This window comes from Cryobacterium serini (genome assembly GCF_004404025.1).
GTDB classification, from domain to species: Bacteria; Actinomycetota; Actinomycetes; order Actinomycetales; family Microbacteriaceae; genus Cryobacterium; species Cryobacterium serini.
The window spans coordinates 342,808-400,478 of sequence record NZ_SOHN01000009.1 but is presented as its reverse complement, the minus strand read 5'-3'; the positions used below and the strand labels follow the sequence as shown (position 1 = coordinate 400,478).

Here is a 57,671-nt window from a genome sequence, read left to right as displayed (position 1 = left end):
GCCAGGCCAAACAATGGATAGCCGAACGCTGGCACGCACAGGGCGAGCGAGACGCATCCGGTCAACGTCAGCGACGCCCAGAGCAGGGCACGCCCGGGATGGGTGCCGCGCAGGGACAATCGCGCAAGTTCGAGGCGTTCCCCGGCGATGGTAAGCACGAGGAAGGCGCTGAACGCCGGTATCAGGTGGGCAACCGGAACGTTGGCGAGCCAGAGAATCGCCGCGACGAGCAGGTTGACGCCGCCGAGGAACTGAATCGCAATGGCCGTCATCGCCTGACGGCGCCAGATGCTGCGGTAGATCAGCAGCAGGCCGAGCGCGCCGACCGCGATTGCGGTGCGTCCGATCCAGATCGGCAGCGGCGCCAGCACGAGCAGGCTGCCAAGGCCGAGCAGGGCCGGCGCAAAGAAGGCCCACCACATCTTGATCGCGACGGCCCGTTCGAGCACGATCAGGGTTCCGACAAAGCCAAAAACCATGAGCGCGCCGTGCGATGCGGCCAGGCGGTCGGCGAGCGGCGGCACGTCGAAGCCGAGCAGGGCCGCCGCGGCATACAGCCCGAGCAGCAGCGACACCCCCGCCGGAGCCAGAAACAAAAAACGGATGCCCGAACGATCAATCACGGCTCGGCGGCACTTTGGCCGGAGCTGGAATGGAGCGGGTGCAGTCACTGTCTGTTCCGGTGCAGATACAGTGCCGGTGTCGAACGGGGACGACTCGGGGGGACGCACCTGCCCAGTTTACCGAGCCTTATATGCTCGATGCGGACTGCGTCGCCCCCGGCTGTTATGCCAGGGCCGACCGCAGGGTGTCGAGACCAACGCCGCCGAGGTCGAGGGCACGACGATGAAATTCCTTGACCCTGAACTTCGCTCCCTCGCGAGCGGCACACTCGTCGCGAAGCTGCTCCCAGATGCGCTGGCCGACCTTGTACGACGGCGCCTGGCCCGGCCAGCCGAGGTAGCGGTTCACCTCGAACTTCACGAAACTCTCATTCATGTTGACGTTCTGACCGAGGAATTGGAAGGCATAGTCCGAAGTCCACGGGCCCGAACCGTCTGGCCGGGTCTTGCCGAGGTGCACGCCGATGTCAAGAACGACGCGAGCGGCGCGCATCCGCTGGCCGTCAAGCATGCCGAAACGGTCTGCCGGGTCGTCGAGGTAGCCGAGTTGTTCCATCAGTCGTTCGGCGTAGAGCGCCCAGCCCTCGGCGTGCCCGGAGGTGCCGGCCAGCTGTCGGCGCCAGGTGTTGAGCTTGGCCCGGTTATAGACGGCCTGGCCGATCTGCAGGTGGTGGCCGGGCACACCCTCGTGATAGACGGTGGTGAGCTCGCGCCAGGTGTCGAATTCGGTCACACCGACGGGTACTGACCACCACATGCGTCCGGGCCTGGAGAAATCATCGGTGGGGCCGGTGTAGTAGATGCCGCCTTCCTGGGTGGGCGCGATCATGCACTCGATGGTCTTGATCGCGTCGGGAATGTCGAACTGGGTTTCGGCGAGGTCAGCGACGGCTTTGTCGCTGGTTTTCTGCATCCATTCCTGTAAGGCCTGCGTGCCGTGCAGTTTACGTTTCGGGTCAGTGTCGAGGTAGGCGATGGCTTCGAGTACGCCCGCGCCTGGTTTGATCTGGTCGGCGATCTTTTCTTGCTCTTCCACCATACGAGCGAGTTCTTCGATGCCCCATTCGTAGGTTTCGTCGAGATCCACCGTCGCGCCCAAGAAACGACGAGAGGCGAGGGTGTACAGATCCCGACCGATTGCGTCGTTTTCGGTGGCTTTGCCCTCAAGTTCTGTGCTGAAGAAGGTGGCCAGTTTGTCGTAGGCGGTCGCGGAGAGGCGTGCGCCCACACCGAGGTCCGTGACCAGGGATGCTGGCAGTGTGCCCTCGTCCGTCGTTGCGTTCGCGGTGAACTCGGCGAAGAACCCGTCGCTGGCAGCGTGGCGCTTCGCCTGGGCGAGCACCTCCCGCACCTGCCGGCGAGCCGGCGTCACGCCGCGTTCGATGCCGAGGCGAAGGGTGTCGATATAGCCGTCGATGGCTGCGGGCAGGTTGCCGAGCCTCGACGAAATGTTGGCCCAGTCGTCAACGGTCTTGGTCGGCATAAGGTCGAAGATCTCGCGAATCTCCTGCGCCGGTGAGGCAATGACGTTGAGGTCGCGCAGCTGCAACTCGGCGTCGGCGCTTTCCACAGTGAGCGCCAACTCGCTGCGCAGGTCGGTCTGGGTGACTTCATCGACGCTGTCACCCGGGTGAGCGGCATCCAACTGGGCAATGGTCTTCTTCGCCTCGGCGATGAATCGTTCGTGGCCGGCCGGGGAATAATCGCCGTAGCGACCGTCCCCCTCGGTGCGGCCGATGTAGGTACCCACCGTGGGGTCGAGGTCGACGAGGGTGTCCACCCACTCTTCAGCGATCTGGTCGATGGCCGTTGGCGTGCGCTGGATGTCGTGTGTCATGCCCCGAGCCTAGGACACGGGTGTTGCGTCTGGGCCCCCCAATTGGGGAAAGTGGCCGGTCAACCCGCAACGAACTAGTGGGCGGCTGCGTCCCAGTTGGGTCCGCGACCGACCTGCACCGTCAGCGGAACGAGCAGGTCGGCGGCGGACTCCATGTTGTGGGTGACGACCTGGCGCAGGGCGTCCCACTCCCCCGGTGCGACGTCGAAAATCAACTCGTCGTGTACCTGGAGGAGCATGCGGGAATCCATCGACGCATCCGCCAGATCCGCGGCGATACCGTTCATGGCGATTTTCATGATGTCGGCCGCCGAACCCTGAATCGGAGCGTTGAGAGCCGCGCGTTCCGCGTTGTCGCGCAGCACTCGTTTCGGGCTGGCCAGATCAGGGAACGGCCGGCGCCGCCCGTAGATGGTCTCGGTGTAGCCGTCAACCTTGGCTTGCTCGACAACGTTACGCAGGTAGTCCCGCACCGCTCCGAACCGTTCGAAGTAGTCGGTCATGAGCTGCTTGGCTTCTTTGGTGTCGATGCGCAGCTGCCTGGACAGGCCGAAGGCACTCAGGCCGTAGGCGAGCCCGTAGCTCATCGCCTTGACCTTGCTGCGCATCTCACCGGACACATCGGCGGGGTCGACACCGAAAATGCGCGAACCGACGAAACGGTGCAGGTCTTCTCCCGCGTTGAAGGCTTCGATCAGCCCCGCGTCCTCGGAGAGATGCGCCATGATGCGCATCTCGATCTGCGAATAGTCCGCAGTGAGCAGGCTTTCGCTACCGACGCCGGCTTGGAAAGCGGCACGAATGCGCCGACCCTCCTCGGTGCGCACGGGGATGTTCTGCAGGTTGGGATCGTTCGAGGAGATCCGGCCGGTCGTGGTACCGATCTGCACGTACGTCGTGTGGATGCGGCCGGTCGTGTCGATGGCCTTGTCGAGGGTTTCGACGATCTGGCGCAGCTTGGTAGCGTCGCGATGCTTTAGCAGCAGATCGAGGAACGGATGCGGGTTGCTCGCCTGAAGGTCGGCCAGGGCGCCGGCATCCGTTGAAAAACCAGTCTTGTTGGCGCGCGTCTTCGGCATCTGAAGCTGCTCGAACAGCACGTCTTGCAGTTGCTTGGGTGAACCGAGGTTGACCTCGCGCCCGATCTCGGCGTAGGCCGCCGCGGCGAGACTCGCCGTGCTGACGCCGAGCTCGGCTGATAGTTCGGCGAGTTGCTCGTGTGAGACGCTGACGCCGGCGAGTTCCATGTCGGCCAGGGCCAGCAGGGTCGGCAGCTCGATCTCCAGCAGCAGTTTGAGAGAGCCGGGATCGAGCGCGGTTTCGACGGCGGCGAACACCCGCAGGGTATACCAGGCGTGGGCGGGGGCGCCAGCCTGCTGGGTCTCGTCGGGCACGAGCTGGTTGGGATCGGCCACCGGCAGTACTTCGTCGAGGTACCGTGACACAAGGTCGGCCAGGGACTTGTCCGGACCGCCCGGGCGGACAAGCCAGGCGCCGACCAGCGTGTCGAAGGCCAGGCCGGCGAAAGCCAGGCCGCTTTTGCGCAGGGCCTTCACCTGGTGTTTGGCGTCGTTCATGATCTTCAGGGCATCGCTCGCCAGCCAGGCTTCGAGCGGGGCGTAGTCTTTGCGACCCTGCTGCCACGGCAGGTTGATGGTTTCGGTCGGGGTGGCCAGGCCGAAACCGATCGCCTTGCCGTCCTGCACCTCGACGGTGAGTCCGAGTCCCGCCGGGTGGGCCGCCGTTGCCCGGTCGAGCCAGGACTGCAGCTCCTCGTCCAGCAGGTCCTGCGCGACAGGCGACTGCACCGCTGGAAGCTCGTCGATGGCGGCAACGAGAGCGGAGCCTTCCGCCGCCGGGTCTTCACCGGCAAGCTTGAGCACCCGGTCGAGTAGCGTCTTAAACTCGAGACGAGTGAAGATGTCGCGCACGGCATCCGTGTCCATGGCCCCGCGTTCCAGGGCGGCAACAGCCACGGGCAGCTCCAGGTCGGTGACCAGGCGGTTGAGACGGCGGTTGCGAATCGCGTTCTCTTTCTGCTCGCGCAGGTTGTTGCCAACGACGCCCTTGATCTCGTCGGCGTGTTCGAGGATGCCGTCGAGGCTGCCGTAGAGGCCGAGCCACTTGACGGCCGTCTTCTCGCCAACCTTACTGATGCCGATGAGATTGTCACTGGTTTCGCCGACGAGTGCGGCGACGTCGGGATACTGCTCCGGTTCGATGCCGTAGCGCTCGCGCACCCGGGCCGGGTCGTAGCGGGTGAGCGCCGACACGCCCTGACTGGAGGGGTAGAGCAGGGTGACGGTCTCGTTGACGAGCTGGATCGCATCCCGGTCGCCGGAGACGACCAGTACGTTGTAGCCGGCGTCGGTACCCTGCACCGACAGGGTCGCCAGAATATCGTCGGCCTCGAAGTCTTCCTTGGTGATGGTCGTGATGTTCATCGCGGCGAGGGCTTCCTGCAGCAGCGGAATCTGGCCGAGGAACTCCGTGGGCGTCGCATTACGCGTGCCCTTGTACTCGGGGTATTCCCTGGTGCGAAAGGACGCGCGCGAAATGTCGAAGGCGACGGCGAGGTGGGTCGGCTTCTCATTGCGCAGCAGGCTGAGCAGCATCGACAGAAAGCCGTGGATGGCGTTCGTATGCTGCCCGGCACGGGTCTGGAAGCTGTCCACTGGCAGGGCGAAGAACGCCCGGAATGCCAGGGAGTGGCCGTCGATGATCATCAGGGTAGGCTTTTCGGAGTCCAACACTCCCCTAGCCTACAAGTGTCTTCCCGCGTGGGCTTCCCGACCAAAGGTGATCATGTTCAATACGACTGACGACGCACTCGCCTGGGTTCAGCAGCGCGGCTGCGGGGATCTCGCCGACAAGATGGGGCTGGAGTTCACCGAGTTCACCATTGACCGGGCTGTGGCACGGATGCCCGTGGCGGGCAACACGCAGCCGGCCATGCTCATGCACGGCGGCGCCTACGTCGTGCTCGGTGAGTCGCTCGGCTCGATGGCCGCGAACCTGCATGCCGGACCGGGAAAACTCGCCGTCGGTATCGAAATCAACGCCTCGCACAATCGCTCGGCAACGTCCGGCTACGTCACGGGGGTGTGCACCCCGATTCATCTTGGCCGCACGCTCACCACCCACGAGATCGTCGTCACCGATGATGCCGGCCGGCGCTGCTCGACGATTCGCATCACGAACATCATCAAAGACCTGCCGCCGTCAGCCTAGATCTTGGCCCGGGTCTGGCTCAACCAGGCTGATGAACGCACTGAGTTCGGCGAGGCCAGCGGGCGTCACCGGCAGGTGCGCCGTCAGCGACGGTGAATAGACCAGGTACGCGGCCCATTTGGCCCGCGAAATAGCGACGTTCAGCCGGTTCTTCAAAATGAGGAAGGCCAGGCCGCGCGGCACGTCGTCGGCCGAACTGGCCGCGAGCGTGACGATCGCGACGGCCGCCTCCTGACCCTGAAACTTATCGACCGTGCCCACCCTCACGTTGAAATAGCCGGCAGCGGCCAGTGCCGCGTGCACCAGGGCCAACTGGGCGTTGTAGGGCGTCACGACGATCACGTCGGCTTCGCCCAATGGATCCTCGCTGCGGCACTCGGTCGGGTCGGTCCAGGGCCGGCCGAGGACATTACGAACGAGGGCCACGACGGCATCTCCCTCTTCGACTGATGAAATGGCATTGCCGGTGTGCTCGACCGGAACGGCGTGCAACCCGGGCGTGACACCAGCGAGGAACCTGGTCGAAGTGATCGGATTGGCACGCAGGAGTCCGCCGTAGGAGAGTCGGGAGACCGGAGCTGCCACCGCCGGATGCATGCGGCGACTCTCGGCGAGAAAATATCCTCGCGTCGCTGCGAGCACGTCGTGGCCGGCCGCGACCCAGCCGAGCGCTGACTGGTCGATCGGCTCGGGGTGCGTGCCCTGACTCACCTGCGGCAGTTGCTGCGGGTCGCCCAGCAACAACAGGTTCTTTGCGCCGACGCTCGCCGCAATGGTCGAGGCGAGCGAAAACTGGCCGGCCTCGTCGACGACGAGCAGGTCAAGGCTGTGCCGAGGCACACGAGCAGGATTACTGAAGTCCCAGGCAGTGCCGCCGACGACGAATCCGGAGTTGGCGTGGTCGAGTGCAAAGAGCAGCTGGCCGTCTTTGGGCAGCACCGTGTACCCGGCTTGCGCCGGGTCAGCCCCCGTTTTGGCCGCCTTTCCGACCAGGGCAGGATCGAGCCCGGCCGTGACGATAGCGCCGAGCAGATTCTCCACGACGGCGTGGGATTGGGCGACGACACCAATCTTCCAGCCGTACTGCTGCACGAGCGCCGTGATCACGTGGGCGCCGAGGTAGGTTTTGCCGGTGCCGGGTGGCCCCTGGATCGCAAGGTACGACCCGTCGAGGTCACGAAGACTTGCCAAGACCGCGTCTATGGTCTCTCCATCGACCGCGACGGCCGCCAGGCCTCCTGTACGGGTGCGCGGCGGGGTGCGACGCAAAATGTCGACCATCGGGTCGCGCGGCCAGGTTGGCTGGGCGTCAACGATCGCCCGAGCCCACTCATCGATGGCGGGTTTCTGTTGGAGCGGTCGAGGCGGGGCGGCCGGTGTGAGTGCGCTCGGTCGGTGGTCGTAGCGGGCGACATCTTTGAGCAGGGTCTCTTCGACCAGGATTCCGCCGTCGTCGGCGACCTCGAGCACTTTTACGGCTCGGTGGGTGCGAGCCCCCGCCGAGGTGTCGGGGTTGGCGAAAGGCCCGGGGTAGTCGTAGAGCAGGTAGGGCCCGGCCTGGTCACCCGGTTTGATGCTGCTGCCCGGTGCCAGACGCCCCCGAAGCCACAGGTGGCGACGATCGACGCGCTGCTGGCCCTCGCGAAACCAGTCACGGTCGACGTCAACGCGGTCGACTATGAGCACGTCGCGGGTGTCTTGCCATTCGTCGATGGGGTATTCGAGCCTAGAATAGTGTCCCCACCAGAAACTTTTCTGTTCCCGGCGGTGGTAGTCGATCGCGGCGGCAGCGAAGGCCGCCGCGGTCTGGTCAGCGCTGCGCGACATGTGGCCAGCCGTCGCCGCGATGGCGAGCAGGGCGTCGCGCACCGGCGACGGCTCGAGCGTGTCGGCATCCGCTTCAGGCTCCGTGCCGGCAAAACGGATGCCCGCTGCGCGGGCGAGGGCGAGCAGCCAGTCGCGCAGGCGCAACGTCGACACGCAGTCGTAGCGGTTGTAGTCGGCGATGGAATCCAGCATGCGCTGCGCTACGGCCCGGTCGCCGTGCGCGTGCAGCTCTCGAGCGCCGGCATATTCGGTAATCGAATCCGCCGCGTTAGTGACCTCGCCGCCCCGCAGTTCGGCGCCCATGTAGAGCGGTTCGAGCTTCTTGATCGAGTATGAACGGGACCCGACACGCATGGTCTTGCGCACGAGCGGGTACAGGTCGACCAGCACGTTCTCGCGCAGCAGCTGGTCGATCTGCTCTTCGCCGACGCCGTGCCGGGCGGCGAGGCTGAGCAGGTGGGTGCGCTCGTAGGCGGCGTAATGATAGACGTGCATACCCGGAAACTCGGTGCGACGCTTGTCGACGTAGGCCAGGAAGTCAACGAGAGCCTGCTTCTCGTCACGCCAAGAGTGCGCCCAGAAAGCGCGAAAGCATTCATCGACGTCGACCAGGCCGAACAGGTAGTCCAGTCCCCACTGCGTGGTCGCACCCTCGGTGCCACTGTCTTCTGTGTAGAGCGGGTCACCTTCAAAGTCGAAGAAGATGTCCCCGGGGTTAGGCTCGGGCAGCGCGGCCAGTGCACCGGGATTCAACACATCGACTGGCGGGGCCGTACCCGCCACCGCCTGGAGCTGCAGCCGCGCCTGTTGGCGCAAGGCGGCGAGCGTGACATCGGCCATGCCGTCAATACCACCGTTGGATACTGCCAGCTCCGCAACGGTGCAGATGCCACCGGACACCAGGCGCGCGCGCTGCGTCAGCCGCATTCCGGCTACGAGGAACAGGTCGCGGTGTCTGTGCACCTCTACCTCACAGGTGGCACAGCGACCACACACGGTGTAGCGCGGGTCTCCCCACCTGACGAAAGCAGTATCGCCGAGCCGTTCCGTGATGATCTGCACGAGACGCTGTTTGCGCTTGCGGTACACCGGGCGAATGTCTGCCAGCTGGTGCACGCTGACGGAGCCATCGCCGAGCAACAGCTCGACGGTCTCAGCCGACTCGACCCCAATGCGTTCAAGTTGTTCGGCGTAAGCGGCCAGCTGCAACAGGGCGGCAACCCGGGCGTGCCGGGCAAGTTTTGTGTCTTGCACCAGCCAGGTTTCATCACTTCGCCGCACGATGAAGTCGGCGAATCCGAGGAAGGCGATGGGGCCATCTCTGTTCGGTGGGCCAAAATCGGGATCGAAGAAGGTTGCCTGAAAAATCACGTCGGCGTGCCCGGCGAAGGCCAGCCGCGTGTTGTCGGCTGCTGCTTCGAGGTCGGGCCGCGATATGCGCTCTGGCCGGGCAATCTCCACGACCGAATAGTTTTGCCGGTAGCGTTCGAGCACCCGATGTTCGTGCTCGTCGCCAAGCCGGGACGTGCGTTCGAGCATGGCATCAACCGGTTCCGGCACGCTGTCAATGCGGCCCAGTTTCGCGTCGATACGGCGCAGGAACGCAAACTCGCAAACGGATGCCGCACTCAGGTCACTCGCACTGGTTACCACGCTCTCACCCAGTAGGAACATGCGCCCGCCCTTCGTCTATTTCGAGACTAACGGGCACCACCGACACGCGGTCCATAAGGAGCCGCGCCGGTGCAGACCGCTGGATCGCAAAACGGCCCGGCAGAATTTGCCGGGCCGTTCTCTGCGCAAACTGCGATTACTTCTTGGCGCTGAGCTGTTCGATGATCGCCTGAGACACGTCGTGCATGGTGAGGCGACGGTCCATCGACGCTTTTTGGATCCAGCGGAAGGCCTCCGGCTCAGTCAGGCCCATCTTCTCGTTGAGCAGGCCCTTAGCCCGATCGACGAGCTTTCGGGTTTCGAACCGCTCGACCAAGTCGGCAACCTCGGCTTCGAGGGTGATGATCTGGCTGTAGCGCGAGAGGGCGATCTCGATTGCAGGTAACAGGTCGTTGGGGGTGAAGGGCTTGACGACATACGCCAGAGCGCCGGCTTCGGTGGCGCGCTCGACCAGTTCCTTCTGGCTGAACGCTGTGAGCAGCACAACGGGTGCAATGTGTTCTTTGGAGAGGCGTTCGGCTGCGCTGATGCCGTCGAGCTGGGGCATCTTGACGTCCATGATGACCAGGTCGGGGCGGAGTTCCCGTGCCAAGGCGACCGCAGTTTCTCCGTCACCGGCTTCGCCGACGACTTCAAAGCCGTTGTCGCGCAGAATCTCGACGATGTCGAGGCGGATGAGGGATTCATCCTCAGCGACGACAACGCGGCGCGGAGGGGTGGGGGTGCTGTCTTGGTCGGTCACGGGTAAAAGCCTACGGTATTCTGATCTAGTAGTTGTAAGCCGGTGTGGCGGAATGGCAGACGCGGAGCACTCAAAATGCTTTGTTCGCAAGGACGTGTGGGTTCGAGTCCCACCACCGGTACAAATTTTCATCTGTTAAATCCCTGGTCAAACAAGTTTTATTTTTTTTACAGCGACTTCAATAACAGCCGTGCCACAGATTCATGGTGAACGAGTCGTCGATATCGACCAAAGCCCCGCTCCGTAGAAATCACGGCGCGGGGCTTTGGTCTCAAGCGTTAATTCTTGACGTACGCCGGCGCGACCTCGTTGTGGGCGTCGCCCACGCGGTGCACGCGAATGTCGTTCGTCGAACCGACGATTCCGGGAGGGGAACCGGAGATGACGACGACCTTGTCACCGATTTGCGCGAGTCCCTGGCCAATGAGGATGTCATCCACCTGGCCGAACATCGCGTCGGTGTGGGTCACCGGGTCCACCAGGTAGGTCTGGATGCCCCAGGTGAGGGCGAGGCGACGACGGATGCCCGCCTCCGGGGTGAACGCCAGCATCGGAATTTTTGACCGCAGACGCGACATACGGCGGGCAGAGTCGCCGGACTCGGTGAAGATACAGAGAAACTTCGCGTCGACGAATTCGGCGACCTCGATGGCGGCCAGTGTGATGGCACCGCCCTGCGTGCGCGGCTTGTTGGTCAGCTTGCCGATGCGCTCGAGTCCGTGCACCTCGGTGGACTCCACAATGCGGGCCATCGTCTGCACCGTGACAACAGGGTATTCTCCGACGCTGGTCTCACCACTGAGCATGACGGCATCCGCACCGTCGAGCACGGCGTTGGCGACGTCACTGGTCTCGGCCCGGGTGGGTACCGGGCTGAGGATCATGGATTCGAGCATCTGCGTGGCCACGATGACCGGCTTCGCCATGCGACGAGCGATCTCAACAGCCTGCTTTTGCACGATCGGCACGGCCTCGAGCGGCAGCTCGACGCCGAGGTCGCCGCGAGCTACCATGATCGCGTCGAAGGCGTCAACGATCTCTTCGAGGTTGTCGACCGCCTGCGGCTTCTCGATCTTGGCGATCACCGGAACCCGGCGACCTTCTTCGGCCATGATCTCGTGCACGCGCACGATGTCGTCGGCGCTGCGTACAAAGGACAGCGCGATCAGGTCAGCCCCGAGGCGGAGGCCCCAGCGCAGGTCGGCTTCGTCCTTCTCCGACAGGGCGGGAACGTTGACGGCCACGCCGGGCAGGTTGATGCCTTTGTTGTTGGAGACCGGGCCGGCGACGATCACCCTGGTCGTGACGACGACGCCATCCGTTTCGACGACCTGCACCTTGACCTTGCCATCGTCGATAAGCAGAAAATCGCCGGGGTGCACATCGTGCGGCAGTCCCTTGAACGTGGTGCCGGATAGTTCTTTGGTACCCAGTACGTCTTCGGTGGTGATCTTGAAAATGTCGCCGACGGCGAGGTCATACGGGCCGCCCTCGAATTTGCCCAGGCGAATTTTCGGACCCTGCAGGTCAACCATGACGGCGACGGCACGGCCGGAATCGTTGGCGGCCTTGCGCACATTGGCGTAAACGCTCTCGTGCACCTGATAGTTGCCGTGGCTCAGGTTCATGCGACACACGTCGACACCCGCGTCGATGAGGGCCCTGATCTGCTCGTAACTGGCAGCTGCCGGCCCAAGGGTGGCGACGATTTTTGCGCGTCTCATTCTGGTGAATCTCCGATTTCCGCGCTATTCAGGCGCATTTCGACGTGGTGCAGGAAGGCTGGTGGATTAGAGGGCGAACGAGCGGTCCGTGGGCTTGACGGGAGACGGCAGTTGCGTCTGTCCTTCCAGAAACGCATCGACCGAAGCGGCGGCGGCGCGTCCCTCGGCAATGGCCCAGACAATCAGCGACTGGCCACGACCGGCGTCGCCGGCGACGAAGACACCCTCCTGGCTGGTCTGGTAGTTTTCGTCCCGCTCAACGTTGCCGCGCTCATCGAAGGGAACCTTCAGCTGGTGGCCGAGGTCGTCTTGTTCCGGACCGGTGAAGCCCATCGCAAGCAACACCAGGTCTGCCGGAATCTCCCGCTCCGAACCGGCCTTGGGAACGCGGCGTCCGTCAAGGTACTCGGTCTCGGCGATACGAATGGCTCGTACCTCGCCGAAGTCGTTGGTGAGAAATTCGACCGTTGACGCGAGGTACTGGCGGGTGCCGCCCTCTTCGTGCGCGCTGGAAACCTCGAACAGGGTCGGCGATATCGGCCAGGGCTGGCTTTCCGGGCGGGTCGTGCCCGGCTGCTTGCCGATCGCCAGGTTGGTGACGGATGCTGCCAGCTGGCGATGCGCGGTGCCGATGCAGTCGGCACCGGTGTCACCACCGCCGAGTACAACGACGTGCTTGCCCTCTGCGTCGATGCGCGCTTCGATGCTTCCGCCGGCGCCGATCTTGTTCTGCTGAACCAGGTACTCCATGGCGAAGTGCACTCCGGGCAGATCGCGCCCCGGAATCGGCAGGTCACGCGGCACCATCGCGCCGGTCGCCACCACAACAGCGTCGTAGCGCGCACGCAGGTCGTCCCACGTGATATCCACGCCGATGTTGACGTTGGCACGAAAGCGCGTGCCTTCGGCCGTCATCTGGGCGAGGCGTAGTTCGAGGTGCTTCTTCTCCATTTTGAAGTCGGGAATGCCGTAGCGCAGCAGCCCGCCAATGCGATCGTCGCGTTCGAACACGGCGACGGTGTGGCCAGCGCGGGTAAGTTGCTGGGCGGCAGCCAGCCCGGCCGGTCCGGAGCCGACGACCGCGACGGTCTTACCGGTCAGGCGTCCGGGTGGCTGCGGCTGCACCCAGCCCTTCGCGAAGGCCTGGTCGATAATCGACACCTCGACCTGCTTGATCGTGACGGCGGGCTGGTTGATGCCGAGCACGCACGATGATTCACACGGGGCAGGGCAGAGCCGACCGGTGAATTCGGGAAAGTTGTTCGTCGCGTGCAGGCGTTCGATGGCCGCTCGACCTTCGTCGCGCCAGACCAGATCGTTCCACTCGGGAATAAGGTTGCCGAGCGGGCAGCCCTGGTGGCAGAACGGTACGCCGCAGTCCATGCAGCGGCCGGCCTGCCGTTTGAGCACGGCACTGTCACCCTGCTCGTAGACCTCTTTCCAGTCCATCAAGCGGATGGCCACCGGCCGGCGAGCCGGAAGCTCACGTTCCGTGGTCTTCAGGAATCCCTTCGGATCAGCCATTGGTTACCTCCAGAATTCGATTCCAGACAACGAGTCCGTCGGGATCGAGTCCCTCATCGACGGCCGTTTGTCGGGTCTCCAGTACGGCCGCGTAGTCGCGCGGCAATACCTTGACAAATGTATTCATGGTTTCTTCCAGGTTGTCGAGCATTCGCTTGGCCAGCGCAGAGTCGGTCTGGTCCCGGTGTTGTTCGAGCAGGTCGCGCACGATCTCACGGTCGACGCTTTCGAGCGCCAGCAGGCGCAACTCCCCCGAGGTCAGTGCGTCACGATTGACCCGTTCGGCGGTGAGCCCGTAGACGTAGGCCGTTCCGCCGCTCATTCCGGCTCCGAGATTGCGCCCGGTCTCACCGAGGATGACGGCCAGGCCGCCGGTCATGTACTCCAGGGCATGGTCGCCCACGCCTTCCACGACTGCGATCGCACCGGAGTTGCGCACCAGAAATCGTTCGCCGACAATGCCGCGAATGAACAGGCTGCCCTGGGTCGCCCCGTAACCGATGACGTTCCCGGCGATGACGTTGTCTTCGGCCGGAAATTGGCTGGTTCGATCGGGGCGAACGATGATCTGCCCGCCCGACAGCCCCTTACCGACGTAATCGTTGGAATCGCCTTCCAGCCGCAGGGTGATGCCGCTCGGCAGGAACGCTCCGAATGACTGCCCGGCAGACCCGGTCAGGGTGACCTCGATCGAGCCCGCCGGCAGGCCGTTTTCGCCATGCCGCAGGGTGACCTGGTTGCCGAGCATGGTTCCGACGGCGCGCTCAGTGTTGCGGATCGGCAGGTCGATGCTGATCGTGCCTCCGTGCTCGAGCACGCTCTGGCTGCGACGAATCAGCTCGTTGTCGAAGTGCTTCTCCAGTTCATGCTCCTGGGCGCGGGCCCACTTGCGCGGTTCGCTCTCGGAAAAGTCCGGACCGCTGAGAATGGGTGAGAGGTCAAGCCCCTGCGCCTTCCAGTGAGTCACCGCGCGGTTCACGTTGAGCACTTCACGATGGCCGATGGCTTCGTCAAGACTGCGGAATCCGAGCTCGGCCAGGTACTCGCGTACCTCCTGCGCGATGAACTCGAAGAAGTTCACCACGTGGTCGGCCTGACCGGCGAAGCGTTTGCGCAACTCCGGGTTCTGGGTAGCAACGCCGACCGGGCAGGTGTCGAGATGACAGACGCGCATCATGATGCAGCCAGAGACGACGAGCGGCGCGGTGGCGAAACCAAATTCCTCGGCGCCGAGCAGGGCACCGACGAGCACGTCACGCCCGGTCTTCAGCTGGCCGTCAACCTGCACGACCACCCGGTCGCGCATGCCGTTCAGCATGAGCGTCTGCTGGGTCTCCGCGAGACCGAGTTCCCACGGCGTACCTGCGTGCTTGAGCGAGTTGACCGGGCTCGCGCCCGTTCCGCCGTCGTGGCCGCTGATCAGAATCACGTCGGAGAGGGCCTTGGCGACACCGGCCGCGACGGCTCCGATCCCCGACTGGCTGACCAGTTTGGTGTGGATGCGGGCCTTCGGGTTGGCCCGTTTCAGGTCGAAGATGAGCTGCTTGAGGTCTTCGATCGAGTAGATGTCGTGGTGCGGTGGCGGCGAGATGAGACCGACGCCGGCAGTGGCATGCCTGGTGCGGGCAATCCACGGGTACACCTTGGTGGGAGGCAGCTGGCCGCCTTCGCCGGGTTTGGCACCCTGGGCAAGTTTGATCTGGATGTCCTCGGCGTGGGTCAGGTACATGCTCGTGACACCGAATCGACCGGACGCAACCTGCTTCACCGCGCTGCGCCTCGTCGGGTCGAGCAGACGGTCGATGTCTTCGCCGCCCTCGCCGGTATTGGACTTACCGCCGAGGCGGTTCATGGCAATCGCGAGGGTCTCGTGCGCTTCCTGGGAAATGGAGCCGTAGCTCATCGCGCCGGTGGAGAACCGCTTGACGATCTGGGAGACCGATTCGACCTCGTCGAGGGGCACCGGACGACGCTGGCCAGGGCTCAGCGTGAACATGCCCCGCAGGGTCATCAGGGATTCGGCTTGATCGTCGACCATTTTCGTATATTCGCGGAAGATGTCGTAGCGCCGGGTACGGGTGGCGTGCTGCAGACGGAAGATGGTCTCCGGGTTGAACAGGTGCGGGGCACCATCGCGGCGCCACTGGTATTCGCCGCCGGTCGCGAGGCGCTCGTGGGCGGTCACGGCGGCGTCCATCGGATAGGCGGATGCGTGCCGCGCCAGGTTTTCGACACCGATCACGTCGATGCCGACGCCGCCGAGCTTGCTCGTGGTGCCGGTGAAGTACTGATCCACGAACGACTGGGCGAGGCCGACGGCTTCGAAGGCCTGGGCACCGGCATAGGACGACACGGTGGAGATGCCCATCTTGGACATGATTTTGAGCACGCCCTTGCCGAGGGCCTTGATGACGTTGCGCACCGCCTTCTCGGGCGTGACGTTGGTGATGATGCCGCTGCGCACAAGGTCTTCGCAGGTCTCCATGGCCAGGTACGGGTTGACGGCGGAAGCGCCGTACCCAATGAGCAGGGCCACATGGTGCACTTCGCGTACGTCGCCGGCCTCGACCACGATTCCGACCTTCATGCGGTTCTCGGTGCGAATGAGGTGGTGATGCACGGCCGCGATCATGAGCAGCGAAGGGATGGGTGCGAGATCCTTGTTGGAATCGCGGTCACTCAGCACGATGAACAGCGCGCCGGCCTCTATGGCGTGGTCGACCTCGACGCAGATGGCGGCGAGGCGCTTCGAGAGCGCGTCTGGACCTTCTTCGACGCGGTAGAGACCACGAATGGTCGTTGTGGTGCGGCTGCCGATGGCGGGGTCGATGTGCTGGATCTTCGCCAGTTCGTCGTTATCGATGACCGGGAAGTCCAAAATCACCTGGCGGGCGTGCTCCGGACCGGCGGAGAGCAGGTTGCGCTCCGGCCCGAGAGCGAGCTTGAGGCTCGTGACGACTTCTTCGCGAATCGAGTCGAGCGGGGGGTTGGTGACCTGTGCGAACTGCTGGGTGAAGTAGTCGAACATGAGACGCGGACGGTCGCTGAGCACGGCGATGGGGGTGTCGCTACCCATGGCGCCCAGCGGTTCGGCGCCGGTTCTGGCCATCGGGGCGAGCAGAATGCGCACCTCTTCTTCGGTGTAGCCGAAGGTGCGCTGACGACGCACTACCGAGGCCGGCGGGTGCACGATGTGCTCTCGCTCCGGAAGATCCTTGAGGTTGATGCGCCCCTTCTCGAGCCAGTCTCCCCACGGTTCGCTCGCGGACAGTTCTGCCTTGATCTCCCGGTCGTCGATGATGCGGCCGGCCTTGGTGTCGACCAAGAACATCTGGCCGGGGCGCAGGCGGCCCTTCCGCACGACCCGGGCCGGATCGATGCCGAGCACGCCGATCTCGCTCGCGAGCACGACGAGGCCGTCGTCGGTGACGAGGTAGCGTCCGGGGCGCAGTCCGTTGCGGTCGAGCGTTGCGCCGACGAGGGAACCGTCGGTGAAAACGATCGCGGCGGGGCCGTCCCACGGTTCCATGAGCATGGAGTGGTATTCGTAGAAGTCGCGACGTTCGTCGTCGAGGTCGGTCTGGTTTTCCCAGGCTTCCGGCACCATCATCATGATGGCGTGCGGCAGTGATCGTCCCGACAGGCTGAGCAGTTCGACGACCTCATCGAAGGAGGCCGAGTCACTCGCACCCGGGGTGACGATCGGCAGCAGCGGTGCGACGTCACCGAGCAGCTCGGACTCGAGTTGGGACTGGCGCGCGCGCATCCAGTTGCGGTTGCCCTGCACCGTGTTGATCTCGCCGTTGTGAGCGATCATGCGGAACGGCTGCGCGAGCGGCCAGGAAGGAAACGTGTTCGTTGAGTAGCGCGAGTGCACCAAGGCCAGCGTCGAGGCGAAGCGTTCGTCGGACAGGTCCGGGTAGAACGGTTCGAGTTGCAGGGTCGTGACCATACCCTTATAGACGAGTGTGCGGCAGGACAGCGACACGAAGTAGATCTCGAGTTCGCGTTCGGCACGCTTGCGCAGTCGATAGGTCTGACGATCGAGTGCGATGTCGGCAAACGGCTCGCCCGACTCGGTGGTGCGGGTGCTCTGCACAAACAGCTGCTGGATCGCCGGCATGTTCGCGCGGGCCTGGATGCCGAGGTCTTCAGGGTGCACCGGGACCTCGCGCCACCCGATGATGGTGAGGCTTTCTTCGTCGGCGATGAGACTGATGGCACGTTTGATGGCGGTGCGAGCGGTTGGGTCGGTCGGTAAAAAGACGTTTCCGACGGCGTAGTGCCCGACCGGGGGAAGAGCGAACTCTGTGACGGCGCGCAGAAAAGCATCCGGTATTTGGGTGATGATACCGGCGCCGTCACCGGTGCCGGCATCGGAGCCAACCGCACCACGGTGTTCCAGGTTGCGTAGGGCATCGAGGGCCTGGGTGATGATGTCGTGTCCGGCGGTGCCCCGCAAGGTCGCTACCATGGCCAGGCCGCACGCGTCGCGCTCGGCCGCCGGGTCGTACAAACCGGATGCTTCGGGCATGTTGCTGAAGCGGGAGTAGAGAGGTTTCTGCGCCATTGAGACCGTCCTCACGAGATGACTGGCAGGAAGGGACGACGCTGGCCCGAAGGAGAAGTGCGAAAAACTGTAACCGTCGCCCTGTTCGGGTCAAGCCCATCAGCTGGCGACGCTACGTGTGTGTCAGCTGGGATGCAGCGACGTGACTCTACAGACGCGAAGCGCTCGTGCTTGTGGCTGGAGCTTCGGGTGATTCGGTGCGTTCATCGGCATCATCGCTCTGATTCGCGGAGCTTTGATCAAGATCATCCGAATCACTGTCCTCCGATTCTACCCCAGCGTCCGACCCGATCCATTCCCGGCCGGGCGAATACGGGCTGGGCTCAAGTCCAGGGTGGCGCTGGCGCTGTACGAGAATGATAATCAGGCCCAGAGCGATGGCAGCAACGGCCGCCCAGACATTGGTACGGATTCCGAAGTAGATTTCGCTCGGGTCGATGCGGATCGACTCAAAAAAGCTGCGCCCTAGTCCGTACCAGATGAGGTAGGCACCCAGCGTCTGGCCGAAACGGAGCCGGAATTTGCGTTCCAGATAGAGGATGACGGCAACGCCGAGCAGGTTCCAGATGATTTCGTAAAGGAAAGTCGGGTGGAACAGTGTGTCGGCCGGCAGCCCAACCGGGAAAGCAGGATTGGTCGGCTCGATTTCGAGGCCCCATGGCAGAGTCGTGGGCAGCCCGAACAATTCTCGGTTGAACCAGTTGCCGAGCCGACCGGTGGCCTGGGCGACGAGCAGGGCGGGTGCGACGGCGTCGGCGAAGGTCCAGAAGCGGATGCCGGCCATCCGGCAGCCGATGTAGGCACCAACTGCGCCGCCGATCAGCGACCCGAAGATGGCGTTGCCGCCCTCCCAGATGTAGAGCGTGCGGAGTAGGTCAGCGCCCTCAAAGAAGTAGTCTCCCGGGTGGGTGAGCACGTGGTAGATACGAGCGCCGACGATGCCGAGTGGAACCGCCCAGAGAATGATGTCAAGCACGACTCCCGGCTCGGCACCGCGCTTGGTGAGGCGGCGGGAGGTGATGATCGTCGCCAGAATGATTCCGGCGAGAATGCACAGCGCGTAGGCGTGAATACGGAACGGACCGAGGTCGAAGAAACTCCAATCGGGACTCGGGATACTCGCGCTGAGAAGATTCAAAGACACCGGGGTATTACCTTTCATCGTGACTCACGTCACCTGGAGCGAATCGATCGCCTCGAACTATTCAGTGTAGAGCGCGCCTGACTTACCCGGGGGTTGAAGCGGGGCGAATATCGTTCGCGCCGGCGGCGAGGTCGAGAGCCAGACGCGCAACGGCGGGCACTCCCCCGTCGGTCAGTGCTTTCACAAGGGCTGACCCGACAATGGCGCCGTCGGCGTAGCCGAGAATTTCGCGCACCTGCTCGGGGGTAGAGATGCCGAGGCCGACGCACGCGCTCGTGCAGCCGGCTGCGCGCAGCCGCTCCACCAGAATACGAGCGGCGGCATCGACACCCGCGCGAGCCCCGGTGGTCCCCATCGTCGAGACCGTATAGACGAAGCCACGGCTCGCTTCAATCGCCTGCACCAGCCGCTTATCCGAGGAGGAAGGTGCGGCCAGGAAGACCCGATCCAGACCGGTGCGTTCGCTTGCGGCCATCCAAACGGCAGCCTCGTCGGGAATGAGGTCTGGTGTGATGAGACCGGCACCGCCGGCTTCGCGCAGATCGTTAGCGAATCGTTCAACGCCGTACTGTACAACCGGGTTCCAGTAGGTCATGACGAGAATGGGCGCATCGACCTGTGCAGTAATCGCACTGATCGCTTCAAACCCGTGGCGCAGCTTGAACCCGTTGGCCAATGCCTGCTGGGTGGCCGCCTGAATGACGGGGCCATCCATCACCGGATCGGAGTACGGCAGCCCGAGTTCGATGATGTCGACCCCGTTGGCAACGAGGGCCACTGCGGCATCGATGCTCTCACTCAGTGTGGGAAAACCAACCGGAAGGTAGCCGATGAGGGCTCCGCCACCCTCGGAGCGTCGGCGCGCAATGGCCTGTTCCACCGTGCTCACAGCGTCGCTGGTGATTGGGGTCGTCATGACTGTTCCGCGCCTTCGTCGAGCAGGTCGAAGTACCGGCCAGCTGTTTCCATGTCTTTATCGCCGCGACCGCTGAGGTTGACCAGGATGGTCGCCTCCGGGCCGAGTGCGCGGCCGAGTTCGAGGGTGCCGGCGAGAGCATGGGACGACTCGATGGCGGGAATGATGCCCTCGGTGCGGCTGAGCAGCCGCAGGGCACTCATCGCCTCGTCATCGGTGATCGGCAGGTAAGTAGCTCGGCCGATGCTGGCAAGCCAGGCATGTTCCGGTCCGACACCTGGATAGTCAAGCCCCGCAGAGATGGAATGGGATTCGACGGTCTGCCCGTCTTCGTCCTGCAGCAGCATGCTCCGGGCACCGTGAAGTACTCCGGGACGGCCCTTGGTGATGGTGGCGGCGTGGCGTGGCGTGTCAACGCCGTCACCGGCCGCCTCATAGCCAAATAGTGCGACATTCGGATCGTCGAGGAACGCGTGAAAAATACCCATGGCATTCGAGCCGCCACCAACACAGGCGGTGACGGCATCCGGCAGGCTGCCGGTCAGATCGAGAACCTGCTGACGGGCTTCCTCTCCGATGATTTTTTGAAAGTCGCGCACCATGGCGGGGAAGGGATGCGGTCCGGCTACGGTTCCGAAGATGTAATTGGTGGTCTCGACGTTGGTGACCCAGTCGCGCATAGCGTCGTTGATGGCGTCCTTGAGCGTGCGCGAGCCGGTCTTAACCGGAACGACCTCGGCACCGAGCAGACGCATCCGTGCGACGTTGAGGGCCTGACGTTCCGTGTCGACTTCGCCCATATAGACAACGCACTCCAACCCGAACAGGGCGGCGACGGTGGCCGTGGCCACGCCGTGCTGGCCGGCCCCGGTTTCGGCGATCACGCGGGTCTTACCAATGCGTTTGGTGAGCAGTGCCTGTCCGAGGGCGTTATTGATCTTGTGGGAACCGGTGTGATTGAGATCTTCACGCTTGAGGATGATGCGGGCGCCGCCGGCGTACTCGGCGAATCGCGGCACCTCCGTGATGATGGAGGGGCGACCGGTGTAGTCGACGTGCAACTTCATCAAGGCCGCAGCAAAGGCTGGATCGTTCTTGGCGAGTTCGTATTCCGCCGTGAGTTCATCGAGCGCCGCCACAAGCGACTCGGGCACGAACCTGCCGCCGAAGTCACCGAAATAGGGGCCGGGCTGTGTACGTAGAGACATTTAAACCGCCAAAAACTCAGAGAGGGTTCGGATGGGATCGCTCGTGACGAGCGCTTCGCCCACGAGAACGACATCGGCGCCAGCGCCGCGGTAGTGCGCCACGTCGGCGGCCGTCTTGACAGCGGATTCGGCGACTCGGATAACACCGGACGGGATTTTGTCGGCGAGAGTGCCGAAGAGGTTCTGGTCAAGTTCAAAAGTGGACAGGTTGCGCGCGTTGACGCCGACCAGGCTCGCGCCGATGTCGAGTGCGCGGCTGACTTCGTCGCCACTGTGCGTTTCGACCAACGCAGTCATTCCGAGCTCGCGAATGAGATCATGCAGCGAGAGCAAAGTGGCTTGATCGAGCGCGGCCACGATGAGCAGCACAAGGTCGGCGCCGGCCGCGCGGGCTTCGAACACCTGATACGGCGTGCCGATGAAGTCCTTACGCAGGATAGGAATGTTTACCGCTGCCCGCACCTGCTCGAGGTCGGTCAGTGAGCCCTGAAAACGGCGACCCTCGGTGAGTACGCTGATAGCGCTCGCCCCACCCGTCTCATAGGACACTGCCAGGGCTGCCGGGTCCGTGATGGACGCCAGGGTGCCACGGCTCGGACTGGCCCGCTTGATTTCTGCGAGAATCTTGACCCGCACAGTGGGGGCCAAGGCGGCCAATGCATCGAGAGCGGGCGCGTGGGCGCGCGCCGCAGCCTCCACTCTCGCGAGCGGACGAGTGAGAAGGCGCTGATCGGCGTCAGAGAGCGCACCAGCGAGAAGTTCTTGGAGCACTAGGTCTCAGCGCCGCCGGTTAGTGCTCGGCCGACGTGGCGCTAACGCCGTAGCCGACTTTGCCGAGTACGTAGCCGACGATGAGCCCGGCTATAAGCAACCCGAAGGAAGCCCAGACGAGCCAGGCGAGGCTAAAGAAGAATGCTGTGGTGCCGATGGTAAAGGCAGCCAGCATGATGATGACCGCGATCCAGGCCGCCGGGGAGTGGCCGTGTCCGGGATCTGACAGATCGATGCTCATGGTTCTCCTCGTAAATACGTAAACACTGTATGCGTTGACAAGCAGGTCAAGTCTAGCGGAGCGACAGCGCGCCCTCAGCGAGCGGTCGGGTCTTCGCCGCGACTGAGGTCGTCCCAGTCGCCAACGGAGTCAGCCGGCGCAGGCTCGGTCGACGCATCGCTGGTCACCGCCGGCGCACGCTCGGTCGACGCATCGCTGGTCACCGGGGAAGCTGGCAGGGAACCGTCGGGGTCGGCAACCGGCTCAAACCGCACGGCCTGGTATTTGCGAGTCGGCCCGGGCCAGCGTGCGCTCGTCACGATGACGGCAACACCGGTCGCCGCCATAATGACAGCGGCGCCCATTGCGACGAACGGCCACGGGGTAACCACCGTGCCGAGAACGCTCAACTGAATGGATTCGTGTCCGGCAATTCCGGTCGCAGCAGTGACCGCAGCGGCACTGGCCTGAGACGGGTCCTCGACCGCGAGGTATGCGGCCAGAAAGACCGAGAACCCAAGGAGAACCTCAAGCGCGCCGAGCACGACCCTGATGAGGCGACCGGCGATGGTGAGGGCAGCGGCGAGGGCGAACCCGGAAAGGGCCAGCGCCGTCAGTGCCGGTGCGGCGACGGCTCCGTCGATCTCGAGCACCTGGCTGCCAGCGTCGGGCAGTGCCACTTCGGCGTGCACCCAGACCTGCGTCCACGCCAACATTGCCAGGGCGCTCGCGCCCAGAATGGTGAAAATGAGCACGAGTTTGAGGCGACGCGCGGGCATCCGTTCGTTCATTAGAACACACGCCGCATCGCGTTGGCGATGGCGACAGCGCGCAGGGGGGCTGCCGCTTTGTTCTGCGACTCCTGGTACTCGGAAGCCGGGTCGGAATCGGTGACGACGCCGCCGCCGGCCTGCACCCGGGCGATGCCGTCCTTGATGGTGGCGGTACGGATGGCGATGGCAAGGTCGGCGTCGCCGGCGAAGCCGAAGTAGCCCACCACTCCCCCGTACACGCCACGCTGAGCCGGTTCGAGAGCGTCGATGATCTCGAGCGCCCGCGGTTTCGGAGCGCCCGACAGGGTGCCGGCCGGAAAAGTGGCACGGAAAACATCGATCGCGGTCTTGCCGGCGACCAGGTTGCCCTCGACCGAGGACACCAGGTGCATGATGTGGCTGAACCGTTCGATGCGCATGAATTCGGTCACTTCGACCGATCCAGCCGTGCAGACTTTCAGCAGGTCGTTGCGGGCAAGGTCGACGAGCATGAGGTGCTCGGCACGTTCCTTGGGGTCTTCGGCCAGCTCGATCGCGTAGTCGGCGTCGGCATCCGGCGTTGTGCCGCGTGGTTTCGAGCCGGCGATCGGGTGGGTGAAGACGCGTTGGTCTTGTACCTTGACGAGCGCTTCGGGCGAGGACCCGACGATCCAGTACGGGTCTCCCTCCGCCGTTTCGAGGCTGAGCAGGTACATGTATGGACTCGGGTTGAGGCTGCGCAGCACGCGGTAGACGTCGATGGGGTGTGCGGTGCAGACCTGGTCGAAGCGCTGGGAGATGACGACCTGAAACACGTCGCCGTCGACGATGTGCTGTTTGCCAACATTAACGGCGGCAAGAAAATCGTCTCGCGTGGTGCGGTTGCTCGGCGCGCTCGGTGCCTGCAGGTCGACCTCGGCCAGCCAGGCTTCTCCGGGCGCGGCGAGTCGGGTTTGCAGTGAATTCAGGCGTGTGCTCGCGTCAGCCCAGAGCTGCTCGGGGGTGTTGGCGCCGTCGTTGAGCACGTTGGCGATGAGTTGCACGGTTCCGTACTTGTGGTCGAGAACGACGAGGTCGGCGACGAAGCTAAACGACTGGCCTGGTACCTCGTAGTCCGCCGGCGGCTGGTGCGGCAGGCGTTCGATCTGGCGAATCGCCTCCCAGCCGATGAAGCCGACCAGCCCGCCCGTGAGCGGGGGGTGCTCGGGCAGCCGCGGTGTCTGCCAGCGTTCGAACAGGTAGGCCAGAGCGTCGAGGGGTCCGAGTTCGGCTGCGGAGCCGAGCGCACGCTCGGAGGAGAGGCCGTAGTCGATCCACCGGGTGTCGTCGCCCTGTTGGGTGAGCACACCGAACGAGGAGACCCCGACAAAGGAGAACCGGGACCAGATTCCGCCCTGTTCGGCGGACTCCAGCAGAAAGCTGCCCGGCAGTCCGTCGGCCAGTTTGCGATAGATACCAACGGGAGTCTCACCGTCGGCGAACAGTTCACGGATCACCGGAATGACCCGGTGCTCCCCGGTTAACGCATCAAACTGATCGCGCGTCGTCGAACCGGCCGTACGCGAACCGGTTGCGACGGGGGTACTGTCGGTCATTCCATCGGCCTGTCCATAGTGATTGCGCCCAGGTCGCGCCCGTCAAAGCACGTGTGCGTGCCGGTGTGACAGGCGGCTCCAACCTGGTCGACCTGCACGAGCAGGGTGTCACTATCGCAGTCGAAGGCGGCGGACTGTACGTACTGGGCGTGGCCGGAAGTGTCGCCCTTCCGCCAAAATTCCTGCCGGCTGCGCGACCAGAAGGTCACGCGTCCCGAGGTGAGGGTACGGCGGAGCGCTTCCCGGTTCATCCACCCAAGCATGAGCACCTCGCGGGTGTCCCACTGCTGGATTACGGCGGGAAGCAGCCCGTCGTCACTAAATACAGCGGCGTCCAGCTGATCGGTAAGTTTGTCGGTCATCAGCGCACCAGCATTCCGGCGTCGGCGAGCTCACGCTTGACGTCGCCTATGGTCAATAGTTCATTGTGAAAAACAGATGCCGCAAGAACGGCATCCGCTCCGGCTCGGATCGCCGGCGGAAAGTGCTCCAGGCGACCGGCGCCACCGGAGGCGATCACCGGAACCCGACTGTTGGTTCGCATGAGCGCGATAAGGTCGGTATCGAAACCGGCCTTCGTGCCGTCGGCATCGATCGAGTTGACCAGGAGTTCCCCGGCACCCAGCTCGATCGCCTGCCGGGCCCAGGCCACGGCATCCAGGTCGGTCTCGGTACGACCACCGTGCGTGGTGACGACAAAACCGCTCTCGGTGCGTTCTGACCGTTTGACGTCGAGGCTCAACACGAGTACCTGAGCGCCGAACCGGTCGGCGATTTCGGCGATAAGAGCCGGGCGGGCAATGGCCGCGCTGTTGACGCTGACCTTGTCGGCGCCGCTCGCCTGCAGCCGGGAGACGTCTTCGACGGTGCGGATGCCGCCGCCGACTGTCAGCGGAATGAACACTTGCTCAGCGGTCGCGCGCACCACGTCATAGGTCGTCGAGCGGTTGTCCACCGTGGCGGTGACATCGAGGAAGGTGAGTTCGTCGGCACCCTGCTCGTAGTAGCGTCGCGCCAGTTCGACCGGGTCGCCGGCGTCGCGCAGATTCTGAAAGTTGACGCCCTTGACGACGCGACCGTTGGCCACGTCGAGGCAGGGTATGACGCGCACACTCAAACTCATGCGAGTTCTCCTCTCGCCGGTTTACAAACGGGCGTTGTGGATGGTGGTGACCAGGATGGCCCTGGCCCCAAGGGCGTAGAGGGCATCCATCACGTTGTTCATGTCGAGCCGGGCGATCATGACGCGCACGGCGGCCCATTCCGGGTCGTGAAGGGAGGAAACCGTCGGGGATTCTATGCCGGGCGCGAGCGCTGCGGCAGCATCGAGCAACGCGACCGGGATGTCGTAGTCGAGCAGCACGTACTGGCGGGCCACGAGCACGCCCTGGAGGCGGCGCAGCAGGGTGTCGATTCCAGCCTTGTCGTTGGTGGAGCTGATCAAAACGGCGGTGGACTCGAGGATGACCGGTCCGAAGATTTCGAGGCCGGCTTTGCGCAGGGTCGTCCCGGTGGAGACGACGTCGGCGACGGCATCCGCTACCCCGAGCTGAACGGCAGATTCGACCGCGCCATCGAGTTCGACCAGGTCGACGGTCACGGAGTGCGTGGCGAGGAAACGTTCCACCAGGCCCGGGTAGCTCGTCGCGACGCGCAGGCCGTCGAGGTCTTTCAGCTCGGTGAAGAGCCCGGCCGGCCCGGCGAACCGAAAGGTCGAGTCGCCGAAGTCGAGGGCGGCGATCTCCACGGCTTTCGAGTGCGAGTCGAGCAGCAGGTCGCGTCCGGTGATGCCGACGTCGAGGGCGCCTGATCCGACGTAGGTGGCGATGTCGCGGGGGCGAAGGTAGAAGAATTCGACGCCGTTGCGCGGGTCGGCGGTGACGAGGTCGCGTGGATCGCGGCGGCCGGTATAGCCGGCTTCAGCCAGCATCTGCGCGGCGGTTTCAGACAACGAGCCCTTGTTGGGCACGGCAATTCTCAGCATGGGGGGTACTCTCTTGGTTTTTTTATACACGACTATTGAGTGAATTCGAGCCAGCGTCGAACGCCGGTGTGGGTCACAAATGTCGGTAAATGTCGGCCGGAGAGAGGCCCTTGGCGATCATCATGACCTGCAGGTGGTACAGCAACTGGGAGATTTCAGCGGAGGTTTCGTCGTCGCTTTGAAACTCGGCGGCCATCCAGACTTCGGCGGCTTCCTCAACAATTTTCTTGCCGATGGCGTGCACGCCGGCGTCGAGTTCGCGTACGGTACCGGAGCCCTCTGGACGGGTGGCGGCCTTGTCGCTTAGTTCTACGAACAGGTCATCGAATGTTTTCACAACTCTAGGTTACCCGCCCCGTGACGGTGGCTGGCCGCGCGCTCCCGCAGCAGGCTGATCTGGGCGGCGGGATTCTCGGCCCCAAACACGCTGGACCCGGCCACGAAGGTGTCGGCGCCGGCCAACGCTGCAATTTCGATCGTCTGCTCGGTGATGCCGCCGTCGACCTGCAGCCAGACGTCGAGGCCGTTCTTTTCGACGGCAGCGCGGAGCTGCTCGAGCTTCGGCATGGTCGATTGCATGAAGCTCTGGCCGCCAAAACCCGGCTCGACCGTCATGACGAGCACCTGGTCGAATTCGGGGAGCAGTTCGAGATACGGCGCAACATCGGTGCCCGGTTTCAGGGCGATGCCAGCGCGCGCGCCGATCTGCCGCAGCCGACGGGCCAGAGCGACGGGCTCCGTCGTGGCCTCGGCGTGAAAAGTTACCGAGTAAGCACCGGCCTCGGCATAGCCGGGCGCCCACCGGTCGGGATCCTCGATCATCAGGTGGATGTCAAGCGGCAGCGGCGACACCTGCTGCAGGCGTTCGACCATTCCCAGCCCGAAGGTGAGGTTTGGAACGAAGTGGTTGTCCATGATGTCAACGTGCACGAGGTCGGCAGAGCGGATGCGGGAAAGCTCGCTCTCAAGGTTGGCGAAATCGGCGGCGAGGATGCTCGGATTGATGCGGTTAGCCATCCACTCAGCCTATCGAGCCAGAGCTCGGCGCGTGGTTGCCTCAGGACCGTGCCGCGGGACGGGCCCCTATCCTCAAGGGATGGAACGCTCGGAATCCCCGTATTCGCGTGGGACGAGACCCGCGTCGAGGAGCAGACGGAGCCTCCTGGCTTCCGGCGCTGTCATCACGGGCATGGGGTTGACGGTTCATTTCACCAACAATGGACCGGTCGGTGATTTCGCTGCCGACGCTCTGTACGCGGTGCTGACCTACCTGGCCGTTTCGTTCATCGCTCCACGCTTTCGACCTCAGGTCAGTGCAACGATCGCCTACTTGGTTTGCGTGACGATCGAGGCAGCCCAACTATCCCCAGGGCCGGCTGCCCTGGCCGATGTCTTTCCGCCGGCCAGACTCATTCTCGGCACGACGTTTGCGCCCGTGGATCTCCTCGCCTATGCCGTGGGGGTGTCAGCCGCCCTGCTCTGCGACAGGCTCATTCCACGACGCCGCACGCGATCGATCCGGCCAACCGCCAGGTAGCAGCTACGGAATGCGCTCGTGCAAGCGGCACTCACCGTGGTCGAGGCGCCACAATCTACATCCGCGCTAGTCGACCTTGCCGAGACCTCCACGTGCACGACGTGGCGCGGTCTCGGCGTCGTACACGTGGGGCGGGCGCCTACTTTTCCCAGTTGGGTTTTTCGGCAGGGGTGGCAGCGCGGTTTTGGCCGGCGGGGCGCCAGGTTTGGGTGGGGTCGAACACGGGGGCCCGGAGACCCCGGGCCGGCCGTCTCGCATGGTGATGTCCGAGCCGGAGGTCTCGATACTCACACGCCCGGCGTGGCAGAGCAGCACAGCATTGTCCATATCGGCGGGTCCGCCCGTGCGCCGGGGCCTCACCGGGCGCAGAGCCGTCCGGTGCATTATGAAAAAAACCTGAAATTGAGTGCAAACTTGCTCAAAGAAAGAACCTCCCCGACCCGGCCTTAGTGCGAGTTATCGATCAAATTTTCGAAAGTACCAGGAGCTATGCACAAGGCAGAAACAAGGAGACGTCGAGCATAGAGTTCCTCGCACTGCCGCGCGGCGCTCCGAGCACCCGGTGCACCGCTGCTCGACACTGGGCAGCATGCTTGGTCATCGCTCGGGGCGCACTTCGCGCTGTTTAAATCGTGTTATCGTTTATCGTTATGTATCGACAAACGTTATGGCGTAAGGGTCCAGCATGATGATGATTCAACACGACACGAAGAACTCTGAAATGACACGCTGATGGCGGCTCTAACCTGGTGGACTGCTCTCCTCGTCTTACTCGTGCTCGGCACCATAGCGACCGTCGTGGTAATCGAACGTCGATCGGGATCTCGACCGGGCACCGATGTCGGCCCCACCAAGGCGGTGCGGGTCACCAGAATCATCGCGATCCTCTATGCGGTGGTGACGGTGTTCGGAACTGTAGCCGACGCCCTGCAACGGCTACTCAGCGACGCTGTGAGTGTGCGGCTGCCCGTCAAGCCATTCTGGCCCGGCCTGCCGAACACGGTTGAGGTCACGGGGACGACCGCCGACGTTGTGGGTGGAGGGTTCGACCACGCTGTGGTGACCGTGGCAGGGCTGGACACTGCCACCCGCGTCTGGCTGGCAGCCGGCGACGCGCTTCAGGGAGCGACGAACGTTGTGATCGCTGTCGTTGTTGTTATGCTCTGCACGAGCATCATCAGGCTGGATCCGTTCCGTCCGGCACTGACCCGCGGCATCAACCTGACCGCGACCTCGATCATCGTCGGCGGCCTCGGCTGGCAGGTGTGTGATGCTGTCGCGGGCGGCCTCGCCTCCTCTCAGGTACTCAGGGCAACCGGGTGGAGTCTGGACACAGCCGAGATCGACTGGACTGACATTCGTCAGGTCATCGGGCTGCCGATGGCAGGCCACGAATGGACTCTGGATTTCTGGCCGATCTGGGTGGGCCTGGCCCTGTTCGCCGTAGCCGCGGTATTTCGATACGGGCAGAAGTTGCAAAGAGACTCCGACGGGCTCGTCTGATGCCCGCGGTTCCCGATGAGGACTCCGGCATTCATTGCCGGCTCGACGAGCTCCTCGAGCAGCGTGGCATGACCCTGACGCGGCTCAGCTCCCTCGTGGGCGTCAGCATCGTCAACCTGTCGGTGCTGAAGAACAACCGAGCCAGAGCCATCCGCTATTCAACCCTGCGGGCGATCTGTGATGCGCTCGACTGCGATGTCGGAGATCTGCTGGTGGTGGGACCGAGCCCCTGACAGCGGATGCCCGCATGACCGCGCCTGATCTCGGTAGCCACTACGGTAGCGGGCGTAGCGCGCACCCGTTTCGGGAGCGCGCATCCGCTGGTCTGGGCGGCGGGGCGCCTACTCGTCGGAGCGCTGCAGCAGAGTGATGAACATGGCGTCGGTACCGTGGCGGTGCGGCCACAGTTGCACGCTTCCGGTGTCGGCGGGCAGGTCGAGGTTCGCCGCACTGAAGGACTGCACGACGGCCGCGGTGTCGAGCGCCGTCACGGCGCCGCCGGCCTTACGCACGGCGAGGGCGACGATCGCCCGCGTCTCCGCGATGTGCGGTGAGCAGGTGACATAGGCGAGGATGCCGCCGGGCTTGAGCGCGAGCAGTGCCGCATCGATGAGTCCGGACTGCAGGCCAGCCAGGTCAGCGACGTCCTTGGGTTGCTTGCGCCAACGCGCCTCGGGTCGGCGCCGAAGGGCACCAAGGCCGGTGCAGGGGGCATCAAGCAGAATGCGGTCGAAGGTTTCCGGGTGCGATTGGCCGATGGTGGTGCCGTCGATTTCCCACACCGGAATTGGCTCGGGGAGGGCCTCAAGAGCGGTGCGCACGAGCGTCGCCCGGGCGGGAACGAGCTCGTTGGCCACGAGAACGGCTCCCCCGGCGCGTGCCTCGGAGGCGAGCAGGGCGGCCTTGCCACCGGGTCCGGCGCAGAGGTCGAGCCACCGCTCCCCCGCAACGATCGGCCGGGCGCGGCTCAGTGCCAAAGCGGCGATCTGCGATCCTTCATCTTGCACTCGAATGCGACCCGCCGTCGCCGTCACCAAGTGGTACGGGTCTCCGGAGTCCAACACGAATCCGACCGGCGAGAATTCATCGGAGAGGCCCAGCCGTTCGCGGTCGGCGTCGGTGGCGAGGCCGGGCAACGCAACCATATTGACCTTCGCCGCCATATTGTCGGCGGCGAGCAGATCGGCCAGCTCATCTTCGTGACCTTCGGCACGCAGGGCCTGCCGAAAGGCCCGCACGATCCAGGCCGGATGGGAGTATTCGGCGGCGAGCCGGTCATCGACGTTGACCGCACCTTCGAGCACCCGGCCACGCCATTCCTCGGCGCTCGATCGGGAGATGGTGCGTAGGACCCCGTTGGTGAAACCGGTCGCGGAACGTGAGCCGACCTGCTTCGCGAGCGAGACGGATTCGTTAACCGCGGCGTGGGTCGCAACGCGGGTCGCGAGCAGTTGGTGGGCGCCAAGTCGGAGCACATCGAGAATGGCCGGATCGATGGCGCTGACCGGTCGCTTAGCAGCGAGGGCGATCACACGGTCGTAGAACCCCTGCATGCGCAGGGTGCCGTAGGTGAGCTCGGTCGCGAGGGCGGCATCCGCCGTATTAAGGGCGGCGCGTTGAATGCGGGTCGGCAGCAGCAAGTTCGCGTACGCGTCGGATTCCCGCACGGCCGCGATCACCTCGTAGGCAATGCGTCGCGCCGGCTGAACGAAGTCGGCGGGGGCCTGGCGGGACCGGGCATTGCCCGACGGTTCCGAGTCGGCCGCGCGGGCCGAGTTAGCCCAGGCCGAGTTAGCCCGGGCCGAGCCGGCACGATCGTCACTCATGATGCCATCACCGATTCTGTTGCCACTCCGCGCCACCAGTCGTTCGCACTCATTGCTGTCTTTCCGGCCGGTTGCACGCGAAGCAGAACCAGGGGTTCGCTCGCTGTGCCCACCAGCACGATCTTTTCGCGCTGCACAATACTTCCGACAGGCAGGTTGGGTTGGTCGACACTGGGTGCGACCTCGAGAAGTTTCAGTACCGCGCCGTTCACGGTGGTGAACGCACCCGGCTCCGGGGTCACACCGCGAATATGGTTATAAACGGATGCTGCCGGTCGGCTGAAATCGATGCGCGCGTCGTCCCGCGCAAGTTTGGGCGCGAGCGTAACCTCCCCGGTCTGCGCCACGGCCAGGGCAGTGCCAGCGGCGAGCTCAGAAACTACCCGCAGAAGCAGATCGGCGCCGCTGTGGCTAAGCTCCTCGAGAAGTATGCCCGAAGTGGAATGCGCGCCGAGCGGCCGGGAAAAACTACCGAAAACGTCGCCGGCATCGAGTTCTGGTACCAGTTGGAACACTGCGGCGCCGGTGAGTTCATCACCGGCGATGACGGCGCGCTGTACCGGGGAGGCCCCCCTCCAGCGCGGCAGGAGAGAAAAGTGCAGGTTGATCCAACCGAGACGGGGAACGGAGAGCAGGGGCTCGTGCACAATGCCGCCGTAGGCGACGATGACGCCGAGGTCGGGGTGCTGGGCCCGGATGGTCTCGGTCGCCCAAGCGTCAAGCCGGTTGGTCTTCAGCACCGGATAGCCCAGCTGCGTCGCGGCCTGCCCGACCGGCGACGCGGTGAGGGTGCGCTTGCGCCCGAGCGGGGCATCCGCTCGAGTGATCACGGAGACAATCTCGTGATCGGAGCTGGCCAGGGCAGTGAGGCTGGGCAGCGCGACCTCGGGCGTGCCGGCAAAGACGAGTTTCATTTAGATCAGCTCCGGGTCGTCGAATCGAACTTTAAGTGTAGGTGCCGGTTGGAACGAACCCGACTTCGGCTTGCGGCGTTTGGCGGCGTTCCGCACGACCGCCGCCTTGAGCGCGTGGGCCACTTCATCGCCGCGGGCGTAGCCGAACCGAACGACCGCACGCACCAGGGGGGCCTCGGTATCGACCGGGCCCAGTATGTCGAGGCCTGCCACCGCGCCGAGATCGGCGAGGGCAGCGTCGACGTCGGCGGCGGTGCCGGTAACCGAAGCGACACGCACGGCCGGCGGAAACCGCAACTGGCGCCGGTCGGCAAGTTCGCTCGCGGCGAAGATATCCGGCCGCCAGGAGTTGAGTGCCCGGGCGAGGCCACCGCCAACGCCCGCGAGCAGCACGGGAGCGCCGGGCGCGGCGAGGGCGGCCGCGTTGGCCCACCAGCGCAGGCAGTCCTCAGCGACGCGCAACGATTCACGGGCGAGCATCCGCTCTCCGTCGAGGATGAGGATGGCACGGTAACCGCCGGTCGGCACCGGTTCGGCGCCCCGGGTGGCAATCACGAGAGCCGGCTGGGCTCCGAGAGTCTGAATCGTGTGTTCTCCGTCGGCGACGATCACCCGTGCCCCCGGAAAGGCGCGGCCGAGTTCTTCGGCGGTGCGCCCGGTGCCAAGGGTGACGACGCGCAGCTTGGTTCCCGTGCAGTGCGTGCAGGTCCAGCCGGCAGCGAGGGCGCCGCACCAGCGGCAGGACGGTAGCGCCGACGCGGATTTGAGCCCGAGCGGGCCCTGGCAGTGGGTGCAGCGGGCGGCTTTCTTGCAGGTTTGACAGGCCAGCATGGGCGCGTAGCCGGGGCTGGCGACCTGCACGAGCACCGGTCCGTGGACGAGTGCCTCCCGGGCGGCCTGCCACGCGGCCGACGGGATACGAGCCGCGCGGGCCTGCTGGTCGGGCTCGGACTGATAGTCGGTGGGAATGATGCGCGGGTGCCGGTCGGCGGCCGGGTTCACTTCGGCGAGATACCCGAGTTCAACCAGGCGCTGGGTTTCGACGCTGCGCGAGTGCCCGAGCAGTACGAGGCCGCAGTCGCTGTCTTGTTGCCGTACCAGGGCCGCGTCCCTGGTGTTCACGTAGGGGCTCAGCGGTTCGGTGTAGAGCGGGTCGCCGTCGTCCCAGACGGCAATGAGGCCGAGCTCGTGCGCCGGGGCGTACACGGCCGACCGGTTACCGAGAATGATGCGCGGGACCGGTTCGAGACAGGCCAGAAACGCCCGGTACCGATCCGGGTTCGGCTGGCGGGCATCGACCCGGCAGAGCGGCACCGTCGGTGCGAGTTGGTCCAGGACTGCCTGCACCTGGTCCTGGTCACGAAAGTCCGGCACGCAGAGAATAGCGCTCTGCCCGGCACCGACCGTGGCCACGGCGAGTTCGGCCAGGGTCTGCGCCCAGCGGCCGACGGTGCGCCCGTCGGCCAGTTGCACGAGTTCGGGGATCGCCGCCACGGCCACGCGGTGGTGCTCCATGATGGCGCTGTCGAGGCGACCGGTCGGGTAGCCGACGAAAGCGGGTGTTGCCAAAGCGATCGCGGCGGTTGGCGGCGCCGGGGCGTCGGTCTCGACCGTCGGGACCGCGGTGGTGCGCAAATCGGTCCGGTTGCCGAGCTCAGAGATGACGACCCGCGCGGCCAGCCAGGCTTTTTCCACGCGCACCTGCCGCGGTGGTACCGCCAGGCGAATGATGTCACTCGCGTTCCCGGCGGCGCGATCCGCCAGCCGGCGAGCCAGTGTCCAGACGGCTGGCGTGAGCACCACGGCAGTCGACACCAGGGAGTCGAGCGGACTGAGTGCGCCGCGGAAGGCGACATCCGTTTCACGGGCGGATTCCGAGCGCGCTGCTCGCGGATCGAACAACTCGATCACATACGCGTCGACGACGCGCCCACCGGAGCGAAAGGGCACCTTGACGCGCATGCCGGCCGCCACCTCGCCCACCAGTTCGGCCGGTACGCCGTAGTCGAACAGGTGGTCCAGTTGCGGCAGGGGGGACTCGATCAGCACCCGTGCGACGAGGCCGGAGTGCGTCATGACTGCGCCGGTCTCAGAGGCCGGCGGCGCTACGCAGGTCGTCGACCTTGTCGAGGCGCTCCCAGGTGAAGTCGGGCAGCTCCCGGCCAAAGTGACCGTACGTCGCCGTCTGCGCGTAGATGGGACGCAACAGGTCAAGGGAGTGGATGATTGCTGCCGGCCGCAGGTCGAACACCGCGCGGATAGCCGCGGTGATCTCCTTATCGGGCAACACACCGGTGCCGAAAGTTTCGACATACAGGCCAACCGGAGAAGCCTTGCCGATCGCGTAGGCGACCTGCACCTCGAGGCGTTCAGCCAGGCCGGCTGCGACAGCATTCTTCGCGACCCAGCGCATGGCATAGGCGGCAGACCGGTCGACCTTGGACGGGTCCTTGCCGCTGAACGCACCGCCGCCGTGGCGGCTCGATCCACCGTAGGTGTCGATGATGATCTTGCGACCCGTCAGGCCGGCATCGCCCTGCGGGCCACCGATTTCGAAGCGTCCCGTGGGGTTGATCAGGGTCGTGAGCGACGAGGAATCGAGGTCGATCAGGTCGAGAACCGGACGAATCACGAGTTCTTCAACCTCGAGGCGCAACTGCTCGGTGGACACCGAGGGTGCGTGCTGGGTTGACACCACGACGGTTTCGACGGTGCGCGGAATGATTCCGTCATAACCGATGGTGACTTGGGTCTTGCCGTCGGGCCGCAGGTAATCGAGTTCGCCGCTCTTGCGCACGAAGGCGAGGCGTTCAGCCAGGCGGTGGGCGATCCAGATGGGGATCGGCATGAGTTCGGGGGTCTCCCGGGTGGCGTAACCGAACATGATGCCCTGGTCACCGGCGCCCTGCCGGTCGAAGTCATCGAGGCTGGACTGTTCGCGCGTCTCGAAGGCGTTGTTGACGCCCTGGGCGATATCGGGCGACTGCCCACCGATGGAGATTTCAACCCCGCAGGATCGGCCGTCGAACCAGACGTCCGAGGAGTCGTAGCCGATGTCGGTGATGCACTTGCGCACGATCGACGGAATTTCGACATAGGCCTCGGTGGTGACCTCGCCGGCCACGTGTACGAGTCCCGTGGTGACGAGCGTCTCGACGGCGACCCGGCTGTGCGGATCGTCGGCGAGCAGCGCGTCGAGAATGCTGTCGGAGATCTGGTCGCAGATCTTGTCGGGGTGACCTTCGGTGACTGATTCCGAGGTGAAGAGGCGAAGATCGCTCATCTGGCCCGTCTCTGTTTACTAAAAAACGTAGTTTTGAATGAAAACGTAGGAATTGTTGCCTGTCGCAGCGGACGCTAGCCGATCAGGTCAAGTATGCAATTGGCCACCGACACTTTGCTTCCGGAGGCCTCATTCACTATAACTCCGTGGCGATCGAGCACCGTCACGGTGTTACGTTCCGTGCCGAAACCGGCGCCCAGGCCTACCCGGTTCACGACCAGGTAGTCACACCCCTTGCGAGAGATTTTGGCGCGGCCGAGCGCGAGCAGCTGATCGGCATCCGTTTCAGTCTCCGCGGCGAAGCCGATGATCAGCTGCCCCCGTCGGCGCGAAGCAGAGAGACCGGCCAGAATGTCGGGATTTCTGACAAGTTCCAGGGTAAGGGTGTCCCCCACGGCTTCTTTCTTGATTTTGTCGAGCTGCACGGTCTTGGGTCGATAATCGGCCACCGCAGCGGCCATGATGATGACGTCGGCCGATTCGGCCGCGAGTGTCATAGCCTCGTGCATCTCCAGGGCGCTGTTGACCACGACGGTGGTGACGCTGGTCGGCACCGGCACTTCGAGGTTGGCAGCTACCAGGGTGACGTGAGCTCCCCGGGCCAGCGCAGCCTGGGCGAGTGCGACGCCCTGCTTTCCGCTTGACCGATTGCCGAGAAACCGCACCGGGTCGAGCGGTTCCCTGGTGCCGCCAGCGCTGATCAGCACCCGGCGGCCGGTGAGATCGTGCAGAGCGGATGCCGCGGGCTCAGAGGCCAGCTGCCGTCGGTCGAGCACAGCCAAAGCCACCGCCACGACGGTCTCGGGCTCCTCCATGCGCCCAGCACCGGTATCGGTGCCGGTGAGACGGCCGACGCCGGGGCCGACGATGGTGACGCCGCGCGATCGTAGTGTGGCGACGTTGGCGACCGTGGCCGCGTTGTTCCACATTTCGGTGTGCATGGCCGGAGCGATCACAAGCGGCGCGGTGCTGGCCAGAATCGTGTTGCCGAGCAGATCGTCGGCGAGGCCGGCGGCGAGTTTGGCGATGCTGTTGGCCGTTGCCGGAGCCACGACGATGAGGTCGGCGCCCTGGCCGATGGCAACGTGACGCACCTCGGCGACGCCCTCGTAGAGATCGGTGTGCACCGGGTTACGCGAAATCGCTTCCAGGGTCGGCTGGCCCACGAAGCGCAGGGCAGCCGCGGTGGCGACGACGTGCACCGCGTCGCCGTTCAACACGAAAGCGCGCACGATGTTGACTGCCTTGTACGCCGCGATGCCGCCGGTGATACCGACGACGATCGTGCGAGGTGTCTTCATCCTGCGCGCTTCGGGTGGGGTGTTTTAGGCCTCGACGATCGGGCGGGAGACGAGCTTGTCGTCGTTGATCTCGCGCAGCGCAACCGAGAGCGGCTTGTCTTCGACGGTTGAGTCGACGAGCGGTCCGACGTTGTCGAACAGGCTGCCTTCGTGCAGGTCGGCGTAGTAGTCGTTGATCTGGCGCGCACGCTTGGACGCAAAAATCACGAGGGCATACTTCGAGTCAACCTTGGACAGCAGGTCGTCGATGGGCGGGTCAATGATGCCAGTGGGCTTGTTCGCCATTGGTGTCACACTCCTAATTAAGCACGGCCTGGGGCCTGTGCGAATCTGTTGTTGAACGAGTACATGGAAAGGGCAAACGCGTCGCAGGACACGCAGGAATTCAGCAGAAACGGGCGCTAGGGCATGCTGGATGCAGCGCTGATCTCCATCAAGTCTACGACCTCACGAGCGGCGTCGCCGACATCGTGGTTGATTACGCGATAATCGAACTCGCCCTGAGCTGCTAATTCTAGTTTTGCGGTCTCCAGACGGCGAGCTTGTTCCGCCGCGTCTTCGGTGCCGCGGCCGATCAGGCGGCGCACCAGTTCCTCCCAGCTCGGTGGCAGGAGGAAGACGAGGCGGGCTTCCGGCATGGCCCGTCGAACGGCGCGAGCGCCCTGCAGATCGATTTCAAGGAGCACGCTGTTACCTGCAGCGATGGCGTCGTCGACCGGCCCGCGGGGGGTGCCGTAGCGGTACGCGTTGTGCACTTTGGCCCACTCGAGCAATTCGCCAGCCCTGATCATTCCATCGAACTCGTCATCGGAGACAAAGAAGTAGCTGACTCCCTCAATCTCTCCCGGGCGCGGCGCTCGGGTCGTCGCTGAAACGGAGAGCAACACGTCAGGGTAGTTCTCGCGAATATAGCCGGCAACAGTTCCCTTGCCGACGGCAGTGGGGCCAGCCAGAACGATGAGCTTGGAGTCGATGGCGCTATGCCGCAGAGCTGGCCGTTCAGAGAGAAAATCGCGCAGCCGATCGCGCTGGTGACGGCCGAGCCCGCCGAGGCGTTTGGACGGCGAAATCTCCAACCGGTGAATGATGCGCTGCATCTTGGTCACGCCGATGGCCGGAATACTCACGAGCAGCTCGGTCACTCGCAGCCGGCCCTCCACTCCGATCGGGTCCGCAATCGCTGCGGCGAGCACCTCGAGCGCGGTACGTTCACCGGAGGCGACCTCAGCCTTGACGTGAGCGCGAGCGCGGCGGGCCGCAACAGCGGCGCGCGAGGCAGCCACCCGGTCGACTTCGGGCGGGGTTGGACGATTTTCAGCCACGAACGGCACCTACCTCGGCTACTCGGCGCTCAATGGCTTCTTCGATTCGGTGGGGTCCGGCCGAGAGCACACTGCGCGATTCACTCACGATAACCCCATCGGCGTATCCGCCATATATCGAGATCAGATCCATAATATTCCCCCCTTGATGTCCGAAGCCCGGTGCGAGCACGGGTGTTCGAAATTCGGTCGGCGTCTGGTGCACGTCAATGCCAAAGACGGCCAGGTCGAGAGTGGCCCCCAGCACGACACCGATCGACCCGAGACCGGGCGCTACCCCAGCGGATGCTGCACCCCCGATGGTTCCGCTGGTGCAAGCGTTCCGTTCTCCGACCTCATCGAGAATGGCGCGGGCGACACTCGAACCGGCGTGGCTTCCCTCGGCCACGATCGCTTGCTGAATGTCCGCGGCCTCGGGGTTGGACGTCGCCGCGAGCAGGAAGACACCCTTACCATGTGCAGCCGCGAGACTGAGCGACGAATCAAGCGAACCGACACCCATGTACGCGGCCAGGGTGAGGGCATCCACTTCGAGCGGGGAACCGGGAGAGAGCCAGGCCTCGGCATAGGCCAGCGCGCTCGTGCCGAGGTCGCCGCGTTTGGCGTCGCCGATCACGAGCAGACCGGCGTGCCGGGCGTCGGCGAGCACCCGTTCGAGTGCGACAAAACCGGCCGAACCGAAACGTTCGTAGAAGGCGACCTGCGGTTTGACCAGGCCGACCCGGCCGGCCGCAGCGGCAACAACCGCGCGGCCGAACGATTCGGCGCCGGCAGCCGTGTCGGGTAGGTTCCACTCGCGCAGCAGCCAGGAATGCGGGTCGATGCCCACGCACAGCTGGCCTTGGGTGGCGAACACGCCGGCGAGTCGGTCGCCGAAGGAGACGACCGGCTCAGCCGACACCGTCACAACAGGGCCGTTCGCGCTGTGGCGTACTCCTGGAGCGAGGTCACCTCGAACCCGTCGCGGATCGAGTCGATCGAGGCGACCGCGGCGCTGAGCTCGGCAATCGTGGTGAACAGGGGCAGGTCACCGGCGACGGCGGCCGCGCGAATCTCATAGCCGTCGGCCCTGGCCGTGCTGCCGCCGGGGGTGTTGATGACAATCTGAATCTCTTCGCGGCGAATGAGTTCGACGATGGAGACGTCGTCCTCCCCCTCCTTCTCACTGAACTTGGTCACGACTCGGGCACGGATACCGTTTCGCTGCAGTACCTCGGCGGTACCGATGGTCGCTGTGATCTCGTAGCCAAGCTGCTGCAGTCGCAGCATGGGCAGGATGATCGCGCGCTTGTCGCGGTCGGAGACCGACACGAAGACCGTACCGGAGAGCGGGATTCCGCCGTAAGCGGCCAACTGACTCTTGGCGAAGGCCCGCGGAAAGTCGCGGTCGATACCCATGACCTCGCCGGTGGAGCGCATCTCCGGACCGAGGATCGAGTCGACGACGAGGCCCTCAGGGGTGCGGAACCGGTTGAACGGCAGCACGGCTTCCTTCACAGCGACCGGCGATTCAATCGGCACACGGGAGCCGTCGATGAGCGGCAGCTTGCCATCAGCTTTCAGCTGCGCGATGGTCGTACCGACCATGATCAGCGCCGCGGCCTTGGCCAGCGTGATGCCGAGCGCTTTCGCGACGAACGGCACCGTGCGCGAGGCACGCGGGTTGGCCTCGAGCACATAGAGCACACCGGCGCCGATGGCGAATTGCACGTTGAGCAAGCCCTTGACCCCGATGCCGCGGGCAATGCCGAGGGTAGCTTCGCGCACCCGGTCGATCTCGGCGCGGCCGAGGGTGACCGGCGGCAGGGTGCAACTCGAGTCGCCGGAGTGGATCCCGGCCTCTTCGATGTGCTCCATGACGCCGCCAATGTAGAGCTCGTGACCGTCGTAAATGGCGTCGACGTCGATCTCGATCGCGTCGTCGAGAAAACGGTCCACCAAAAGCGGATGCCCCGCTCCGATGATTCCCTGCCCGGCCATCCGCTTGAAATAGTCGGCGAGCGACGGGGAATCATAAACGATCTCCATGCCGCGGCCGCCGAGCACATAGCTCGGGCGCACGAGCACGGGATAGCCGATCTCTTCGGCCACCACGACGGCACCGCCGAAGTCGATTGCCGTTCCATTGCGCGGGGCCAGCAGACCGGCGTTATCGAGGATCTTCGAGAACAGGCCGCGCTCCTCGGCGAGGTCGATCGCGTCGGGGGTGGTGCCGAGAATGGGGATTCCGGCCGCTTCCAGGCCGCGGGCGAGGCCCAATGCGGTCTGGCCGCCGAGCTGCACGACCACACCCACGAGTTCGCCGCTCTGGCTCTCGGCGTAGATGACCTCGAGCACGTCTTCGAGGGTCAGCGGCTCGAAGTAGAGCCGGTCGCTCGTGTCGTAATCGGTGGAGACCGTCTCCGGGTTGCAGTTGATCATGATGGTCTCGTAGCCGGCTTCGGACAGTGCGAAAGAGGCGTGCACGCAGGAGTAGTCGAATTCGACACCCTGCCCGATGCGGTTCGGACCGGAGCCCAGGATGACGACCTTGCGGCGGTCGCTGGCGACGACCTCGGTCTCGTCGTCGTAGCTGGAGTAGTGGTAGGGCGTGAGGGCGGGGAACTCCCCCGCGCAGGTGTCGACGGTCTTGAACACAGGGCGCACGCCGAGAATGTGGCGCACGGTGCGAACATCCGCTTCGCCAAAACCGCGCAACTCGCCAATCTGGGCGTCGGAGAAGCCGTGGTCCTTGGCGAGGATCATGACGTCGCGGTCGAGCCGGTCGGCGGCCTTGACCTGCTCGGCAATCTCGTTGATCAAAACGATCTGATCGAGGAACCATGGGTCGATCTTGGTGGCGGCGAAGACCTGGTCGATGGTCGCGCCACGGCGGAGGGCCTGCTGCACCGTGACGATGCGGCCGTCGGTAGGAATTTCGGCAACGGCGAGCAGTTCGTCAACCGTGCGGGTCTCCGTACCCCAGTGAAAGCTTGAGCCGCGCTTCTCGAGCGAGCGCAGCGCCTTCTGCAGGGCGGATGCAAAACTGCGACCGATGGCCATGGCCTCACCGACGGACTTCATGGTCGTGGTCAGGCGCTGGTCGGCCGCCGGGAACTTCTCGAACGCGAAACGCGGCACCTTGACCACGACATAGTCGAGGGTCGGTTCGAAGCTCGCCGGGGTGACACCGGTGATGTCATTGGGGATTTCATCGAGACGGTAGCCGATGGCGAGCTTGGCGGCGATCTTGGCGATTGGAAAGCCGGTTGCCTTGCTGGCCAGGGCTGAGGAACGAGAGACGCGCGGGTTCATCTCGATCACGATGACGCGGCCGTCGGCCGGGTTGATCGCGAACTGGATGTTGCAGCCGCCGGTATCGACACCGACAGCACGGATGATGTCGATCGAGATGTCGCGCAGGTGCTGGAATTCCCGGTCGGTCAGGGTGAGCGCCGGGGCCACGGTGATCGAGTCGCCGGTGTGCACACCCACCGGGTCGACGTTCTCGATACTGCAGACCACGACGGTGTTGTCGGCCGTGTCGCGCATCATTTCGAGTTCGTACTCTTTCCAGCCGAGAATAGATTCCTCGAGCAGAACCTCGGTGGTCGGGCTGTGGTGCAGTCCATCGGTGACGATGCGGCGCAATTCCACCTCGGTATAGGCGAAGCCGGAGCCGAGGCCGCCCATCGTGAAAGAGGGGCGAACGACCAGCGGGTAGCCGAGGTCGGCGGCGTAGCCGACAGCTTCCTCCACCGTACGGGCGATGAATGAGCGGGCCACGCCGGCGCCGGCGTCCAGTACGAGCTGCTTGAAGATCATGCGGTCTTCGCCCTTGTTGATGGCGTCGAAGCTCGCGCCGATCAGCTCGACGTCATACTTCTGAAGAATTCCGCGCTCATGCAGCTGGATCGCCGCGTTAAGGGCGGTTTGCCCACCCAGGGTCGGCAGAATCGCATCCGGTCGTTCCTTGGCGATGATCGTCTCGAGAATCTCGGCCGTGATCGGTTCAATGTAGGTCGCGTCGGCAAAGTCGGGATCGGTCATGATGGTGGCCGGGTTGGAGTTGACGAGGATGACGCGCACGCCTTCTTCGCGCAGCACGCGGCAGGCCTGCGTGCCCGAGTAGTCGAACTCGCAGGCCTGGCCGATGACGATCGGGCCGCTGCCGATGACAAGGACACTGTTGATATCGTCGCGCTTGGGCATTATTTGGTTTCTCCTGCAGTGCCGTGCTGCGAAGCCAGCACAACGTCTCTGAATCGATCGAACAAGTGGTTGGCGTCGTGCGGGCCAGAGGCGGCCTCCGGGTGGTATTGCACCGAAAAAGCGTTGATGTCGAGGCAGCGAATGCCTTCGACCACCTGGTCGTTGAGGCTATAGTGACTCACTTCCACGCGTCCGAAGCCAGCGCGCGAGTCGTGTATGCCTTCGATGGGCATGTCGACGGCGAATCCGTGGTTCTGCGAAGTGATCTCCACCCGTCCGGTGGTCTTGTCGAGCACGGGCTGGTTGATGCCCCGGTGCCCGAACGGCAGCTTATAGGTGCGAAACCCGAGTGCCCGGCCAAGCAACTGGTTGCCAAAGCAGATACCGAAGTAGGGAATGCCCGCACGGAGCACCTCCTGCAGCAGGGTGACGTGGGCGTCGGACGCGGCCGGGTCACCGGGTCCGTTGGAGAAGAACAGGGCAGAGGGCTTCAAGGAGAGAACGTGCTCTGCGGTGACCGACTGCGGCAATACGAGTACCTCGAACCCGCGCTCGGCGAGGTAGGTCAGCGTGCTGGTCTTCACCCCGAGGTCGAGGACGGCGACCGACCCGATGCGTTCGCCCTGGGCGGGAATCGAGAAGGGTTCGACGGTCGAGACCTCGAAGGAGAGGTTGCGGCCGCGCATGGCCGCGCCGGAGAGCACGCGTTCGAGCTGTTCGCTGTCGGACAAGCCGAACAGGTCGCCCGAGAAGATGCCGCTCTTCATCGCGCCCTTCGAGCGGATGTGGCGGGTGATCGCCCGGGTGTCGATGCCGCTGATCCCGACGACGCCGTTTGCTTCGAGGTCGTCGTCGAGGGTGCGGGTGGCACGATGATTCGAGGCGATCCGCGCCGGTTCCCGCACGATGAAGCCGGCCACCCAGAGCTGGCGGGACTCCATATCCTCATCGTTCATTCCGGTGTTGCCGACGTGCGGGGCAGTCATAAGCACGATCTGCCCGGCGTAGGACGGGTCGGTCAGGGTCTCCTGGTAGCCGGTCATGCCGGTAGCGAAGACGATCTCGCCGAGCGTCTGGCCCTCGCTGCCGTAGCGGCGGCCCACGAAGCGGCGGCCGTCTTCCAGAACGAGTACGGCCGGGCCGGGGCGGTCGGTAACCGAGAAGGTGCTACTGCGTTCAGGCGATACGCCGGCAGCGGATGCGACGGCAGCGGATGCGACGGCGTCGGTCGGTGAGGCATCCGTTGGAACAGCCTGGATTGCTTCTGCCTGGTCTGGAGCGGTCGAGTCGGGCATGTCAGGCCTCGCTTTCATCTTGATGGGCCGTGGCGGCAATGGTTTGAATCGTGTCGACGAGGCGAGCACGATCATTCGGATCGATGATGCGAAAGAAGCTGTCAACGGCGCGGCGGTCGTCGGGCCCGGAAGCGCTACCCGTGGCCAGACGCCAGCTCAGGCGCACCAGACCATCGGTTTCGACTACCCGGTCGATGGCCACCTGGGCCGCACCAACCGCGTCGATAGCACTGCCGGGAATGAACACCGGCTGGTTACCATCGAGGTCGAGCGTTACGCCGGCCTCGGTCACGGTGACAGCGGCGCGGGCACGAAAGCCCAGCCCGCCAATGGCCAGGCGCTCAAGGGGCGCATCGCGGGGGGTGGTCGCCACATAATAGGTCTCGGCACCGGCCAGTGCGGCTCCGGAATTATCCGGCATCGGATAGCCGGCGGTGAGAGCGGCATCGCGTCGACTGCGCTTTCGCCAACTGCGCCACATAAGAACGAGAACGCCGAGCAGAACAAGCCCTGTGATGATGGCGGGAATGGACCTATCCATGGGTGACTACTCCGCTCGCGTGGCCGGCTATCTCGAGGCTGCTGCGAACCGCGCCGTCGAGCATCGTGGCGTAGCCACGATGGAATGTTGCTCGCACGTCGCCGGGCAGCGTCATCGACAGATACGGCGAGTTCGAGCTCGTACCGGCCAAGTCGGCGCGGCCGAATACTCGGGTCGCTGCCGGATCGTAGAGCGCCAGTTCGGCCGGTGAACCGACCGCGATCGGGTTACCCTGACCGGCAAGGCGCCCGATACGGGCCGGAGTGCGCGACAGAACGCGTTCGATGTCGGCCCAGTCGAGCAGCCCGGTCGCGACAACGGCGGCATGCACGACCGAGAGTGCCGATTCCAGCCCGACCATGCCATTGGCTGCGGCATCCCACTCGCAGTCCTTGCTTTCAACCGGATGCGGTGCGTGGTCGGTTGCGACGATGTCGATCGTGCCGTCGGCGAGTCCGGCGCGCAATGCCTCGACGTCTTCGCGGGCTCGCAGCGGCGGATTCACCTTGAACCGGGCATCATAACCGCGCACGAGGTCTTCGGTTAGCAGCAGGTGGTGCGGGGTGACCTCGGCCGTCACGTTGATGCCGCGAGCCTTGGCCCAGCGGATCACGTCGACTGAGCCGGCCGTGGAGACGTGACAGACGTGCAGGCGGGAGGCGACGTGTTCGGCCAGCAGGACATCGCGGGCGATAATCGATTCTTCGGCGACGGCCGGCCAGCCGATGAGACCGAGTTCACCGGAGAGGGCACCCTCATTCATTTGAGCTTTTTCGGTGAGGCGTGGTTCCTGAGAGTGCTGCGCGATGACTCCGTCGAAGGCTTTGACGTACTCGAGGGCACGGCGCATGAGGAGCGGGTCCGAGACGCAGAATCCGTCGTCCGAGAACACCCGCACGCGAGCCCTGCTCGATGCCATGGCTCCGAGTTCGGCGAGCTGTTTGCCGGCCAGGCCAACGGTGACGGCACCGATCGGCTGAACGTCAACGTAGCCGGCGCTCTCGCCGAGGGCGAGTACCTGCTCGACCACCCCGGCAGTGTCCTGGGCCGGCAGGGTGTTGGCCATAGCGAACACACTCGTGAATCCGCCCCGAGCAGCAGCGCGGCTGCCGCTCAGTACGGTTTCGCTGTGCTCGTAACCGGGTTCGCGCAGGTGGGCGTGCAGGTCGACCAGTCCGGGCAGTGCGATGAGCCCGTCGGCGTCGAGCATGCGCGCGCCGCTCGCAGATAGGCCGGTTCCAAGCTCGGCGATTCGTCCATCAGCGAGACGAATGTCGGTGCGCGTTCCGTTAGGCAGGGTCGCGCCGCGAATGAGCCAGCTTTCGTGCCGTTCGTGTTGCTGTAATCCGTCAATCGACATTCTTCGTTTCCTTCCGATCACCGGATAAGAGCAGGTAGAGCGCGGCCATCCGCACGGAGACACCGTTCGTGACCTGTTCGAGTACGGTCGAGTTCGCGGAGTCGGCCGCAGCCGAAGAGATCTCCAGGCCGCGATTCATCGGGCCGGGGTGCATAACAATGCTAGCCGGACCGAGTCGGCCAAATCGCGCGTCGTCAAGTCCCCAGACTCGGGAGTATTCGCGGCTGCTCGGAAAAAACGCTGCGCTCATCCGTTCGGTCTGGATACGCAGCATCATGACCACGTCGGGGCCGGCATCGATCGCATCATCGAGGTCAAAGCTGAAGCGAGCCGGCCACAGTGCGGTGTTACTCGGCAACAGGGTGGGTGGGGCGACGAACGTGACCTCCGCGCCGAGGGTGGTGAGCAGCCAGAGGTTGGAGCGGGCCACTCGGGAGTGCAGTACGTCGCCGACGATGGTGACGCTGACTCCGTCGAGGCCAAGGCCGCGGGAAGCCTGGCCGTGGATGCGGCGGCGGATGGTGAAGGCGTCGAGCAGGGCCTGGGTCGGATGCTCGTGGGTACCGTCGCCGGCGTTGATGATGCCGGCGTCGATCCACCCGCTCGCCGCGAGCACGGCGGGGGCGCCGGAGGCTGGGTGGCGAATGACGACGCCGTCCGCACCAATTGCGGCGAGGGTTTGGGCGGTGTCTTTCAAGCTTTCACCCTTCGACACGCTCGATCCCTTGGCGCTGAAGTTGATCACGTCAGCGCTCAGTCGCTTCGCAGCGGCCTCAAAGGAAATGCGGGTGCGGGTGGAATCTTCGAAAAAGAGGTTCACAACGGTCTTGCCGCGCAGGGTCGGGAGCTTTTTGACCTCGCGCTGGGCGACATCGGCCATGTCTTCGGCAATGTCGAGCAGACTGATGGCCTCGTCGCGGGCGAGGTCTTTGGTGGAGAGAAGGTGCCTCATCGGTCAGTCCCGCCGTCGATCGAGACGAATTCGTCACCGTCGATCTCTTCAAGATGCACGTTGATGCGTTCGTCGGTCGCTGAGGGCAGGTTTCGACCGACGAAGTCGGCGCGAATCGGCAACTCACGATGGCCGCGATCAACGAGAACGGCCAGGCGCACGATGTTCGGGCGGCCGTGGTCGCCGAGCGCGTCGAGGGCGCTGCGGATGGTGCGACCCGAATACAGCACGTCGTCGACGAGCACGACAGTAGCATCGTCGATGCTGCCAGGAACTTCAGTGCGAGAGGGGGTGCGGGTACGGCCATGGGCGAGATCGTCACGATAGAGCGTCACGTCGAGCGATCCGACCCGCAGCGCGGTTGCCGCTGGCTCGATCCGTTGAATGATCTCCGCGATGCGGCGGGCGAGTATCACCCCCCGCGTCGGTATGCCGAGAATGACGAGGTTGTCCGGCCCCCGATTGGACTCCAGGATCTCGTGAGATATTCGAGTCAACGCGCGGGTGATGTCAGCTTGGGTGAGCACGGTGTGCGCCAAATGCCGACCTCCTTCCCCGTCTCACAGGACGGATCATTAAAGGATGTCTGATTAGTTCTACCTTAGCCGGTGGTGCGCCGGGCTCACCACACCACCACCGGTTCAAACTCACGGGCAAGAAAGACGGGAGTTAAAAAGCAGCGGCGACGAAGCCAGAGAATTCGGCGATATCGGTGAGGCTGCCGGTGTACGGTTCGCCGTCAACAAGCACGGTCGGGGTGCCTTTCACGGACGCGATCTGAGAACCGTCGATCGGCCCCTTCAGTGCCATCTCGGTATTGTGCTGCGACCAGCCCTGGTAATCCCCGGCTTCGGCGCAGGCGGCGATGCTGACCGCACCGGGAGCGAGGTCTGCGAGCTCCCGATTACTGAGCCCGGAAGTTGCCTCGAGCGGCTGGCTGGCGAACAACGCTGACAGAAAGTCGAGTGTCTGATCCGGGTTCAGCGTGGCCTGGCAGGTCAGCGCCGCGGATGCTCGACTGGAGTAGTTCGTGCCCTGCGAGACTCGGTCGAGAAAGGTGAGTGAGTGCACCCGAAGCGTGATGACGCCGCTCGAAACGCCCGCGGCCAACAGCTCTCCGTTGGTCTCTTCGAACTGGGCGCAGAACGGGCACATCGGGTCGATGTACTCGTCGACGATGACGGCGCCGGTACCGAATTCGAGATAGCCGCCGTCGAAGTTGGCGGCGCCCAGCTGACCGGTCGGCAGCGGGGAAGTCGATTCCATCGGCGCCGACGATTCCGACGAATCAGTTGGCGCCGAGGACGTCAGGCCTGCATTCAGCGCGATGAAGAACGCTCCGACAGCGGAAGCGAACACGATCAGCAACACCACAAGGATGGCTGTCACAGCAACGCGGACGTACCCGATGATGAGACCGGCCAGCGCAAATCCCCGGCCGAGTTCTCCGCGTGCGCGAATCTGCCCGAGCGCGATGTGCCCCGTGATTATTGCAACGAGGCCGATGAAGAACGACGATGCGAACGACAAGATCGCCAGGGTGTTGGTCTTCGGTACGCTCACAAAAGGAAGGGCTGGCCCCGGCAGCGGCGGCGCATACGGGTTGGGCTGAAGCGGCTCGTCGCGGGAGCCATTCGGTCCGAGGCTATCCATGTTCCTGTCCTTCGGTGACGCCCTGGCGCACCCGGCGCTAGCCAAGCCTGCCGGTCGGGTCGTTAGGCAGACGGCGCGGTTTGAGCGATTTTGCCGAGCAGTCCATTGACAAAACCGGCCGAGTCATCCGTTGAGAGAATCTTCGCGGCCTCGACGGCTTCATCGATCGCGACGGCGTGCGGCACAGCGTCGTTGTAGAGGATCTCCCAGATACCGATGCGCAGAATGGCGCGATCGATGTTGGGCATGCGGGCGAGCGACCAGCCCTGCGAGTAGGTCTCGATCAGTTCGTCGATCTCTTCGCGGTGGTCGACGACCCCATCGACGAGCTCACGAGCGTACAGCCAGGAGGCGAGACGAGCGGGTTCACTCGCTGCACGCTCGGCTTCTGTTGCGAGCGACTCCGGAATGGTGATCTGGCGCACATCCGCTGCGTACAGGATATCGATGGCGCGCTTGCGAGCCTTGGTACGTGCGCTCATTCGTTGACGCGGCCGAGGTAGTCGCCGGTGCGGGTGTCGACCTTGACCTTGGTGCCCTGCTCCAGGAACAGCGGAACCTGAATTTGATAGCCGGTCTCCACGGTGGCGGGCTTGGTGCCGCCGGTGGAGCGGTCGCCCTGCAGGCCCGGCTCCGTGTAGGTGATTTCCAGGGTGACAGATGCCGGCAGCTCCACGTACAGCGGGTTTCCGTTGTGCAGTGCCACGGTCACGGCCTGGTTTTCGAGCATGAAGTTGCTCGCATCGCCCACGACCGCGGCGGAGACGGTGATCTGATCGTAGTCGGCCACATCCATGAAGACGTAGGCGTCGCCGTCGTTGTAGAGGTACTGGAAGTCGCGACGATCAACGTTTTCGGTCTCGATCTTGGCACCGGCGTTGAAGGTGCGGTCAACGGTCTTGCCCGAGACGACGTTCTTCATCTTGGTGCGGACGAAGGCACCACCCTTGCCCGGCTTGACGTGCTGAAACTCGACGACGGCCCAGAGCTGGCCATCCATGTTGAGTACGACGCCGTTTCTGATATCAGCGGTAGAAGCCATGGGAGGGGTGTTCCGTTCAATTGATAAGGTGCGCGGGTGCAAATGGCACCCTAACGAGTCTAGGTGCCGAAGCCTCAGGCGCCAAAGGCACCTTTTCGGCCCTGCGTCACTAAGTGGTGACGAAGTCCAGGGCCAGCCGGTAGGAGTCAAAGCCAAGACCGGCAATGACACCGGTCGCGATGGCGCTCACCACGCTCGTGTGGCGGAACGTCTCACGAGCGTGTGGGTTCGAGATGTGCACCTCGATCAGCAGCAGACCCGCCTTGGTGACGAGGGCAGCGGCATCTCTCAACGCGTAGCTGTAGTGCGTGAACGCTGCCGGATTCAAAATGACCGGCATCCGCTCGTCAACGGCTTCGTACAGCCACTGGATTAGCTCAGCCTCGTCGTCGGTCTGCCGCAGGTCGATCGTGACCCCGTCCCGAGCGGATGCGACGAGCAGCTCGCGCAGGTCGTCCAGGTTCGCCGACCCGTACACGTCAGGCTCGCGACTACCCAGGCGACCGAGGTTGGGACCGTTCAGAACCAGCACTGTACTCATCTTCTCAGCCTAGGCCGTCCCCGTGCGGCTGCCTCGTCGGCGCTGCCCATCAGGGAGCGAGAACGGCCACGCCGTCATCGTGAGCGACGAACAGGCCGGTAATTCGCATGAGCTTGCCGAAGGACTCGGTCAACTCCACGGCCCAGGCCTGGTCTGGGGCAGTGCGGGCAGCTGACCCCGGTCGTTCCAGGGTCACTATGAGGCTGCCTCCCGGAGCGTCACGGGCCAAAATTTCGTTGATCTTCACGGCAAACGGTCGCACCGAACCAGGTTCGGGCCGAAGCGGAATGCCGTCGATGGGAATCAGCAGCGAAAGCTGTTGCCCGTGAGCGTCGAGAACCATGAGCCAGAGCTGGCGGCGGATGGCGTGGCCGATCAGGTCGAAAACCCGTGCCCTGGCCTGCACCACCGTAGTCACGGGCGGAGCATCGTCGATGTTGATTGTCATCTGCTCAGAATGTACGGATCCAGCAGTCGCGAATGGTTATCCACAGGAATTTTGTGAACCCGCTCCGCTGTGGGTATCTTCCGGCGGGCGTCCGGTCGTCGTCTTCGTCACGGTTCGGTTCGGGCTGTTTGATGCCAGCACGCCGCAGTGCGACAGGGCCCTAGAATGAAGTTCCGACGGCGGCCGCGACAGCCGCGGCCGACCACTGCTAACGGAGGCAGACGCTGATGGGACACGGCTTGAAGAGTACGTCGTCAGTTCCGACCGGCCCAGCGCGTGAAAATCTGCTCACCCTCGAACGAGCCCACGAATCCGCCGTCAGAGACCGCATCTTTCAGTCCGGTGTGCGCCAGCTCGTGCAGGATTCCTGGCAGCGGTCCCTCTCGCTCAGCCTCGACCCCGGGAGCGTTGCACCCGAGCGGACACTGACCGATACCGAACTGCGCAACCTGCGCAACCAGCACCCGCTTGCCGCTGTGTTGCCCGTCGTACACAACCTGCTGATTCGCCACGCCCTCGATGCTGAGTTACTCGTTGCCATCGGCGACGAATCCGGCCGGTTGCTCTGGATCGACGGCGACCGGGTGCTGCGCCGCCAGGTCGAGGAAATGCTGTTCGTCGAGGGGGCCGACTGGTCGGAAAAGCGGGTCGGAACCAGCGCCCCCGGTACCGCCCTAGCTCTGGACCGCGGCATTCAGATTCGGCGGGCCGAACACTTCAACGCCCTCGCGCACCCGTGGAGCTGCACGGCCGTACCCATCCACGACCCAGACACCGGCAAAATCCTCGGCGTGATTGACATCACCGGCGGCGACCAGGCAGCCGCACCGCAAACACTCCCCCTCGTTGAAGCAGCTGTCGCCGCAATGGAGGCCGAGTTGCGCATCCAGCGCCTCGGCCAGCCGAAGTCTTCGCCGCCCGCCCACCGATCGCCTATATCGCCTCCAACGAGCGTGCCGCGCCTCGCGCCGGCCGGTTTAAGTGTGCTCGGTACCGATCACGGCCAGTTATATTGCGGCGGCAGCACCGTGGATGTCTCGCCCCGCCACACCGAGATTCTCACGCTTCTGGCCTGGCATCGCGAAGGACTTTCCGCCGATCGTCTGGCCAGCTATCTTTTTGATCTGAACCCAGCGGTGGAAACGCTGCGCGCCGAAATGGTTCGGGTTCGCAAGGTCCTCGCCCTCCTCGACCCTCCGATCACGATCACCTCCCGCCCGTATCGGCTGGAATCGCGGCTCGAACTCGACGCCCAACAAGTGCTGGCTTTTCTGGAACGCGGCGCCCACCGGGTGGCTCTCGGCGCCTACCGCGGCGCTGTACTCCCGGGATCGTCAGCTCCCGGGATCATTGAAATTCGTTCAGAAGTGAGCAGCCGACTGCGCGAGGCGATGCTCGCGGATGCGTCGGTCGACCTGCTGCTCACCTACGCGCGTACCGAAGAAGCCACCTGGGATACCGAAGTCTGGCGGGCCTGCCTCGAGCTGCTTCCGGCCCGATCGCCCAAACGTGCAACGGTCGTGGCGCATCTGGCCCGCATCGAAGTCGAAATCGGTGGCCATCGCAACATTTCGCAACGTTCCCGCTCCTAGAGTCGGATCAGGCCGCAGGTTTGCGTGCCCGACACCGTCGTCGAAATAGGAGTGACATGACCGTTTATTCAGTCCCAGGAACGCCCGGCTCCAAAGTTACCTTCAAGTCCCGGTACGAGAACTGGATCGGCGGGGAATGGGTCGCCCCCGTCAAGGGCCAGTACTTCGAAGACATCACCCCCGTCACCGGCAAGCCGTTCGCCGAAGTTGCTCGCGGCACCGCCGAAGACATCGATCTGGCGCTCGACGCCGCCCACAAGGCCGCTCCCGCCTGGGGTAAGACCAGCCCCGCCGAGCGCGCATCCGTGCTGAACAAGATCGCCGACCTCATCGACGCTAATGTCGAGATGCTCGCCGTCGCCGAAACCTGGGACAACGGCAAGGCGGTGCGCGAAACCATCAACGCTGACATTCCCCTCGCCGCCGACCACTTTCGCTACTTCGCGTCGGCGATCCGAGCCCAGGACGGCGACCACGCTCAGCTCGACGGCGACACGGTCTCGTACCAGTTCCACGAGCCGCTCGGCGTCGTCGGCCAGATCATTCCGTGGAACTTCCCCATTTTGATGGCCGTCTGGAAGCTTGCCCCCGCACTCGCCGCCGGCAACGCGATCGTTCTCAAGCCGGCCGAGCAGACCCCGGTCTCGATTCTCGTACTGATGGAGCTCATCGGCGACATTCTCCCCCCTGGAGTGGTAAACGTGGTCAACGGTTTCGGCCTCGAGGCCGGCAAGCCGCTCGCTTCAAGCAACCGCATCCGCAAGATCGCCTTCACCGGGGAGACCACAACCGGACGCCTGATTCTGCAGTACGCCTCGGCCAATATCATCCCGTCGACCGTCGAGCTCGGCGGCAAGAGCCCGAACATCTTCTTCAGCGACGTTGCAGAAGAGAAGGACGCCTTCTACGACAAGGCCCAGGAAGGCTTCGTGCTGTTCGCCTTCAACCAGGGTGAGGTCTGCACGGCTCCGAGCCGGGCGCTCCTGCAGAAGCCGATCTACGACAGCTTCCTCGGCGATGCGGTCACCCGGGCCAGGAAGATCATCCAGGGCAACCCGCTCGACACTGACACCCAGATGGGCGCACAGGCCAGCAACGACCAGCTCGAGAAGATCCTGTCATACATCGACATCGGCACCAAGGAGGGCGCAAAGCTGGCGCTCGGCGGCGAACGTGCCGATCTTGGCGGTGACCTCACCGACGGCTACTACGTGCAGCCAACCATTTTCGAAGGCCACAACAAGATGCGCCTGTTTCAGGAAGAGATCTTCGGACCGGTCCTGGCCGTGACGAGTTTCACCGATTACGACGATGCCATCTCCATCGCCAACGACACCATCTATGGCCTCGGGGCGGGTGTCTGGTCGCGCAACGGCAACGTCGCCTACCGGGCGGGTCGCGATATCCAGGCCGGCCGGGTCTGGGTGAACAATTACCATGCCTACCCGGCTGGGGCGGCATTCGGCGGTTACAAGAGCTCCGGCATCGGCCGCGAGAACAACAAGCTCGCACTCGGTCACTACCAGCAGACCAAGAATCTGTTGGTTTCCTATTCCGAGAACAAGCTCGGCTTCTTCTAAACCGATCAATCTGGCCCTCGGCGTAGTTCCATCCAGTGGAAGTCGGCTGTAGGGCTGGTCCGGGGGCTGCCAACGACGTAACGTCGTAGGCAGCCCCTTTTTATCAACGCCCCTTTATTGGAGGTTAGTCAATGTCGACACCCACCATCACCGCATCGGTCACGATCGCCGGCGAGACCGTTCCCCGCGTCGAACTCACCCCGGTCGCGGTCGATCTGCTCCGGAGCCTGTGGGAGGAGCACGGCCCCCTCATGTTCCACCAGTCCGGCGGATGCTGCGATGGCAGTTCACCGATGCTGTTCATGGCGGGCGAGTTCATCACTTCTGATCAGGACGTTCGCCTCGGCCAGTTCAATATCGCTCCGGCCAATGAGCCCAGCCAGCCCCTCGACTTCTGGATGTCGGCTGAACAGTTCAACTACTGGAGCCACACCTTTCTCACCGTCGACGTCGTACCCGGTCGCGGCAGCGGCTTCAGCGCCGAAGCCCCTCGCGGTGTGCGCTTTCTCATCCGCTCCGAGCTCATGACCACGATGACCCCGTTTGCCGGCTCGGCCGAAACCGAGACGGTACAAGAGGATGCCGTAGCCACCTCCTCGAAGGCTGTTCCAGCCTGAGGGCTACTGGCCGATGGCTTGGTATGCGCTGAACAACAGGGAGGCATCCGGGCCTTCGAGGATGGTGGGCTTGCCCACATCGTCGAGCACGACGAAGCGCAGCATGCCGCTGCGTGTCTTCTTATCGCGCTGCATCGTGGCGAGCAGGGTAGGCCAACGGCCAACCGGATAGCCGGTGGGCAGGGTCAGCGATTCGAGAATGCTGCGGTGCCGATCGACGACCTCCATCGGGAGCCGGCCACTCAGGGCAGCGAGCTCGGCCGCGAACATCATGCCGACGGCAACGGCCGCGCCATGACGCCAGCCGTACCGTTCGGCGTGCTCAACGGCGTGGCCAAGGGTGTGGCCGTAGTTGAGGATCTCCCGGAGGCCGACTTCCTTGAAGTCTTCCCCCACGATGCGGGCTTTCATCGCGATGGACAGTTCGATCAGCCGGCGAAATTCGGGGGTGGTCGGGTCGGTGGCGCGGTCGACATCCGCTTCGATGATGTCGAGAATTTCGGGAACCTGGATGAAGCCGGCCTTCACGATTTCAGCGAACCCGGCCAGGATTTCATTCTTCGGCAGCTCATTGAGCAGGTCCAGGTCGCAGAGCACCGCGGCGGGCGCGTAGAAGGTGCCGACGAGATTCTTGCCCTCGGCGGTGTTGATCCCGTTCTTGCCGCCGACGGCGGCGTCGACCATGCCCAGCACACTCGTGGGAATCTGAACGAGCTTCACACCGCGCAGCCAGGTGGCAGCGACGAAGCCAGCGAGGTCGGTGACTGCGCCGCCGCCAAGTCCGATCACGGCGTCGGTGCGGCTGAAATCGGATTGACCCATCACGCCCCAGCAGAACGCTGCGACCTCGACGCGCTTGGCGGCCTCGGCGTCGGGAATCTCAGCGAGCAACACTTCAGAATAAGTTTCGAGCAGGTTGTCCCGCAGTGCAACGGCGCGGGCGCCGACAGTAGAGGTGTGCACGATGAGTACTTTGTTGACGCCGCTGCCCAGCTGCTCGGCGACGGTAGTGACCAGGCCACGCCCCACTTGCACCGGATAGCTATCAATCCCGTTCACAGTGATTACGGTGGTTGCGGGCTGCTCGGTCATCTCGGTCATTCTGAAAATCTCACTCATCATTTCTTTCTTGTACCCAGTTCACGATTTCGTCGGCTATGCCGCTGATAGGTCGGTTGGAGGTGTCCAGGCAAATCGTCGCGAGGCCCTCATAGATGGGGCGACGAATGTTGTAAATGCGTTCCCAGTCGGTGATGCCCCCCGCCAGTAGCGGCCTTTTGCTGCCGCCCAGACGCGCCTGCACTGCCGCGGTCGCGACACTGAGGTAGACAACCGTCGCGTCTTCGAGATCGGACTGGGTGTCGGCATTCAGCACCGCTCCCCCGCCGAGCGACACGATGGCTGGCTCGCCGAGAGCCCAATCGACGGCTTCGCGCTCGATGATGCGAAAATATTCTTCGCCCTCACGAGCGAAGATCTCGCCAATCGGACCGTAGCGTTCAACGATGCGTTTATCGGTATCGATGAAGGGTACGTTCAAGCCGCGCGCCACTCGACGACCGATCTTGGTTTTACCGGCGGCCATAGGCCCGATGAAGACGATCGGCAGCAGCGAGTTGCGCAGACTCAGCATCGCTCTGGCCGAAAACTCGTCACAGTGTCGCGTCGCTTGACGCACCCGTGCGCAGGTTGGCGGGAATGTTGGCCAGATACGACTGAAGGTTGCGACGGGTTTCTCCGATCGAGTCGCCGCCGAACTTCTCGAGCACCGAATTCGCGAGCACGAGCGCCACCATGGCCTCGGCGACGACGCCGGCAGCCGGGACCGCACAGACGTCGGAGCGCTGGTGGTGCGCCGCTGCCGGCTCGCTCGTGGCCACGTCGACCGTGCGCAGTGCCCGGGGAATCGTGGCGATCGGTTTCATGCCGGCGCGAACGCGCAGCACCGTGCCGGTGCTCATACCCCCCTCTGTGCCGCCGGCCTTGTCGCTGACGCGCTGAATCACGCCATCCGCTTGCACGAGTTCGTCGTGCGCAGCGGACCCGCGACGGCGGGTGGTCTCGAAGCCGTCACCGACCTCGACGCCCTTGATCGCCTGGATACCCATGAGGGCAGCGGCGAGCTGCGAATCGAGACGGCGGTCCCAGTGCACGAATGACCCGAGGCCTGGGGGAAGGTTGTAGGCGAGCACTTCGACGACGCCGCCGAGGGTGTCACCTTCATCGTGCGCGGCATCCACTTCAGCAACCATCAAAGCGGATGTCGCGGCGTCGAAACAGCGCAGCAAGTCGGCGTCAAGGGCGTCGACGTCGCCGGGCTGCGGCAACGGCGCGCCCTCTGGCACGCGCACCGGTCCAATGGCGATCGTGTGGCTGACCAGATGAATCCCCAGCTCGTTTAGAAAGGACCTGGCAATGGCGCCAAGCGCCACCCGTGCGGCGGTTTCCCGAGCGCTGGCACGCTCCAGTACCGGGCGGGCTTCGTCGAAGCCGTATTTCTGCATGCCGGCCAGGTCGGCGTGACCGGGTCGCGGCCGGGTCAGCGGCGCCCCACGGCCGCGGGTGATCGTAGCTGGGTCCACCGGTGCTGCACTCATCACGTCGACCCACTTGGGCCACTCCGAGTTACCAATGCGCAGCGCGACCGGGCCGCCCAGGGTGAGCCCGTGCCGCACTCCCCCGGAGAGGGTGAGCTCATCCTCTTCAAATTTCATGCGCGCACCACGGCCGTAGCCGAGCTTTCGGCGCGCCAGATCGAGACGGATCGAATCAAGGGTGACCGGAATTCCAGCGGGCAAACCCTCGACGATAGCGATGAGTTCGGGGCCGTGAGATTCTCCGGCAGTAAGCCAACGAAGCATGGTTCCTATCTTTCCACAGCATCGCGGGAGCCAGTGTCGCGGGTCAGCGCACCGCGCATGGCCGCGAGCACGGACGGCTCGTCTGGCAACGGTTCAAACGGGTCACCGGTGACGAAGACCCGCACCTGGATGAGCGCCTGATGCAGCAGCATTCCGAGGCCGTTTACCACTGTGCCCCCTGCCGCCTGCCACGAGGTGGCGACCCCACTCGGCCATGGTGAGTACGCGACGTCGAACAAGACGGCACGTTCGCGCAGTTCGAGCGGCAGCGGCGCAGGCAGCACAGTTCCTCCCGGCAGGGTGCTGATCACGACGTCGCTGTCGACCCGGCTCACCCTGCTGAAATCCTGCAGGTCAACGACTACGCCCAGCGTGCGGCCAAGCTCGACCAGTGGCTGCGCTTTGGGTGCGTCCCGCATGAGCACCGTGACAAATTCGGCGCCCAGTTCTGCTGCCGCCATGAGAGCGGATGCCGCCGTCGCGCCCGCTCCGAGCAGGGTCACGTGCGTCGCCCGGGCGACTCCACTTTCGGCGAGGGCGCGAACCAGACCCGCAACATCCGTATTGAAGCCGCTCAGTGTGCCGCGCCCCTTGACCCGGCGCAGCAGCACTGTGTTGACCGAACCGGTCAACTGGGCAACCCGGTCGCAGTCGTCGATGAACGGCAGAACCTCCTGCTTGAGCGGCATCGTGAGTGACAAACCTCGCCATTCCGGCTCAAGCTTGCTCAGAAACATGGCCAGGGAGCCCGATTTGACCTCTACGGCATCGTACGACCAATCGAGGCCCAGCCGCCCGTAGGCGGCCCGGTGCAGCAGCGGCGAACGGGAATGCTTGATCGGCGAACCAAGCACCGCGAGCCGATTCGAATTCAGGCTATCCATATTCGGGATGCTCCCTCATCCAGTTCTGCCAGACCAAGACCGCCGCATCGTGCTCGACCACTGTCGTAGAGAAGACCGTCTCTCGG

50 protein-coding genes, 1 tRNA gene and 1 pseudogene (2 of these 52 only partly in view) are annotated in these 57,671 nt (G+C 64.3%); 8 read left to right on the top strand and 44 right to left on the bottom strand.

The annotated features are described in order from the left end of the window. From E3T51_RS07430 to polA, 3 genes are all read right to left on the bottom strand, one after another. On the bottom strand, positions 1-623 hold the 5' portion of the coding sequence (locus E3T51_RS07430; RefSeq protein ID WP_134529192.1) for a hypothetical protein. It extends 493 nt beyond the left edge of the window; only the first 623 of its 1,116 coding nucleotides appear in the window; the start codon lies at positions 621-623; its stop codon lies off the left edge, out of view. 163 nt (positions 624-786) lie between these two features. Further along, positions 787-2,460: a DUF885 domain-containing protein gene (locus tag E3T51_RS07425; RefSeq protein WP_134529190.1), complete on the bottom strand. Its 1,674-nt coding sequence runs from the start codon at positions 2,458-2,460 to the stop codon at positions 787-789. Positions 2,461-2,534: 74 nt separating this feature from the next. Further along, positions 2,535-5,213 (bottom strand): DNA polymerase I, encoded by a 2,679-nt coding sequence (gene polA / locus E3T51_RS07420; protein ID WP_134529188.1) that lies wholly within the window; start codon positions 5,211-5,213, stop codon positions 2,535-2,537. A 52-nt stretch (positions 5,214-5,265) separates the two neighbouring features. Between polA and E3T51_RS07415 the strand changes: the two genes are divergently transcribed. Beyond that, positions 5,266-5,691 (top strand): hotdog fold thioesterase, encoded by a 426-nt coding sequence (locus E3T51_RS07415; RefSeq protein ID WP_104192758.1) that lies wholly within the window; start codon positions 5,266-5,268, stop codon positions 5,689-5,691. Here the strand turns inward: E3T51_RS07415 and E3T51_RS07410 are convergent. Beyond that, positions 5,683-9,192 (bottom strand): TM0106 family RecB-like putative nuclease, encoded by a 3,510-nt coding sequence (locus tag E3T51_RS07410; protein ID WP_134529186.1) that lies wholly within the window; start codon positions 9,190-9,192, stop codon positions 5,683-5,685. The genes E3T51_RS07415 and E3T51_RS07410 overlap by 9 nt on opposite strands. 136 nt (positions 9,193-9,328) lie before the next feature. After that, positions 9,329-9,934 (bottom strand): ANTAR domain-containing response regulator, encoded by a 606-nt coding sequence (locus E3T51_RS07405; RefSeq protein ID WP_035879545.1) that lies wholly within the window; start codon positions 9,932-9,934, stop codon positions 9,329-9,331. A gap of 38 nt (positions 9,935-9,972) precedes the next feature. On the opposite strand from E3T51_RS07405, the gene E3T51_RS07400 reads away from it, so the two are divergent. Then, a tRNA-Leu gene (locus E3T51_RS07400) sits at positions 9,973-10,055 on the top strand. 157 nt (positions 10,056-10,212) lie between these two features. Here E3T51_RS07400 and pyk read toward each other — a convergent pair. From pyk to rpe, 15 genes are all read right to left on the bottom strand, one after another. Next, positions 10,213-11,658 (bottom strand): pyruvate kinase, encoded by a 1,446-nt coding sequence (gene pyk / locus E3T51_RS07395; RefSeq protein WP_104192760.1) that lies wholly within the window; start codon positions 11,656-11,658, stop codon positions 10,213-10,215. A 66-nt stretch (positions 11,659-11,724) separates the two neighbouring features. Continuing rightward, positions 11,725-13,182: a glutamate synthase subunit beta gene (locus E3T51_RS07390; protein WP_134529184.1), complete on the bottom strand. Its 1,458-nt coding sequence runs from the start codon at positions 13,180-13,182 to the stop codon at positions 11,725-11,727. After that, positions 13,175-17,752 (bottom strand): glutamate synthase large subunit, encoded by a 4,578-nt coding sequence (gene gltB, locus E3T51_RS07385; RefSeq protein ID WP_134529182.1) that lies wholly within the window; start codon positions 17,750-17,752, stop codon positions 13,175-13,177. The genes E3T51_RS07390 and gltB overlap by 8 nt, the downstream gene beginning before the upstream one ends. Before the next feature lie 148 nt (positions 17,753-17,900). Beyond that, positions 17,901-18,890: a prolipoprotein diacylglyceryl transferase gene (gene lgt / locus E3T51_RS07380; protein ID WP_241989227.1), complete on the bottom strand. Its 990-nt coding sequence runs from the start codon at positions 18,888-18,890 to the stop codon at positions 17,901-17,903. Positions 18,891-18,978: 88 nt separating this feature from the next. Further along, positions 18,979-19,812 carry a tryptophan synthase subunit alpha gene (gene trpA, locus E3T51_RS07375; RefSeq protein WP_134529178.1) on the bottom strand — a complete coding sequence of 278 codons (834 nt, stop codon included), beginning with the start codon at positions 19,810-19,812 and terminating at the stop codon, positions 18,979-18,981. Continuing rightward, positions 19,809-21,020, bottom strand: a complete 1,212-nt coding sequence (trpB, locus tag E3T51_RS07370; RefSeq protein ID WP_134529176.1) for a tryptophan synthase subunit beta — start codon at positions 21,018-21,020, stop codon at positions 19,809-19,811. Before trpB ends, trpA begins: the two co-directional genes overlap by 4 nt. Beyond that, positions 21,021-21,791 (bottom strand): indole-3-glycerol phosphate synthase TrpC, encoded by a 771-nt coding sequence (trpC, locus tag E3T51_RS07365; protein ID WP_134529174.1) that lies wholly within the window; start codon positions 21,789-21,791, stop codon positions 21,021-21,023. A 19-nt stretch (positions 21,792-21,810) separates the two neighbouring features. Further along, positions 21,811-22,032: a DUF6704 family protein gene (locus E3T51_RS07360; RefSeq protein ID WP_104192766.1), complete on the bottom strand. Its 222-nt coding sequence runs from the start codon at positions 22,030-22,032 to the stop codon at positions 21,811-21,813. Between the two features lie 74 nt (positions 22,033-22,106). Continuing rightward, the gene (locus tag E3T51_RS07355; protein WP_166806410.1) at positions 22,107-22,790 is read right to left on the bottom strand and encodes a Trp biosynthesis-associated membrane protein; all 684 of its coding nucleotides are present in this window, start codon (positions 22,788-22,790) and stop codon (positions 22,107-22,109) included. Positions 22,791-22,801: 11 nt separating this feature from the next. Next, positions 22,802-24,358 (bottom strand): anthranilate synthase component I, encoded by a 1,557-nt coding sequence (locus tag E3T51_RS07350; RefSeq protein ID WP_134529170.1) that lies wholly within the window; start codon positions 24,356-24,358, stop codon positions 22,802-22,804. Continuing rightward, positions 24,355-24,720: a phosphoribosyl-AMP cyclohydrolase gene (gene hisI / locus E3T51_RS07345; RefSeq protein WP_134529168.1), complete on the bottom strand. Its 366-nt coding sequence runs from the start codon at positions 24,718-24,720 to the stop codon at positions 24,355-24,357. The genes E3T51_RS07350 and hisI overlap by 4 nt, the downstream gene beginning before the upstream one ends. Next, positions 24,720-25,481, bottom strand: coding sequence for an imidazole glycerol phosphate synthase subunit HisF (gene hisF / locus E3T51_RS07340; RefSeq protein WP_104192770.1), 762 nt, complete (start codon positions 25,479-25,481; stop codon positions 24,720-24,722). The genes hisI and hisF overlap by 1 nt, the downstream gene beginning before the upstream one ends. 21 nt (positions 25,482-25,502) lie before the next feature. Next, on the bottom strand, positions 25,503-26,342 hold the full coding sequence (hisG, locus tag E3T51_RS07335) for an ATP phosphoribosyltransferase (RefSeq protein WP_134529166.1): 840 nt from the start codon (positions 26,340-26,342) through the stop codon (positions 25,503-25,505). A 73-nt stretch (positions 26,343-26,415) separates the two neighbouring features. Then, entirely contained in the window at positions 26,416-26,679 is a 264-nt protein-coding gene (locus E3T51_RS07330; protein ID WP_092340073.1) for a phosphoribosyl-ATP diphosphatase, read from the bottom strand. Further along, positions 26,676-27,359 (bottom strand): ribulose-phosphate 3-epimerase, encoded by a 684-nt coding sequence (gene rpe, locus E3T51_RS07325; RefSeq protein WP_134529164.1) that lies wholly within the window; start codon positions 27,357-27,359, stop codon positions 26,676-26,678. Before rpe ends, E3T51_RS07330 begins: the two co-directional genes overlap by 4 nt. A gap of 172 nt (positions 27,360-27,531) precedes the next feature. Here rpe and E3T51_RS16725 point away from each other — a divergent pair, with 172 nt between their 5' ends. The 3 genes from E3T51_RS16725 to E3T51_RS07310 all read left to right on the top strand — a co-directional run bounded on the left by E3T51_RS16725 (position 27,532) and on the right by E3T51_RS07310 (position 29,615). Further along, positions 27,532-27,879: a ribosomal maturation YjgA family protein gene (locus E3T51_RS16725; protein ID WP_166806409.1), complete on the top strand. Its 348-nt coding sequence runs from the start codon at positions 27,532-27,534 to the stop codon at positions 27,877-27,879. A 732-nt stretch (positions 27,880-28,611) separates the two neighbouring features. Beyond that, entirely contained in the window at positions 28,612-29,382 is a 771-nt protein-coding gene (locus E3T51_RS07315; protein ID WP_134529160.1) for a hypothetical protein, read from the top strand. Next, a complete protein-coding gene (locus E3T51_RS07310) occupies positions 29,382-29,615 on the top strand; it encodes a helix-turn-helix domain-containing protein (RefSeq protein WP_134529158.1) in 234 nt (77 codons plus the stop codon). Before E3T51_RS07315 ends, E3T51_RS07310 begins: the two co-directional genes overlap by 1 nt. Before the next feature lie 108 nt (positions 29,616-29,723). Here E3T51_RS07310 and E3T51_RS07305 read toward each other — a convergent pair whose 3' ends face one another. The 19 genes from E3T51_RS07305 to E3T51_RS07215 all read right to left on the bottom strand — a co-directional run bounded on the left by E3T51_RS07305 (position 29,724) and on the right by E3T51_RS07215 (position 50,051). After that, complete coding sequence (locus tag E3T51_RS07305; RefSeq protein ID WP_134529156.1) at positions 29,724-31,208, bottom strand: RsmB/NOP family class I SAM-dependent RNA methyltransferase; 1,485 nt, start codon at positions 31,206-31,208, stop codon at positions 29,724-29,726. Then, the gene (gene fmt / locus E3T51_RS07300) at positions 31,205-32,122 is read right to left on the bottom strand and encodes a methionyl-tRNA formyltransferase (protein ID WP_134529154.1); all 918 of its coding nucleotides are present in this window, start codon (positions 32,120-32,122) and stop codon (positions 31,205-31,207) included. Before fmt ends, E3T51_RS07305 begins: the two co-directional genes overlap by 4 nt. Further along, positions 32,123-34,198 (bottom strand): primosomal protein N' family DNA-binding protein, encoded by a 2,076-nt coding sequence (locus E3T51_RS07295; RefSeq protein ID WP_134529152.1) that lies wholly within the window; start codon positions 34,196-34,198, stop codon positions 32,123-32,125. A 13-nt stretch (positions 34,199-34,211) separates the two neighbouring features. After that, a complete protein-coding gene (gene metK, locus E3T51_RS07290; protein ID WP_134529150.1) occupies positions 34,212-35,405 on the bottom strand; it encodes a methionine adenosyltransferase in 1,194 nt (397 codons plus the stop codon). Between the two features lie 74 nt (positions 35,406-35,479). After that, a complete protein-coding gene (gene coaBC / locus E3T51_RS07285) occupies positions 35,480-36,706 on the bottom strand; it encodes a bifunctional phosphopantothenoylcysteine decarboxylase/phosphopantothenate--cysteine ligase CoaBC (protein WP_134529148.1) in 1,227 nt (408 codons plus the stop codon). A 24-nt stretch (positions 36,707-36,730) separates the two neighbouring features. After that, a complete protein-coding gene (rpoZ, locus tag E3T51_RS07280) occupies positions 36,731-36,991 on the bottom strand; it encodes a DNA-directed RNA polymerase subunit omega (protein WP_092107764.1) in 261 nt (86 codons plus the stop codon). A 116-nt stretch (positions 36,992-37,107) separates the two neighbouring features. Then, positions 37,108-38,028, bottom strand: coding sequence for a guanylate kinase (gene gmk / locus E3T51_RS07275; RefSeq protein ID WP_134529146.1), 921 nt, complete (start codon positions 38,026-38,028; stop codon positions 37,108-37,110). Next, positions 38,021-38,935, bottom strand: a complete 915-nt coding sequence (pyrF, locus tag E3T51_RS07270) for an orotidine-5'-phosphate decarboxylase (RefSeq protein ID WP_134529144.1) — start codon at positions 38,933-38,935, stop codon at positions 38,021-38,023. Before pyrF ends, gmk begins: the two co-directional genes overlap by 8 nt. Further along, entirely contained in the window at positions 38,932-42,219 is a 3,288-nt protein-coding gene (gene carB, locus E3T51_RS07265; protein ID WP_134529142.1) for a carbamoyl-phosphate synthase large subunit, read from the bottom strand. The genes pyrF and carB overlap by 4 nt, the downstream gene beginning before the upstream one ends. Continuing rightward, entirely contained in the window at positions 42,219-43,514 is a 1,296-nt protein-coding gene (gene carA / locus E3T51_RS07260; protein ID WP_134529140.1) for a glutamine-hydrolyzing carbamoyl-phosphate synthase small subunit, read from the bottom strand. The genes carB and carA overlap by 1 nt, the downstream gene beginning before the upstream one ends. Before the next feature lies 1 nt (position 43,515). Next, the gene (locus E3T51_RS07255) at positions 43,516-44,055 is read right to left on the bottom strand and encodes a PH-like domain-containing protein (RefSeq protein ID WP_134529138.1); all 540 of its coding nucleotides are present in this window, start codon (positions 44,053-44,055) and stop codon (positions 43,516-43,518) included. Further along, complete coding sequence (locus E3T51_RS07250) at positions 44,048-45,415, bottom strand: dihydroorotase (protein WP_134529136.1); 1,368 nt, start codon at positions 45,413-45,415, stop codon at positions 44,048-44,050. Before E3T51_RS07250 ends, E3T51_RS07255 begins: the two co-directional genes overlap by 8 nt. After that, entirely contained in the window at positions 45,405-46,367 is a 963-nt protein-coding gene (locus E3T51_RS07245) for an aspartate carbamoyltransferase catalytic subunit (RefSeq protein ID WP_134529134.1), read from the bottom strand. The genes E3T51_RS07250 and E3T51_RS07245 overlap by 11 nt, the downstream gene beginning before the upstream one ends. Next, positions 46,364-46,906 (bottom strand): bifunctional pyr operon transcriptional regulator/uracil phosphoribosyltransferase PyrR, encoded by a 543-nt coding sequence (gene pyrR, locus E3T51_RS07240; protein ID WP_134529132.1) that lies wholly within the window; start codon positions 46,904-46,906, stop codon positions 46,364-46,366. Before pyrR ends, E3T51_RS07245 begins: the two co-directional genes overlap by 4 nt. A 130-nt stretch (positions 46,907-47,036) precedes the next feature. Next, positions 47,037-48,020 carry a thioredoxin domain-containing protein gene (locus tag E3T51_RS07235; RefSeq protein ID WP_134529130.1) on the bottom strand — a complete coding sequence of 328 codons (984 nt, stop codon included), beginning with the start codon at positions 48,018-48,020 and terminating at the stop codon, positions 47,037-47,039. Between the two features lie 62 nt (positions 48,021-48,082). After that, positions 48,083-48,502 (bottom strand): transcription antitermination factor NusB, encoded by a 420-nt coding sequence (nusB, locus tag E3T51_RS07230; protein ID WP_134529128.1) that lies wholly within the window; start codon positions 48,500-48,502, stop codon positions 48,083-48,085. Continuing rightward, positions 48,499-49,062 (bottom strand): elongation factor P, encoded by a 564-nt coding sequence (gene efp, locus E3T51_RS07225; protein ID WP_092107753.1) that lies wholly within the window; start codon positions 49,060-49,062, stop codon positions 48,499-48,501. Before efp ends, nusB begins: the two co-directional genes overlap by 4 nt. Positions 49,063-49,171: 109 nt before the next feature. Then, positions 49,172-49,603, bottom strand: coding sequence for a type II 3-dehydroquinate dehydratase (locus E3T51_RS07220; RefSeq protein ID WP_134529126.1), 432 nt, complete (start codon positions 49,601-49,603; stop codon positions 49,172-49,174). Positions 49,604-49,652: 49 nt separating this feature from the next. Then, positions 49,653-50,051 carry a hypothetical protein gene (locus E3T51_RS07215; RefSeq protein WP_134529124.1) on the bottom strand — a complete coding sequence of 133 codons (399 nt, stop codon included), beginning with the start codon at positions 50,049-50,051 and terminating at the stop codon, positions 49,653-49,655. A gap of 227 nt (positions 50,052-50,278) precedes the next feature. Between E3T51_RS07215 and E3T51_RS07210 the strand changes: the two genes are divergently transcribed. From E3T51_RS07210 to E3T51_RS07200, 3 genes and pseudogenes are all read left to right on the top strand, one after another. Next, on the top strand, positions 50,279-51,643 hold the full coding sequence (locus tag E3T51_RS07210; RefSeq protein WP_134529122.1) for a helix-turn-helix domain-containing protein: 1,365 nt from the start codon (positions 50,279-50,281) through the stop codon (positions 51,641-51,643). Between the two features lie 56 nt (positions 51,644-51,699). Beyond that, the gene (gene exaC, locus E3T51_RS07205; protein WP_104192792.1) at positions 51,700-53,223 is read left to right on the top strand and encodes an acetaldehyde dehydrogenase ExaC; all 1,524 of its coding nucleotides are present in this window, start codon (positions 51,700-51,702) and stop codon (positions 53,221-53,223) included. A 131-nt stretch (positions 53,224-53,354) separates the two neighbouring features. Next, a pseudogene (locus tag E3T51_RS07200) lies at positions 53,355-53,750 on the top strand (DUF779 domain-containing protein); the annotation flags it as partial. Between the two features lie 93 nt (positions 53,751-53,843). Here E3T51_RS07200 and aroB read toward each other — a convergent pair. The 5 genes in view from aroB to mltG are tightly spaced (at most 19 nt apart) and all read right to left on the bottom strand, a layout consistent with a single transcriptional unit that may run on beyond the window. Continuing rightward, positions 53,844-54,932, bottom strand: a complete 1,089-nt coding sequence (aroB, locus tag E3T51_RS07195; RefSeq protein WP_134529426.1) for a 3-dehydroquinate synthase — start codon at positions 54,930-54,932, stop codon at positions 53,844-53,846. A 19-nt stretch (positions 54,933-54,951) separates the two neighbouring features. Beyond that, entirely contained in the window at positions 54,952-55,473 is a 522-nt protein-coding gene (locus E3T51_RS07190) for a shikimate kinase (protein ID WP_241989212.1), read from the bottom strand. A 19-nt stretch (positions 55,474-55,492) separates the two neighbouring features. Beyond that, on the bottom strand, positions 55,493-56,701 hold the full coding sequence (gene aroC / locus E3T51_RS07185; protein WP_134529118.1) for a chorismate synthase: 1,209 nt from the start codon (positions 56,699-56,701) through the stop codon (positions 55,493-55,495). A gap of 5 nt (positions 56,702-56,706) precedes the next feature. Continuing rightward, a complete protein-coding gene (locus tag E3T51_RS07180; RefSeq protein WP_134529116.1) occupies positions 56,707-57,585 on the bottom strand; it encodes a shikimate dehydrogenase in 879 nt (292 codons plus the stop codon). Further along, positions 57,578-57,671 carry the final stretch of an endolytic transglycosylase MltG gene (gene mltG, locus E3T51_RS07175; protein WP_241989211.1) on the bottom strand. 1,271 nt of this gene lie beyond the right edge of the window, so only the last 94 of its 1,365 coding nucleotides appear in the window; its start codon lies beyond the right edge, outside the window; it ends in the stop codon at positions 57,578-57,580. The genes E3T51_RS07180 and mltG overlap by 8 nt, the downstream gene beginning before the upstream one ends.

Coding starts and splice junctions, on each gene's coding strand:
- E3T51_RS07245 (WP_134529134.1), bottom strand. CDS start 46,367: ATGAGGCACCTTCTCTCCACCAAAGACCTCGCCCGCGACGAGGCCATC.
- E3T51_RS07210 (WP_134529122.1), top strand. CDS start 50,279: ATGGGACACGGCTTGAAGAGTACGTCGTCAGTTCCGACCGGCCCAGCG.
- E3T51_RS07220 (WP_134529126.1), bottom strand. CDS start 49,603: ATGAGTACAGTGCTGGTTCTGAACGGTCCCAACCTCGGTCGCCTGGGT.
- aroB (WP_134529426.1), bottom strand. CDS start 54,932: ATGACCGAGCAGCCCGCAACCACCGTAATCACTGTGAACGGGATTGAT.
- hisG (WP_134529166.1), bottom strand. CDS start 26,342: ATGCTGAGAATTGCCGTGCCCAACAAGGGCTCGTTGTCTGAAACCGCC.
- metK (WP_134529150.1), bottom strand. CDS start 35,405: ATGAGCGATCTTCGCCTCTTCACCTCGGAATCAGTCACCGAAGGTCAC.
- E3T51_RS07410 (WP_134529186.1), bottom strand. CDS start 9,192: ATGTTCCTACTGGGTGAGAGCGTGGTAACCAGTGCGAGTGACCTGAGT.
- exaC (WP_104192792.1), top strand. CDS start 51,700: ATGACCGTTTATTCAGTCCCAGGAACGCCCGGCTCCAAAGTTACCTTC.
- trpA (WP_134529178.1), bottom strand. CDS start 19,812: ATGACGACCCCAATCACCAGCGACGCTGTGAGCACGGTGGAACAGGCC.
- hisI (WP_134529168.1), bottom strand. CDS start 24,720: ATGACCGACAAACTTACCGATCAGCTGGACGCCGCTGTATTTAGTGAC.
- rpe (WP_134529164.1), bottom strand. CDS start 27,359: ATGGCTAACCGCATCAATCCGAGCATCCTCGCCGCCGATTTCGCCAAC.
- E3T51_RS07180 (WP_134529116.1), bottom strand. CDS start 57,585: ATGGATAGCCTGAATTCGAATCGGCTCGCGGTGCTTGGTTCGCCGATC.
- aroC (WP_134529118.1), bottom strand. CDS start 56,701: ATGCTTCGTTGGCTTACTGCCGGAGAATCTCACGGCCCCGAACTCATC.
- E3T51_RS07305 (WP_134529156.1), bottom strand. CDS start 31,208: ATGAGTGACGATCGTGCCGGCTCGGCCCGGGCTAACTCGGCCTGGGCT.
- trpB (WP_134529176.1), bottom strand. CDS start 21,020: ATGTCTCTACGTACACAGCCCGGCCCCTATTTCGGTGACTTCGGCGGC.
- E3T51_RS07355 (WP_166806410.1), bottom strand. CDS start 22,790: ATGCCCGCGCGTCGCCTCAAACTCGTGCTCATTTTCACCATTCTGGGC.
- E3T51_RS07360 (WP_104192766.1), bottom strand. CDS start 22,032: ATGAGCATCGATCTGTCAGATCCCGGACACGGCCACTCCCCGGCGGCC.
- carB (WP_134529142.1), bottom strand. CDS start 42,219: ATGCCCAAGCGCGACGATATCAACAGTGTCCTTGTCATCGGCAGCGGC.
- E3T51_RS07295 (WP_134529152.1), bottom strand. CDS start 34,198: ATGACGCACTCCGGCCTCGTCGCACGGGTGCTGATCGAGTCCCCCCTG.
- coaBC (WP_134529148.1), bottom strand. CDS start 36,706: ATGAAGACACCTCGCACGATCGTCGTCGGTATCACCGGCGGCATCGCG.
- E3T51_RS07390 (WP_134529184.1), bottom strand. CDS start 13,182: ATGGCTGATCCGAAGGGATTCCTGAAGACCACGGAACGTGAGCTTCCG.
- E3T51_RS07315 (WP_134529160.1), top strand. CDS start 28,612: ATGGCGGCTCTAACCTGGTGGACTGCTCTCCTCGTCTTACTCGTGCTC.
- E3T51_RS07350 (WP_134529170.1), bottom strand. CDS start 24,358: ATGACCGACAGTACCCCCGTCGCAACCGGTTCGCGTACGGCCGGTTCG.
- E3T51_RS16725 (WP_166806409.1), top strand. CDS start 27,532: ATGGGGTTGACGGTTCATTTCACCAACAATGGACCGGTCGGTGATTTC.
- E3T51_RS07425 (WP_134529190.1), bottom strand. CDS start 2,460: ATGACACACGACATCCAGCGCACGCCAACGGCCATCGACCAGATCGCT.
- pyk (WP_104192760.1), bottom strand. CDS start 11,658: ATGAGACGCGCAAAAATCGTCGCCACCCTTGGGCCGGCAGCTGCCAGT.
- E3T51_RS07255 (WP_134529138.1), bottom strand. CDS start 44,055: ATGGATAGGTCCATTCCCGCCATCATCACAGGGCTTGTTCTGCTCGGC.
- E3T51_RS07235 (WP_134529130.1), bottom strand. CDS start 48,020: ATGGATAGCCTCGGACCGAATGGCTCCCGCGACGAGCCGCTTCAGCCC.
- E3T51_RS07415 (WP_104192758.1), top strand. CDS start 5,266: ATGTTCAATACGACTGACGACGCACTCGCCTGGGTTCAGCAGCGCGGC.
- E3T51_RS07215 (WP_134529124.1), bottom strand. CDS start 50,051: ATGACAATCAACATCGACGATGCTCCGCCCGTGACTACGGTGGTGCAG.
- rpoZ (WP_092107764.1), bottom strand. CDS start 36,991: ATGGCGAACAAGCCCACTGGCATCATTGACCCGCCCATCGACGACCTG.
- hisF (WP_104192770.1), bottom strand. CDS start 25,481: ATGAGTTTGAGTGTGCGCGTCATACCCTGCCTCGACGTGGCCAACGGT.
- nusB (WP_134529128.1), bottom strand. CDS start 48,502: ATGAGCGCACGTACCAAGGCTCGCAAGCGCGCCATCGATATCCTGTAC.
- E3T51_RS07250 (WP_134529136.1), bottom strand. CDS start 45,415: ATGTCGATTGACGGATTACAGCAACACGAACGGCACGAAAGCTGGCTC.
- fmt (WP_134529154.1), bottom strand. CDS start 32,122: ATGAAACTCGTCTTTGCCGGCACGCCCGAGGTCGCGCTGCCCAGCCTC.
- gltB (WP_134529182.1), bottom strand. CDS start 17,752: ATGGCGCAGAAACCTCTCTACTCCCGCTTCAGCAACATGCCCGAAGCA.
- carA (WP_134529140.1), bottom strand. CDS start 43,514: ATGCCCGACTCGACCGCTCCAGACCAGGCAGAAGCAATCCAGGCTGTT.
- E3T51_RS07190 (WP_241989212.1), bottom strand. CDS start 55,473: ATGCTGAGTCTGCGCAACTCGCTGCTGCCGATCGTCTTCATCGGGCCT.
- E3T51_RS07310 (WP_134529158.1), top strand. CDS start 29,382: ATGCCCGCGGTTCCCGATGAGGACTCCGGCATTCATTGCCGGCTCGAC.
- efp (WP_092107753.1), bottom strand. CDS start 49,062: ATGGCTTCTACCGCTGATATCAGAAACGGCGTCGTACTCAACATGGAT.